This is a genomic window from Nocardioides sp. Z21_20 (genome assembly GCF_059766585.1).
In genome coordinates, this window is record NZ_JCBAJX010000013.1 from 1 (window position 1) to 55,111 (window position 55,111).

The following is a 55,111-nucleotide window of genomic DNA, read 5'->3' on the forward strand; positions in this document are numbered from 1 at the left end:
TGGTACTGCAATCGAGAGGTTGTGGGAGAGTAGGACGCCGCCGGACAACACTTCAACGTAGAGGCCATCACAGACCCCCGGGTCAGTGATGGCCTCTACGTGCATTTATGTGCATTCACGGCCCCCTCGCCTCATTGCTGGTCCTGTTCATCGCCGGTCCGTGGACTAGCGTGGACCCATGATCGTTGCCTTCAGCATCTCCCCGGGGACCGCCGACGAGACCGGCGGTGTCAGCGAGGCGGTCGCCGCCGCCGTGCGCGTCGTACGAGAGTCCGGGCTTCCGCACGAGACGAACGCGATGTTCACGAACCTCGAGGGGGAGTGGGACGAGGTGATGGCCGTGGTGAAGCGTGCCGTCGAGGTCGTCTCCGCCGTCTCCCCGCGGGTGTCGCTGGTGCTGAAGGCGGACATCCGTGCCGGCTTCGAGGGCCAGCTCACCGCGAAGGTGGAGCGCGTCGAGAGTCTCCTGGCTTCCGCACCCGACCCGCAGGCCGAGCCCGGAGCGCGGTCGTGATCTCGGAGACGTTCACCTGCACCACCGGCGACCGGGAGCGGGTCGTGGACATCACCCGCCAGTGCGCGGCGTTCGTCCGGGGTCGCGGCGACGGGCTCCTGCACGTCTTCGTGCCGCACGCCACCGCGGGACTCGCGATCCTGGAGACCGGCTCGGGCAGCGACGACGACCTGCTGACCGCCCTGGGCGACCTGCTGCCGGCCGACGACCGGTGGCGACACCGGCACGGCTCCACCGGCCATGGCCGCTCCCACGTGATGCCGGCGCTGGTGGCGCCCTACGCCAGCGTGCCGGTCCTGGACGGCGAGCCGGCGCTCGGCACGTGGCAGAGCATCTGTCTGGTGGATCTCAACGTCGACAACGCGACCCGAGAGATCCGGCTGTCGTTCCTGGCGGGGTGAGCTCCCGTGGACGAGGGCGGTAGGGCTAGCGCGGTTCGCTCACCCGCAGCGTGACGCGCGCCAGAGCGATCGACGCCACCACGAGCACGACGGCCACCACGACGAACGGCCAGGGGCTCCAGGTCTCGCTGCAGGCGGTGCTCGTCCCCGTGCTCTCGCAGACCCGCCCGGGACCGGCGCGGTTGAGCCACGCGAGGTACAGGGCCGGTAGTGCGAGACCCGCCGCGGTGGCGGCCACCGAGCTGTTGCGCAGGGCCGGGCGGAGCGCCCCGGTGACCGCGAGGACGATCGCCACCGGAAGCACGAACACGCCGATGGTCAAGATGCCCGCGATCCCCATCCCGAGTAGCCCGCCGACGAGCAGCCACCAGCCGTAGTGCCAGGGCGCGGGACGGGGCGGCGGGCCTTGACGGGGCATCGCTTGTGTCATCGCGACATCGCCTTCCGGGCAGGTCGGTGGTGCGCCAGGGTGGATCGCTCGCCACTCGAGAGTGTCACATCGCGGGGACTGCCGGAAGCCCTCCGCCATCGAACACGTGTTCGATGTCGGAGTAGACTGGGTCGCATGCCCCGCTACGTCGCCCCTCCCGGATGGCCGGCCCAGGTCCGCCCGCCGGACGCACCCGACTGGGAGCGGACCGCGGCCGACTGGCTGCTCGACATCTGCCCGCCGGAGTACCGCGGCCATCGCACGCTGCGCCGGCACGTGGTCGTCCTCGCCCGGTTCGCGACGCTGCACGTCGAGGCGAGCCAGGCTGCCGTTCGCCGCGGGTTGAGCGAGGCCCGGTCCTCGCTGCGCGACGTGGCCGACGCCGACGTCGTGGAGGCGGCCGTGCAGACCTGGCAGGCCGAGGAGGCGCGGCTGCTCGGCGTGCGACGCGGAGTCGGGCTGGTCGAGGAGGCCCTGCGCGGGCGGCGCTTCGTCGCCCGGTTGTAGCGTGCAGGAGTGCATGAGTTCTCGAGTGTCCTGCTGGTGGACCCCCGCGGCTGGCTGCTGCTCCAGGAGCGCGACTCCCACCCGGTGATCGATCCCGACCGGTGGGGCCTCCCCGGCGGCCACCTCGACGAGGGGGAGGACCCCGAGGCCGGCGCCTATCGCGAGCTGGAGGAGGAGACGGGCGTCCGGCTGGAGTCCGGTCTGGGATGGTGGCGCGACGTCGAGGTGTTCCACGAGGCCTACGGCACCCAGGACGTGTGTCACATCTTCGTCGGCGCCACGTCGCTCACCGACGACGACATCGAGTGCGGTGAGGGCCGGCGGATCGTGTTCGTCGACCCCGCCGAGGCGCTGACGCTCGACCTGACGGCGGCGGCCGCCCTGGTGCTGCCCATGCTGGTGGACACCGATCTGCACCGCGAGCTGGCCGCTGCCGCCGCGCCATCCGACGACGACTGAGCCCTCGTTGCCCCTCCCGGATAGACTCGGCCGACGGCTCACCGCTGGTGGGCCGACACGGCACAGCACCGCAAACTGGGAGGACGCGCACTGATGGGCTACCTGGAGTCGATCTCGACCCCACGAGACCTGCGTGGTCTCGACGACTCCCAGCTGGATGCGCTGGCGAGCGAGATCCGCGACTTCCTGGTCGCGACCTGCTCGCGCACCGGGGGGCACCTCGGACCGAACCTCGGCGTCGTCGAGCTGACGATGGCCATCCACCGGGTCTTCGACTCGCCGCACGACCGGGTCGTCTTCGACACCGGTCACCAGGCCTACGTGCACAAGCTGCTGACCGGACGCGCCGCCGGCTTCGACCGACTGCGCCAGGAGGGCGGCATCAGCGGCTACCCCAGCCAGAGCGAGTCCGACCACGACATCGTGGAGAACTCCCACGCCTCGACCGCGCTGAGCTATGCCGACGGTCTGGCCAAGGCCTACGCGATCCGTGGCGAGGACCGCCACGTGGTCGCCGTGATCGGCGACGGCGCGCTCACCGGTGGGATGGCCTGGGAGGCGCTGAACAACATCGCGATCGCGCAGAGCAGCCGCCTGGTGATCGTCGTCAACGACAACGGGCGCTCCTACACGCCCACTATCGGTGGCCTGGCCACCGCACTGACGTCCCTGCGCACCAACCCGCGCTACGAGCAGGTCCTCGACCAGGTGAAGAAGCGCCTCAACGCGGTCCCCGGCGTCGGCCCCGCGGCGTACGACGCGCTGCACGCGATGAAGAAGGGCCTCAAGGACGCGATCGCGCCCCAGGGCCTCTTCGAGGACCTCGGCCTGAAGTACGTCGGCCCGGTCGACGGCCACGACCGCGACGCGATGGAGCAGGTCCTCGCCCAGGCCAAGCGCTACGGCGGCCCCGTGATCGTGCACGCGCTGACCCGCAAGGGCTTCGGCTACGACGCCGCCGAGCGGCACGTCGCGGACCAGTTCCACGCGCCGGGGCCCTTCGACGTCGACACCGGCGAGGAGACCCCCAAGGGCCGGATCTGGACCGACGTGTTCGCCGACGAGATCGTGCACATCGGACAGCGTCGCAATGACGTGGTCGCCGTGACCGCGGCGATGATGCACCCGGTCGGCCTGCACCACTTCGAGGCGCACTTCCCCGAGCGGACCTTCGACGTCGGCATCGCCGAGCAGCACGCCGCCACCTCCGCCGCCGGCCTGGCGATGGGCGGCCTGCACCCGGTCGTGGCGGTCTACGCGACGTTCCTGAACCGGGCCTTCGACCAGGTGCTGATGGACGTCGCGCTGCACAAGTGCGGCGTGACCTTCGTGCTCGACCGCTCCGGCGTCACCGGCGACGACGGCGCCAGCCACAACGGCATGTGGGACATGTCGATGCTGCAGGTGGTGCCCGGGCTGCGTCTGGCCGCCCCGCGCGACGCCACCCGGCTGCGCGAGCTGCTCAACGAGGCCGTCGAGGTGGACGACGCGCCCACCGTGGTCCGCTTCCCCAAGGGGCCCCCGCCCGACGACATCGAGGCCGTGGGCCGCGCCGGTGGTGCGGACGTGCTCGTGCGCAACGGCACCAAGGACGTGCTGGTGGTCGCGGTGGGCTCGATGTGCACCGCCGCCGTCGAGGTCGCCGAGCGGCTGATCGCCCAGGGCATCGGCGTCACCGTGATCGACCCGCGGTGGGTCAAGCCCGTCGACCCGGCGATCGTCGAGCTTGCCCGCGAGCACCGGCTGGTGGTCAGCGTCGAGGACAACGGCCGGATCGGCGGCTGCGGCGCGGTGCTCCTGCAGACGCTCAACGACGCCGGGGTCCACACGCCCTTCCGCCTGCACGGCATCCCGCAGGAGTTCCTCGACCACGCGAAGCGGGGTGCGATCCTCGAGCGGATCGGTCTCACCGCACAGGCCATCGCCCTGGACATCGTCGAGGACATGACCGCGCTGTCCGACGGTGGCGCTCTGGTCGACGCCGACCGCAGCCTGTAGCGCCGCGAGTCGCCGGTCACCTGCACGTGACCGGCGACCGGTTCGCTCGTTCATTGAGGCATGCAGTGGTGGGCGGGGAGACGGTGGCGGTCCATCCTCGTCGGGCTCCTCGTGCCGCTGCTCGTGCTCGCCGGGGCAGGCTGCTCGCTGCGCGAGGACGCGCCGACGACGGCCGGTGGGGGCCCGGACGCCGAGACGGTCGGTGCGTTGCAGCAGGTGCTGGCGCGCCGCGACCGTGCGGTCCACGGTGGCGACCAGCAGGCGTTCCTCGCGGGCGTGCACCGGGGTGACCGGGCGCTGGTCCGCCGTCAGCGCCGCTACTTCACCAACCTGGAGCAGCTGCCGCTGAAGGCCTACCGGCACACCCTGCTCGCGGACACGCTCGCCTCGGACGAGAGCGGTGGGCTGCGGGCGCAGGTGCGCCTGACCATGCAGCTGCGCGGGTACGACGAGGTGCCGGTCGAGGAGATCCGCCTCCTGCGCTTCCGCCCGGACCCCGACGCCACCGGCCAGTGGCTGCTGGACTCCGAGCGGGACCGGGCCTGGGAGCGTGAGCACCACGTCGGCGGGCACCCCTGGGACCTGACCCGGACGGTGATCCGCGAGCGCAGCGGGGTGCTCGGCGTCTTCGACCGGAACAGTGCGGGCAGCGCCACGGCCATCCTCGCCGCCGTGGACGCCGCACGCGCGGAGGTCTCCCACGTCCTGCCGCACGATTGGTCGGGGAAGGTGGTGGTCTACGCCCTGTCGACCACCCGGGTGCTGGCCAGGCTGCGCGGACTGCCCGGCGGCGACCCGGAGCGGCTCGACGCGGTCGCGTTCCCCGTCCATGGCGGGCGTACCGGGCGCACCGCGGCGTACCGGTTCATGCTGCACCCGCGGATGCTGCAGCAGCCCGGGACGGCGCGGGACCGACTGATCCGCCACGAGCTCACCCACGTCGTACTGGGGGAGCGCGACGACGACGTGCCGACCTGGCTGGCGGAGGGGCTGGCGGAGTACGTCTCCGCGCAGCCGCTGCCCGAGCGGGACCGGACGATCTCCCGGGCCGCGCTGGACGCCGCCCGGCGGGGGATCCGCAGTCTGCCCGACGACGACACCTTCAACGGGATCCGGTCCGGGGCGAACTACGGCGTCGCCTGGTGGGTGTGCCAGCAGCTCGTCGACACCTACGGCCAGGAGATGCTCTGGACCCTGCTCGAGGCCTACGCCGACACCGAGCCCGACGAGCAGGCCGACGTCCTGCCCGACTTGCTCGGGGTGCAGGGAGACGACCTGGCCCGTCGGGCCGGGGAACGGATCGTGGAGACCTTCGGCTGAGGCTCAGGAGTCGGTCGGGAACGCCAGCCGGACGTCGGCAGGCACGTCCTGCAGCACCGGGTCGCAGCCGCCGCCCAGGTCGCAGCGCAGGAGCTCGGGCGCCGGATCGGTGTTGCGGCGGAAGGCGATCGCGGCGTAGGTGTCCTCGTCGAGCCAGTGGTAGCCCACCAGGAACGAGTAGGACCCGTTGTCGAACGGCACCCGCCGGCCGGTGGCCGTCTCCAGGATCACGTTCTCGTCGTTGGTCTCCGAGATCAGGTGCGTGCCCTCGGGCGAGACCGAGACGTTCGTGAGGTCGGCCTCCACGCCGTCGAGGAGGCTGCGCCCCATCCGCTGCACGACCTCGGTCGCGTTGTCGCCCCCCGGTGTGGCGCGGCTGACCTCGTAGGCGAACACGCCACCCTTCACGTCCAGGATCCGGACCCGCTCCCCGGGGGCGGTCTCGAGGACCGTGGTCCGCCCGGCGGCCGGCTCCCACGCGACCGGGCCGCGGTCGTCGTGGACGTAGACGGTGTCGCCGTCGACCGCGTCGACCCCGATGGTCGGCCCCAGGTCGCCGTCGGTGCCCTGAACGCCTTCGGCGCGAAGCTCGTGGGTATCACCGGTGCGCTGGTCGAGGACGGTGAAGACGGGTCCGTCCGCGCCGGCGGCGAGCCATGCAGCGAGGTCGCCGTCGGCGATCAGCTCGGGCGTCTCGACGTCCTCGAGCCCGATCCGGCCCACCCGGACGGGGTCGCCGCCGGTGCTGGCCCAGACCTCGCCTGGCTCGTCGGCGAACACCACCCCGCGGTCGGTGGTGGCCAGGGCGACGACGTCGCCCTCGGCCTCGATGGTCCTCGCTCCGGCGTGGATCGTGGAGCCGAGCGAGTAGACGACCTGGCCCTCGGCGAAGGGGGCCGCGGGAGCGATGCCGCGCTGGGTCGGCCCGTCACCGCCCAGCGCCAGGGGGCTGATCGCGGCCAGCGCGATCCCGGCGGCGAGGCCACCCCCGGCCCAGGCGGCACGGCGCCGCGCCACCCGACGTTGCGCGGTGCGGACGATGGCGTCGACGTCGGGCGGGACACTGTCCATCGCCTCGGCACGCTCGTGCATCACGTCATCGAGAAGTCCGGTCATCGGGTCACCACCAGGTCGTCGAGGGAGGTCCCGGCGTCGTCGCCGAGCCGGTCACGGAGCTTGGCGAGCCCGGCCGAGACCTGGCTCTTGACGGTGCCGACCGCGCAGCCCATGGCCGCCGCGGTCTGGGCCTCGGTGAGGTCCTCGTAGTAGCGCAGCACGATGGCGGCGCGCTGACGCACGGGGGCTCCTGCAGCGCCGTCCACAGCCAGTCGTGGCGGGTGACCGCCTCGGCGTGGCCGGGCGTGAGGCGCTCCGGGAGCTGCGCGGTCGGCCGCTCGCCGTACCAGCTCTTGCGGCGGAACCAGCCGATGGCGGTCGTGGTGATCGCCTTGCGGGTGTACGCCTCCACCGCACCGGGGTCGCGCAGCCGCGGCCAGGCGACGTACGTCTTGGTCAGCGCCTCCTGGACCAGGTCCTGGGCGAGCTGCACGTCGCCGACCAACAGGTAGGCCGCCCGGTTCAGGGCGGCCGAACGGGCGGCTACGAACTCGGCGAACGCCGCAGGGTCCCTGCGCGCCATGGGTCACCTCTTCCGTGGGGCCGGTCCGTCGTGGACCGGCTCACCCACCCAGACGCGACGAGGGGGGAGGAAGGTTCGCTCAGTCGGGGGTCTGGCTCGACTCGTGCCGGGTCTCCTGCGGGTTCTCCGTGCGGGCGTCGGACTCCTCGAGGATCACCCGAGCCTGCTCGGTGGCGTCGTCGCTGCCTGCGGCGACCTCCTCGGGAAGCAGGTCGGAGCGGCTGTCGATACGGGCTTCGTCGGCTGACTCGGTCATGAGCCAAACCTACATGCGCGCCGCGCACGGCCATGCCGGGAAATGCCGAGTCGGCGCACCCTGGCGAGAGGATGCGCCGACTCGGTGACTCTACGCCACGAGCTCACGCCGACTCGACGGCGTACGCGTGCGAGCTCGTGACGACTCGCGTCAGTGGAACTTGTAGGTGCTGACTCCTGTGCGGTCCAGGAGCTTGGTGAGGCCGCCGTTCCAGAAGCTGAAGCCGGCGCCGGTGATCATCGCCAGGTCCAGGTCCTGCGGCGCCGCGACCACACCCTCCTCGAGCATCAGCCGGGCCTCCTCGGCCAGGCCGCTCAGCGCGCGGACGCGGACCTCCTCCGCGCTCAGCACGACCGGGCTCTCCGGCTTCTCCAGCAGCGCCTCGACCTCGGGGTCGACGTTGCCGTCGGGCCCGTAGAACGAGGTCTTGCGCGCCTCGACGACCCGCTTGAGGGCGGGGGAGACGTAGAACCGGTCGGGGAACGCGCCGGCCAGCGTCTCGTTGTTGTGCAGCGCGATGGCCGGGCCGACCAGCGAGAGCAGCACGAACGGCGGCATCGGCGCCACGCCCGCGAACGCCCGGTCGGCCACCTGCAGCGGCGTGCCCGCGTCGACGACCTTGGCGACCTCGCCGAGGAAGCGCCCGAGCAGCCGGTTGACGATGAACGACGGGCTGTCCTTGACCAGGATCGTGGTCTTCTTCAGCGACTTGCCGGTGGCGAACGCCGTGGCCAGCGTCGCGTCGTCGGTCTGCTCGCCCTTGACGATCTCCAGCAGCGGCATCACCGCGACCGGGTTGAAGAAGTGGAAGCCCACCACCCGCTCGGGGTGCGCCAGGTCGGCGGCCATCTCGGTGATCGACAGCGAGGAGGTGTTGGTGGCCAGCACGCACTCGGCGGAGACAAGCTTCTCGACGTCGGCGAAGACCGACTTCTTGATGCCCATCTCCTCGAAGACCGCCTCGATCACGAAGTCGGCGTCCGCCAGGGCCGCGGCCTTGGCGTCCTCGTCCGCGACCCCGGTGACCAGGGCCTTGAAGCGGTTGGCCTTGTCCTGGTTGAGCCGGCCCTTGGCGAGCAGCTTGTCGATCTCGGCGTGCACGTAGCCCACGCCCTTGTCGGCGCGCTCCTGGTCGAGGTCGGTCAGCACGACCGGCACCTGCAGGCGTCGTACGAACAGCAGCGCGAGCTGGCTGGCCATCAGGCCGGCGCCGACGATGCCGACCTTGGTGACCTTGCGGGCCAGGGACCGGTCCGGTGCGCCGGCGGGTCGCTTGGCGCGCTTCTGCACCAGGTCGAAGGAGTAGAGGCTGGCGGCGGTCTCGGGGGTGCGCGACATCGCCTCGAGGGCCTCGTCCTCGGCCGCGAAGCCCTCCTCGCGGGTGGCGGTGCGGGCCGCGGCGATCAGGTCGAGCGCGCGGTACGCCGCGGGGGAGGCGCCGCCGGTCTTGGCGTCGGCGATCGAGCGGCCCTTCGCGACGGCGGCGTCCCAGGCCTCGCCCCGGTCGAGCTCGGGGCGCTCGACGACGACGGCACCGGTGAGCACGTCGGCGGCCCAGAGCAGGGACTGCTCCAGGAAGTCGGCGCCCTCGAACATCGCGTCGGCCAGGCCGAGGTCGTAGGCCTGCTGGCCGTTGAGCGTCTTGCCGTTGTTCAGCGGGTTCTCGATGACCAGCTTCACGGCCTTCTCCGGGCCGACCAGGTTGGGCACCAGGTAGGCGCCGCCCCAGCCGGGGACCAGGCCGAGCATGACCTCGGGCAGACCGAGCGCGGGCGCGGTCTTGACCACCGTGCGGTAGTCGCAGTGCAGCGCGACCTCGAGGCCGCCGCCCAGCGCCAGCCCGTTGATCAGGCCGAAGGACGGCTTGCCGCCCTCGCCCAGCCGGCGGAAGACGGCGTGGCCGAGCTCGGCGACGACGCGCACGGCCTCGGGGCCCTGACCGGCGATCGAGGTCAGGTCGGCGCCCGCCGCCAGGATGAACGGCTTGCCGGTGACCGCGATCGCGGTGATGGCCGGCTCGGAGAGCGCCGCCTCGATCGCGTCGTTGAGCGCCATCAGCGAGCGCGGGCCGAAGGTGTTGGGGCGGGTGTGGTCGTGCCCGTTGTCGAGCGTGATCAGGCCCAGCACGCCGGCGCCGCCGGGCAGCGTCACCGGGCGCAGGCGGGCCTGGGTGACGACCTCGTCGTCGGAGGAGATCGCGGCGGCGCGCTCGAGCAGAGTGGTCAGTTCGGTCATCAGGCGACCTCTCCTTCAGTCGTGGCCGCACCGGTCCAGTGCGGGTTCTCCCAGATCACGGTGCCGCCCATGCCGATGCCGATGCACATGGTGGTCAGGCCGTAGCGGACCTCCGGGCGCTCCTCGAACTGGCGGGCCAGCTGGGTCATCAGCCGCACGCCCGAGGAGGCCAGCGGGTGGCCCATCGCGATGGCACCGCCGTAGGGGTTCACCCGCGCGTCGTCGTCGGCGATGCCGAAGTGCTCGAGGAAGGCCAGCACCTGGACGGCGAACGCCTCGTTGACCTCGAAGGCCTCGATGTCGTCGATGCTCAGCCCGGCCTGCTTGAGGGCCTTCTCGGTGGAGGGGATCGGGCCGGCGCCCATCACCTCGGGCTCGACGCCCACGAACGAGTAGGAGACCAGTCGCATCCGGATCGGCAGACCCATCTCGCGGGCGGTCTCCTCCTCGGCGAGCAGGCACGCGGTGGCGCCGTCGTTGATCCCCGCGGCGTTGCCGGCGGTGACGTTGCCGTGCGAGCGGAACGGCGTCTTGAGCGCGCCGAGCGTCTCCATGGTGGTGCCGGGACGCATCGGCTCGTCGGTGGTGGCCAGGCCCCAGCCGAGCTCCGCCGAGCGGGTCGCCACGGGGACCAGGTCGGGCTGGATCTTGTGGTCGGCGTAGGCGGCGGCCGTCTTCTCCTGCGAGCGCACGGCGTAGGCGTCCACGCGCTGCTTGGTGATGGTGGGGTAGCGGTCGTGCAGGTTCTCGGCGGTGATGCCCATGACCAGCGCGTCGGGGTTCACGACGCCCTCGGACATGATCCGCGGGTTGGGGTCGACGCCCTCGCCCATCGGGTGACGGCCCATGTGCTCGACTCCGCCGGCGATCGCGACGTCGTAGGAGCCGAACGCGATGCCGCCCGCGAGCGTGGTGACGGCGGTCATCGCGCCGGCGCACATCCGGTCGATCGCGTAGCCGGGCACCGACTGCGGCAGGCCCGCGAGCAGCGCTGCGGTGCGGCCGATGGTCAGGCCCTGGTCGCCGATCTGGGTGGTGGCGGCGATCGCGACCTCGTCGACCCGCTCCGCGGGCAGCGAGGGGTTGCGACGCATGAGGTCGCGGATGCACTTGATCACCAGGTCGTCGGCGCGGGTCTCGGCGTACTGGCCCTTGGCCTTGCCGAAGGGGGTGCGCACGCCGTCGACGAAGACGACCTCTCGCAACTGTCGGGGCACGAAGTCTCCTCGAGGGATATGTGGCTGGGATGGGCGCGCAGACGTCGCCGCCGCGCTCCCGTGAGGTAGGTTACCTCTCAGTAACAATGCTGGGCCCTCCGCGTCGTCGCCAGCCTGTGTGGGGGTGGTCACGGGTGGCCGGTCCGGGTGGCGGGCACACCGGGAATATCGTGGTTGTGAGATGCGCTGGCACAGCGCGGACCGAGGTGTTTCGCGACGGCGCCGTCGAGGCGCCACCCGCTGCAGTCAAGGAGGAGCCGTGACCGAGGGATCCAGGCTGGTCCACATCGTCGACGATGTGCCGGAGCTCAACGCGGCGCTGGCGCAGGCGCGAGAGAACGGCCCAGCAGGCGCGGACCTGGTGATGGTGCACGCGCTCGAGGGCTTCCTCGACGCCGGCTCCGCCGCGGCGAGAGCCGCGACGTACCTCGAGGAGCTGAGCGACGGTCCGGTGGTCGCCACGTTCGACGTGGACGCGCTCTACGACTACCGCGCCCGGCGTCCGCCGATGACGTTCGCGCGCGACCACTACACCGACTACCAGGCTCCCCGGCTGACCGTGCGGCTGCTGCGCGACAGTGCCGGCACGCCGTTCCTGCTGCTGCGCGGCCCCGAGCCCGACATCCGCTGGGAGGCGTTCAACCGGGCCGTGCGCGAGGTCGTCGAGCGCTTCGAGGTCAAGCGCGTGGTCGGGATGGGCGCGGTGCCGATGGCCGTGCCGCACACCCGGCCGATCGCGATCACCCACCACGCCAACCGCGCCGCGCTGCTCACCGGCGAGAGCCCGTGGCGCGGCGAGCTGCGCGTCCCCGCCAGTGCGCAGGCGGTGCTCGAGGTGCGCCTCGGCGAGTGGGGACACGACGCGCTGGGCTACGTCGCCCACGTGCCGCACTACCTCGCCCAGCTCGACTACCCGCGCGCCGCGGTGGCGCTGCTGGAGCAGGTCGAGCGCGGCGCCCGGCTCACCGTCGACCTGACCGAGCTGCGCACCGAGGCGGAGGCGCGCGAGGTGGAGATCGCCGCCTACCTGGCCACCCACGACGACGTCAACGAGGTGGTCCTGGGGCTCGAACGGCAGTACGACGCGTTCCAGCGCGCCGAGGAGAACGGCAGCAGCCTGCTCGCGGGGGACCAGCCGCTGCCCACCGGCGACGAGATCGGCCAGCAGTTCGAGCAGTTCCTGGCCGGGCTCGACGGCCCGGACGGCGAAGCGCGCTGAGCTCTCTCGTTGCGTGAGGCCCGCCTCGTCCGCCCTGCCACTGAGTCGCCCCGTCATTGAGTCGCCCCGCCACTGAGAGGAACGCCGTGCCCGGCAACATCGAGGAGCTCGTCGACCTGTTCGACATCGAGGACATCGACACGAACCTGTTCCGGGGGCGCCAGCCGGACACCCAGCTGCAGCGGGTCTTCGGAGGGCAGGTGGCGGCGCAGGCGCTGATCGCGGCGGCGCGCACCACCGACCCGGCCTACCTGCCGCATTCGCTGCACTCCTACTTCCTGCTGCCCGGCGACACCGCGGTGCCGATCATCTACGACGTCGACGCGATCCGGGACGGGCGCACCTTCGCTACCCGCCGCGTCGTCGCCCGCCAGCACGGGCGCCCGATCTTCTTCCTGACCGCCAACTTCCAGCGGCCCGAGGAGGGCTTCGAGCACCAGGACGTGATGCCGCAGGTGCCGCCGCCGGAGGAGGCGATCGGGCTCAGCGCGATCTTCGCCTCGCGCTCAGACGCGGCCGCGGCGGAGTGGGACCGGGAATGGTCGGCCCTCGACGTGCGCCACCTCGGCACATCCGTGCGTGGCCTCGCCGAGGACCCGATGCACCCCGCCCGGGCGCAGCTGTGGATCAAGACCGGAGGCAGGCTCTCCGACGACCCGCTCCTGCACCTGGCCGCGTTCACCTACGCCAGCGACATGACGTTGATCGGCGCCACGATGGTCCCGCACGGCGTACAGGTCGGCAGCCCGGGCATGCAGGTGGCGTCTCTGGACCACACCATCTGGTTCCACCGCCCCTTCCGAGCCGACGAGTGGTGGCTCTACGACCAGACGTCCCCCTCCGCCTCCGGGGGACGCGGGCTCGCCCTGGCCCGGGTCTTCACCGGTGACGGGACCCTGGTCGCCACCGTCGCCCAGGAGGGTCTGATCCGCCAGCGCTGACGGGGGCGCTTGCCGGTGCGGGCTGGGGCGGCTGTCGTGGCGTGCCTGGGGCGCCGGTTTCCCCGGTCGGCCGGGGAACCCTGAACTTGTCGGCCGAAACTTCGCCCGACAACATCAGTAGTTGACGGGGGGCACTACCTCAGCAGCCACATAAGGCCGTCTCCGCATCAGCGGCCCCAAGCGGCGCCGCTGCTGGCCGCCGTACGCCCCCGCTCGGGCGGCGTCGGCCTCCGCCGTACGACGCAGCGCGCCGGCGTCGAGCCTTCGTGCGCGACCGGCGCCCGGCAGGGTCGTGTTCCTGTGGGCGCGCCGGGGCGCGTCGCGGCGCACGCGACCCCCGCGCGCAGGAGTGGCCCCCGCCGCGGCACTCAGACCGGCGTGGTCCGGCCCAGCAGGTGTGGTGCGCCGGACTTCGGGCTGGACAGGGAGAATGCGAAGCCGTCCGAGGTGGCCCGGGAGCCGAAGGCGACGGTGCCGGGGAGCAGGATCGGCTTCTTGAAGGCGACCTCGATCCGGACCGCGTCGGGCAGTCGGTTCTCCAGCGCGGCCACGCAGCGGGCCTTGCTCCACATGCCGTGGGCGATCTGGCGGGGGAAGCCGAGGGCCTTCGCGCTGAGCGGGTAGAGGTGGATCGGGTTGTGGTCGCCCGAGACCCCCGCGTACTGACGCCCGAGGTCGCCGGGCAGCGCCCAGCGAGCACCGGTGGGGGGCACCTGGTCGAGGGCCAGCCCTCCGGGGGCATCCGGGTCGCCCGGGCCACGGCGCAGATAGGTCGAGGTGCTCTCCCAGATCAGCTCGTCGCCGGGCCCGCGGACCTCGGTGCCGAAGTCCAGCAGGGTGCCCTTGGGGTGGGTGCGCGGGGCACCGAGGCGGGTGGTGACCGACACGGTCTCGCCGACGGCGACGCGACGGTGCGAGACGATCGTGTTCTCCAGGTGCACCGTGCCGATCGCCGGGTAGGGGAACGCCGGGTCGGTCATGATCGCCATGTGCAGGCCGAAGGCCAGCAGGTGCGGGTAGGTCAGCGGCACGACGTCCTTGACCGGGAAGCCGCACACCCGGGCGTAGGCGTCGGCATGCTCGCGGGTCACGCTCACCTCGGGTCGGGTGAAGGCCAGCCCCTCGGCGTCACCCGCGCCGCCCTTGCGGATGCCCGGCAGCTGCCCCACCAGCGGCAGCGTGGGCAGGGCGGCCTTGAGCAGCATCGCGAGCCCGCCCGGGTCGCCGTGTACGACGCGCGGCGCGGTGGGGGCGGCCCCGCGCGACTCGGCGGCCATCACGCCCCCAGCATCATCTGGCCGCAGACCCGCACGACGTTGCCGTTGACGGCCGTCGAGGCGGGGTTGGCGTACCAGGCGATCGTCTCGGCGACGTCGATCGGCAGCCCGCCCTGGCTCATCGCGTTGAGCCGCTGGCCCACCTCGCGGGTGGCGAAGGGCACGGCCGCGGTCATCTTGGTGACGATGAAGCCCGGGGCCACGGCGTTCACGGTGATGCCGTCGCTCAGGTCCGGAGCCAGCGCGTCGACCAGGCCGATCACGCCGGCCTTGGAGGCGGCGTAGTTGGTCTGGCCGTTGTTGCCGGCGATGCCGGCGATCGAGGCGACCCCGATGATCCGGCCGTTGGCGTTGACCAGCCCCTGGTCGAGGAGCTCGCGGGTGATCCGCTCGGGGGCGGTGAGGTTGACCGCGATCACCGACGTCCACCGGTCGCCCTTGCTGTCGGGCATCATGTTGGCCAGCCGGCGGTCGCGGGTGATGCCGGCGTTGTGCACGACCACGTCGACCGCGCCGTGCTTGGTCCGCACGTGCTGGGCGATGCGCTGGGGGGCGTCCTTGGCGGTGATGTCGAGGACCAGGTGGTCCCCGTCGAGCTCGCGCATCAGCGCCTGGAGCTCGCTGGCCGCCTGCGGTACGTCGATGCCGAGGACCGTGGCGCCGTCGCGGTGCAGGACCCGCGCGATCTGCTCGCCGATGCCCCGGCTGGCGCCGGTGACGATCGCGACCTTGCCGGCCAGCGGGTGGTCCCAGTCGGCCACCTCCTCGGCCGGCGCGGTGGCGCCCTGGGTGCCGATCCGGATCACCTGACCCGACACATAGGCCGACTTGGGGGAGAGCAGGAAGGCCAGCGTCGAGGTGACCGCCCCCTCGGCGCCCGGCGCGACGTAGACCAGTTGCGAGGTGCCGCCGCGGCCGACCTCCTTGCCCAGCGAGCGGGTGAAGCCCTCCAGCGCCCGCTGCGCGACCCGCTCCTCGCTGCTCCCGGTCGAGGCCGGGTCGGTGCCGATGACCACCAGTCGGGCGCTGCTCTCGAGGCTGCGCATCAGCGGCGCGAAGAAGTCGCGCAGCGCGACCAGCTCCTCGGAGCTGGTGATCCCGGTGGCGTCGAAGACCAGGCCCTTGTAGCGGCTGCTCGGGTCCGCCTCGGTGACCGTGTCGATGTCCAGCGCGCCCAGCATCGCGGGCAGGTCCCCGGCCAGGCGGCCCGACCCGCCGACCACCACGGTGCCCTCGACCAGAGGGGAGCCCTCGCTCCAGCGGTCGAGCGCGACCGGGCTGGGCAGGCCGAGGTTCTTGACCAGCAGCTTGCCGATCGGGGTCTGGACGAAGCCCTGGTAGCGGTCGCTCATCAGCGGGGTCCTCCTGCGTTGGGTTCTGCCTGGGTCTGGCGGTGGATGATATGTAACTAAAGGTGTAACTCTGAGTCCACTTATCGTGACGTGGCACTCACCGCATTCCCTGCGCCGTGTCGAGAAGCAAGGATAGGGAACCAGTCAGCACCCAGCAGCGACCCGAACCCCAGGAGTGACCATGCAGGCCCAGACCCGCCGCGTCGCCGTCATCGGCGGCAACCGGATCCCGTTCGCCCGCTCCAACACCGTCTACGCCACGGCGTCCAACCAGGACATGCTGACCGCGGCCATCGACGGGCTCGTGGAGCGCTACGGCCTCGAGGGCGAACGGCTCGGCGAGGTCGTGGCGGGCGCGGTGCTCAAGCACTCGCGCGACTTCAACCTGGCGCGCGAGTCGGTGCTGGGCTCCAAGCTCTCCGCCGAGACGCCCGCGACCGACATCCAGCAGGCCTGCGGCACCGGCCTGCAGGCCGCGATCCAGGTCGCGAACAAGATCGCCCTGGGCCAGATCGACGCCGGCATCGCCGGGGGCTCCGACACCACCTCCGACGCGCCGATCGCGGTGGGGGAGAACCTGCGCAAGATCCTCCTGGAGCTGAACCGGGCCAAGGACCTCAAGGGCCGTCTCGCCGCTCTCGCCAAGGTCCGTCCCGGCGACATCGTCCCGTCCATCCCGCAGAACGGGGAGCCGCGCACCGGGCTCTCGATGGGCGACCACGCGGCGCTGACCGCGCTGGAGTGGCAGATCGGCCGCGAGGAGCAGGACGAGCTGGCCGCCACCTCCCACCAGCGACTCGCCGCGGCGTACGACAGTGGCTTCCTCGACGACCAGCTGACCCCGTTCCGCGGCCTGGAGCGCGACCAGAACCTGCGTCCGGACTCCACGGCCGAGAAGCTGGCCAAGCTCAAGCCGGTCTTCGGCAAGGGCGAGGCCGCGACGATGACGGCCGGCAACTCCACGCCGCTGACCGACGGAGCCTCCGCGGTGCTGCTGGCCTCCGAGGAGTGGGCCGAGGAGCGGGGGCTGCCGGTGCTGGCCTACCTGACCGCCTACGAGACGGCCGCGGTCGACTACGTGCACGGCGGGGAGGGCCTGCTGATGGCGCCGGCCTACGCGATGGCGCGGATGCTGCAGCGCGAGGGCCTCTCGCTGCAGGACTTCGACTACTACGAGATCCACGAGGCCTTCGCCTCGCAGGTGCTCTCCACGCTCAAGGCCTGGGAGGACCCGGTCTTCTGCAAGGAACGCCTCGGCCTGGACGCGCCGCTGGGCAGCATCGACCGGGACAAGCTCAACGTCAACGGCTCCTCGCTGGCGGCCGGTCACCCGTTCGCGGCCACCGGCGGCCGGATCGTCACCAACCTGGCGAAGCTGCTGGCGCAGCGGGGATCGGGTCGTGGCGTGATCTCGGTCTGCGCGGCCGGCGGTCAGGGAGTCGTCGCGATCCTGGAGCGCTGATTCGCGGCATCACCCCTCGCCGGGCGGGGTACCGAGAGGTGTATGAGCCGTGTGGGCGAGCTTTTCGACGGGCGGTACGTCCTGGAGGCCGAGGTGGGCTCGGGGGGAACCGGGTCGGTGCATCGCGCGCGAGATACCGTCCTGGGGCGCACGGTGGCGGTGAAGCTGCTGCGTGCCGCCGCCCGGGGCGACGAGGAGATGCAGCGGGCCCGGCTGCGCGCCGAGGCGCAGCTCGCCGGGGCCCTGCACCATCCCGGTATCGCCGAGATCCACGACCTGGGCGAGGACACCTCGACGACGCCGTCCACGCCCTACATCGTGATGCAGTACGTCGAGGGGGTGGCGCTCTCGGACATCCTGCGCGAACGTCGCACGCTGACGCCGCACGAGGTGCTGGAGGTCATCGAGCAGGTCGCTGCGGCACTCGCCGCGGCCCACGCGTCGGGGATCGTCCATCGCGACCTCAAGCCGGCCAACATGCTCGTGACCCGCGACCACCGGGTGGTGCTGGTCGACTTCGGGATCGCCCGCTCGGAGTCGACGGACCCCCTCACCCTGACCGGGACGATCGTCGGCACCGTCGACTACATCAGTCCCGAGCAGATCTCGGGGAGGATGGCGACCACCCGCTCGGACCTGTACTCCCTGGGTGTGGTGGCCTATGAGTCCCTGACCGGCCTGCGCCCCTTCCGTCGTGACTCCCAGGTCGCCACGGCGCTGGCCCACATCAACGACGACGTGCCTCCGCTCGGGGCGGAGGTGCCGGCGTCGCTGCGTGGGCTGGTGATGGCGCTGCTCGCCAAGGACCCCGCCGAGCGTCCGCGCGGTGCGGTGGTGGTCGCGGAGCTCGCGGCGGGACTGCTGGGACGCGAGCTGACCGAGCCGGCCGGAGCCGGGGTCTCCCTCGAGGATCCCGAGGATCCTCCGCCCGGTCCGGACGCCGCGTCACCGCCGCCCCGAGCTGCCTCCCTCGACCCGGACCCGGACCCGGACCCCGACCCGGACCCGGCGGGCGGGGAGCGGCCGCGCGGCAGGCGCAGAACCCTGCTGGCCTCCGGGGTGGTCATCGGGCTGGTCGCCATGGTCGGCGTCGTGGTGCTGGTGGGCGCCGGCTCCGCAGACCGGGTCGTGCCCGACGTGGTCGCCATGACCGTCCAGGACGCCGCCCGGGAGCTGGCCGACAGCGAGCTGGAGATGACGCGCACGGTGGTCGACCACCCGCGCGTCGCCGCGGGGATGGTGCTGAGCCAGAGTCCCGAGCCGGGAGAGGAGATCGACGAGAGCACGCCGGTCCGGCTGACCGTGGCCTCGGGCAGGGTGCAGCTCCGGGCCAGCGAGGTCGTCGGCACGCCCTATCCACAGGCGGTGGCGCGACTGGAGCGAGCCGGTCTGATCGCGGTCCGGGACGAGTCGCCGTCGGTGGCCGACGCGGGGGAGGTGCTCGCGGTGGAGCCGTCCGGTCACCTGCCGGTGGGCTCGACCGTCACGCTGACGGTGGCCGCCGAGGGGCGGGCCGGACGCGATCGGGGCGAGACGTCGCGGCGCAGTGACGTGCGGCTTGCTCAGCCGGGTCGGGTGGCCAGGGCCAGCGCGGTGGCTACCAGGTAGTCGCGCACCTGCTCGGGGGAGATCGACCCGACCGTGGGGATGCCCGGCGCTGCCTCCTTGACCAGGATGCCGACGCGAGCCAGCTGCAGCGAGCCCAGACCGCTGGCGTAGAGGGTGTTGGCGAGCAGCGTGGGGTCGGCGACCTGGAAGTCTCCGCGGGCGACGCCGGCCTCGAGGACGGCCGTCAGCTCGGCGAGGCAGCCGGAGATGGCGCGGCCGAGGCGGAACAGGGCGCTCTCGCTGATCTCGTCGAGGAGCTCGGGGCCGGTGCGGCGCATCAGGGTCTGTGCGCAGTCCACGAAAGCCGGGTGCTCCACGCCGTAGTCGACGAACGCCTCGACGATGGCCCTGAGCTGGTCGGCGGGAGCCTGGTGGGCGCCGCTGGCAGCCGCCAGAGCCGCACGCAGCTCGTCGAGGTAGCCGACCAGGGTGAGCGCGAACAGCTCCTCCTTGCCGGTGAAGTGGCGGTAGATGATCGCCCGGTTGACGCCCACCGAGCGGGCGATGTCCTCGATCTGCGCGTCGCGCACCCCGCGCTCGTCGAACAGCGCGCGGGTCGCGTCGAGGATCTCCTTCTCGCGTGCCTTGCGGCGAGTCGCGGCGGCGGAGCGACGACGATCGGTGTCCGCCTCGGGAGGGGTGGGCGTACTGCTCATGGAGGAATCCTAAGAGGCGATGCAACCCGACGTGTCACGGCTGTGCGCGGACAGTGGCGCAGATCGCGTCGCTCAGTCGCCTGCCGAGTAGCACGACAGCACGTTTCCGAAGGGGTCGCGGAAGTCGAAGTAGCGCACGGCGCCGGGGACGTGCTCGAGGGGACCGACGTCGATCCCGAGCCGTTCCAGACGCGCGTGCTCGGTCGCGGCGTCCGCGACACCGAACCGGACGACGACCTCGGCGCCGGTGCGCTCGACCGGCTCCTGGCCCAGCTGGAGCCAGATCGGGCCGAGCTGGAACTCGACCACGCCGTCGGCCGGCTCCAGGTCGGGGCCGGCCAGCCCGAGGACCGGGCCATACCACTGCACGGCCTCGGCCAGGTCGCGCACCGGCAGGCCGACGGTCACGGTGTCGATGTCCATCCGCCGAGCCTAGGGTCAGCCGCCGCCCAGCGCACGGACCACGTCGATGGTGTCCGCCTGCGCGGCCGGTTTGTCGTCGCGGTAGCGCACCACGCGCGCGAAGCGCAGCGCGACGCCGCCGGGGTAGCGCGGCGAGCGCTGCACCCCGTCCAGCGCGATCTCGACGACCTGCTCGGGGCGCACCTGCACGGTGTAGCCGTCGTCGGAGAGCTGCAGCTCCCGGAACCGCTGGGTCTGCCAGGCGAGCATCTCGTCGCTCATCCCCTTGAACGTCTTGCCGACCATCACCAGCTCGCCGGTGCCGGGGTCGCGGGCGCCGAGGTGGATGTTGGAGAGCCACCCGGAGCGGCGCCCGCTGCCGCGCTCGACCGCGAGCACCACCAGGTCGAGGGTGTGCACGGGCTTGACCTTGACCCAGGCCGCGCCGCGGCGACCCGCGTCGTACGGCGCGTCGAGGCTCTTCACCACCACCCCCTCGTGACCGGCGGCCAGGGCCGCCTGCAGGAAGCGCTCGGCCTCGACCGGGTCGGCGCTGACCAGCCGCGGCGCCCGGTGCTCGGAGGGGACCAGGGCCTCCAGCGCCGCCGCGCGCTCACGGCCGGGTGCGTCGAGCAGATCGCGCCCGTCGAGGTGCAGCACGTCGAAGAAGTACGGCGTGACGTGCACGCCGCTGCTGCTGGCGGTGCGCGAGGCGGTCTCCTGGAAGGGCCGGGGTCGCCCGTCCGGGCCGATGGCCAGCACCTCGCCGTCGAGCACCACCCGGCTGGCCGGCAGCCCCCGCACCACCGCGACCACCTCCGGCAGCCGGGCGGTGATGTCCTCCAGCGTGCGGGTGGCGATGCGGATCTCGTCGGCGTCGCGGTGCACCTGGATCCGGATGCCGTCGAGCTTGGTCTCCACCGCGACCTCGGCGTCCCCGCCGCCGGCCTTGGTCATCGCCGCGGCCACGTCGGGCGCGCTGGAGGCGAGCATCGGGTGCACGGGTCGGCCGACCTCCAAGGTGAACGCGGCCAGCGCCGGCTCCCCGGCGCTCAGCGCGGCGACCGCCACCGGGGTGGTCGCGCCGGCCAGCATCACCGCGCGGCGCACCCGGGCGACGGGCACGCCCGCGGCTGCGGCGACGGCGTCCTGGACGAGCGCGTCGAGCGCGCCCTGGCGGACCTCGCCGGTGACCAGACCGCGCAGCCAGGTCTGCTCCGCCGCGGTGGCGCGGGCGAAGAGCCGGGTCACCGCGTCGGCCCGCAGCGCCTGGGAGCCGGGGCCGGCCAGTGCGGCGATCGTCTCGAAGTCGTCGTGGACCTCGCTCACGCTCAACGCCGGTTCCGCTGCCGGCTCGGGCAGCCGGGTCAGGCTGCGCCAGCCCAGCCCGGTACGCCGTTGGCGCAGCGTCCCGGAGAGGTAGGCGGTGACCGTCTCGATCTCGTCGGGGGCGGCCGCGCGCAGCACCTCGGCCATCGCGGCGATCTTCGCCTTGCGGGAGCGGGTGGACGCGACCTCCGCCGAGGCGCGGACCAGGTCGTGCAGCAGCATCGGCCCATCATGCCCGGTCCATGCGCAAGGCAGGCGTCGACTAGCGTCGGGGACGTGGAAGTGGGTGGACCTGTCGCTGCCGCGCCGCACACCCGGGTGTGGCGCCCGGGCCGGCCCTGTCCGGTGGCGCGGATCCTGCGCCCGCACCGCCGCGGGCCCGGGGACCCGACGTACCGCATCGACGCGGCGGGCCGGCACTGGCGGGCGCTGCGCACGCCGGAGGGGCCGGCGACGCTGGTGCTCGCCGAGCGGGCGGCCGAGGGGGAGGTCCACGCCGGCGCCTGGGGCCCGGGCGCGCAGTGGGCGCTCGCGTCGGTGCCCGACCTGCTCGGCGACTCCGACGACCCGTCCGGCTTCGAGCCGCGGCACCCGGTCCTCGTCGAGGCCTGGCGCCGGCACGGGGACTGGCGGCTGGGCCGCACCGGGCTGGTGATGGAGGCGCTGGTGCCGGCCATCCTGGAGCAGAAGGTCACCGGGCAGGAGGCCTACGCCGGGTTCCGGATGCTGGTCCAGCGCTTCGGCGAGCCGGCGCCCGGCCCTGCCGCCGATCTACGGCTGCGCCTGCAGCCGACGGCACAGGTGCTGCGCGGCATCGCGTCGTGGGAGTGGCTGCGCATGCACGTCGACCCGGCCCGCTCCCGTGCCGTGGTCACCGCAGCCCGGGTGGCGGACTCCCTGGAGCGCGTCACCGAGGTGTCGGTGGAGGAGGCCGACCGCAGGCTGCGCTCGCTGCCGGGCATCGGCGTGTGGACCAGCGCGGAGACCCGCTCGCGGGCGCTCGGCGACGCCGACGCGGTCAGCTTCGGCGACTACCACGTCGCCAAGGACATCGGCTGGGCGCTGACCGGTGCGCCCGTCGACGACGACGCGCTCGCCGAGCTGCTGGAGCCGTGGCGCCCGCATCGCGGGCGGGTCCAGGCGCTGGTCGTGCTGGCCGGCCTGCACCGTCCCCGGCGCGGCCCGCGGCTGGCCCCCCGCACCCACCTGCCGCCGCGCGGCTGAGGCACCCGCGGAAGACCACCAGCCATTACCCAGGTTGAACGATGGCACGGTGCCCGCTCGTCGCTAGCGTGCAGGGATCTGCCGCACTCGCAGCACGAGGTGATCCCATGGGTGCTCGTCGTCGAACCCCACTCGCCCTCGCCACCCTGGCCCTGGCGACGGTGGGCCCGCTCGTCGCCGTCGGCGCCACGACGCCCGGGCCGGTCGCGGCGGCGCCCTCGCCCGTCTCGCCTCGGCCGGCCGCCCACCGGGTGGTGCTCGACGGGCTGGACAACCCGCGCCAGCTCAGCGTCACCGCCGACGGCCGCCGTCTCGTGCTGGCGCAGGCCGGGCGCGGGTCGGCGGGCCCCGCCGGCTGCACCGGGGAGGGTGAGGAGACCACCTGCGTAGGACGCACCGGCAAGGTCACCGTGTTCACCCCCGGCGGCCCGCGGCGTGACGTGATGCGGCGGCTGCTCTCGATGGCCGGCCCGGACGGCAGCTTCGCGGCCGGCTCCGACGGCGCCGGAAAGCGTCCCGGCGGGCGGTTCCTCGCCGTGATCGCCCAGGCCCCGCCCGAGCTGCCGGCCTCGCTGCCGGGCTGGCAGTCGGGCAAGCTGCTGGCCGGCCTCGCGGGCGGCGGCAGCCGGGCGATCGCCGACATTGCCCGGTTCGAGCGGCGCCGCGACCCCGACGGCGAGGGCGTGGAGAGCAACCCCTATGCCGTGCTGGCCCTGCGGGACCGGGTGCTGGTGGCCGACGCCGCCGGCGACTCGATCCTGCAGCTGCGCAACGGCCGGCTGTCGCTGTGGGCGCTGATGCCGGAGTACGGGCGCCGGGTCGACGCCGTGCCCACGGTGCTGACCCTGGGCGCCGACGGGCGGGTCTACGTCGGCGAGCTGCACTCCGAGCAGCCCGGGAAGGCCAAGGTGCACCGGTTCAGCCGCGACGGCCGCCTGCTGCGCTCCTGGGGAGGCTTCACCACCGTGACGGGCGTGGACGTCGCGGCCAACGGCACGATGTACGTCTCCGAGCTCTTCGGCGGCGACTGCGGCTTCGAGGAGATCCCGACGTGCTTCCCCGGTCAGGTCGTCCGGGTCCGGCCCGGTGGGGCCAGGGCCGCGCGCGAGGTGCCCTTCCCCGCTGGACTGGCGCTGCGCGGAGGCATCCCCTTCGTCAGCGCGTTCTCCGTCTCCCCGGCCGCCGGCATCGGCGGGAACCCGGAGTGGAGCGGACAGGTCTGGCGCCTGCGCCGCTGGTGAGCTGCGTCGCCTGCGGCCCGCTGCGCCCGCTGCCTCAGAGCAGCGGGCGCAAGGGCTGCAGCACGTGCTCGGTGAACTTGCGATGGAAGTCGCGGGCCTCCCACTCGTCGGCGCGCAGCTCCAGGCAGTTGCTCAGGTCGGTGTGGAAGATGTCCTCCATCGCCCGGGCCATGCCCTCGTGGATGATCTCCACGTTGATCTCGTAGTTGCCCTGCAGGCTCAGCCGGTCCACGTTGGCGGTGCCGACCGTCGACCAGTTGCCGTCGATGGTCGAGGTCTTGGCGTGCACCATCGCGTCGCGGAACCGGAAGATGCGCACCCCCGCCCCCAGCAGCTGGGAGAAGTACCCGCGCGAGATCCAGTCGGCGACGATGTGGTTGGACTTGTGCGGGATCAGCAGGCGGACGTCGACGCCGCGACGGGCGGCGTCCTTGAGTGCGTCGACGAAGTCCTGGTCGGGGATGAAGTAGGCGTGCGTCATCCAGATGTTGCGGGTGGCCCGGTGGATGGCCTCGAGGTACATCGAGCGGATCGGGAACATCCACAGCCGCGGCACGTTGCGGTGGAAGCGGATCTGCGGCTCCCAGTGCGAGGCGGTCTCGAGCAGCAGCGGGCGCTCGCTGCTGCGGAAGCGCTTGCGCCGGTGCAGGTTCCAGAAGTCCGCGAAGGCCCGCTCCAGGTCCCACACCCCGGGGCCGGTGATCCGCACGTGCGTGTCCCGCCACTCGGTGGCGTAGGCCGAGCCGATGTTGTAACCGCCGACGAAGCCGACCTCGCCGTCGACGACGAGGATCTTGCGGTGGTCACGGCCGTAGTGGCGCAGGTTGAAGAAGCGCAGGCCGGCCGAGTACACGGGGTAGGGCAGCACCAGCATGTTGCTCGGGAAGTGCTTGAAGCGCGGGGAGACCACCAGGTTCGCGAAGGCGTCGTAGATGCAGTAGACCTCCACGCCGCGGTCGGCCGCGGCGGCGAGGGCGCTCTTGAACCGCTCGCCGACCTCGTCGCCCTTCCAGATGTAGGTCTCGAAGAGGATCCGCTTCTGGGCGGACTCGATGGCGGCGAGCATGTCGTCGTACAGGTTCTGGCCGAAGGTGTACGGCGTGACCTCGCCCTCGCCGATGCGCACCGGCTTCGGCTCGGTGGTCGGGAAGGGCTTGGGGCGCTTGCCCCGGCGGCGGTAGGAGTCGACCAGACTCATCCCGACGGCCAACGCGAACTGGACCCCGAACAGGGCGAGCAGCGTGCGCTGCAGCACTTTGAGGCAGACGTCGGTGGACACGCGGGGGAGGCTGGGCACGAGGTCAATCTATCGGGGCGCGGCGTGCCGGGGGGCCGCGAGCCCGGTCCGGTTGCCGACCGGGCCGGTGTCGGCGCCAACCCGTAGGCTCGGAGCATGCGTCCAGTCACGGATCTCGAGCGCCGCGTGGCGCCGTTCCACGTGGTCTCCGACTACCAGCCCTCGGGCGACCAGCCGGCCGCGATCGCGGAGATCACCAAGCGGATCAACGCCGGGGTCGAGGATGTGGTCCTGCTCGGCGCCACCGGCACCGGCAAGACCGCCACTGTCGCCTGGGTCGCCGAGCAGGTGCAGCGCCCCCTGCTCGTGCTGCAGCCCAACAAGACGCTGGCCGCGCAGTTCGCCAACGAGCTGCGCCAGCTCTTCCCGGACAACGCGGTGGAGTACTTCGTCAGCTACTACGACTACTACCAGCCCGAGGCCTACGTCCCGCAGACCGACACCTACATCGAGAAGGACTCCTCGATCAACGAGGAGGTCGAGCGGCTGCGGCACTCGGCGACCAACTCGCTGCTGACCCGCCGCGACGTGATCGTGGTCTCGACCGTGTCCTGCATCTACGGCCTGGGCACCCCGCAGGAGTACGTCGACCGGATGATCCGGCTCAAGGTCGGCGAGGAGCACGACCGCGACTCGATCCTGCGCCGGCTGGTGGAGATCCAGTACACCCGCAACGACATGGCGTTCACCCGCGGCACGTTCCGGGTCCGCGGCGACACCCTGGAGGTGTTCCCGGTCTACGAGGAGCACGCCGTGCGCATCGAGTTCTTCGGCGACGAGATCGAGCGGCTGATGACGCTGCACCCGCTCACCGGCGAGGTCGTCACCGAGGACCAGGAGCTCTACCTCTTCCCGGCAACCCACTACGTCGCCGGACCCGAGCGGATGGAGCGCGCCATCCGCGGCATCGAGCTCGAGCTCGCCGACCAGCTCGAGACCTTCGAGCGCCAGGGCAAGCTGCTGGAGGCGCAGCGGCTGCGGATGCGGACCACCTACGACATCGAGATGATGCGCCAGGTCGGGTCCTGCTCGGGCATCGAGAACTACTCGATGCACATGGACGGCCGCGCCCGCGGCTCGGCGCCCAACTGTCTGCTCGACTACTTCCCCGAGGACTTCATCACCGTCATGGACGAGTCGCACGTCGCCGTCCCGCAGATCGGCGGGATGTACGAGGGCGACATGTCCCGCAAGCGCAACCTGGTCGACCACGGGTTCCGGCTGCCCAGCGCGATGGACAACCGACCGCTCAAGTGGGAGGAGTTCCTCGAGCGGATCGGCCAGACGATCTACCTCTCGGCCACCCCCGGCAACTACGAGCTCGACAAGGTGGGCGGCGTCGCCAACACCGTCGAGCAGATCATCCGCCCCACCGGCCTGATCGACCCCGAGGTCATCATCAAGCCCACCAAGGGACAGATCGACGACCTGATCCACGAGATCCGGGCCCGAGCCGAGCGCCACGAGCGGGTGCTGGTCACCACGCTGACCAAGAAGATGTCCGAGGACCTCACCGACTACCTCCTCGACGCCGGCATCCGCACCCGCTACCTGCACTCCGAGGTCGACACCCTCAAGCGGATCGAGCTGCTGCGCGACCTCCGGCTGGGGCAGTACGACGTGCTGGTCGGCATCAACCTGCTCCGCGAGGGCCTCGACCTGCCGGAGGTCTCGCTGGTCGCGATCCTCGACGCCGACAAGGAGGGCTTCCTGCGCTCGGACAAGTCGCTGATCCAGACCATCGGCCGGGCGGCGCGCAACGTCTCGGGCCAGGTGCACATGTACGCCGACAAGATCACCGCGTCGATGGAGTCCGCCATCGACGAGACGAACCGCCGGCGCGCCAAGCAGGTCGCCTACAACACCGCGCACGGGGTCGACCCGCAGCCGCTGCGCAAGAAGATCGCCGACATCACCGAGATGCTGGCCCGCGAGGACGAGAGCACCCGCGAGCTCCTGGAGACCTGGCAGCACGGCGACGGCGCCTCGGCGAAGAAGAAGCAGCCGGTGCCCGCGCTGACCCGCGACGCCGCCGGGCGGCGCACCGAGGGGCTGGCCGGGATGCCCAGCGCCGAGCTCGCCCAGCTGGTGCAGGACCTCACCGACCAGATGAAGAACGCCGCCGCCGAGCTCCAGTTCGAGGTCGCTGCCCGGCTGCGCGACGAGATCTCCGAGCTCAAGAAGGAGCTGCGTCAGATGATGGAGGCGACGCGCTGAGCCGGCTCAGCTCGCCTCGGCGATGATGTCGGGGCGCCGCACCAGGGTGCGCACGAGGTTCATCCCGGTGACCGCCATGACGATCAGCGGCCACGGGAAGTAGAAGCCCCCGCCGAACGACGTCGCCAGGTAGACCATGGTGCAGATCACCGACGGCACGAGGAATCCCAGCAGCGCGTGCCGCCGGGCCGACTCGTACGCCGCGAGCCCCCGGCCGCTGGGCGGCAGCGGAGTCGGCGGCGGCGGGGACCACCCGGGCGTCGTGGACGGGACGAGGTCCGCGACCAGGTGCGCGAGTGCGCTCAGGGGGATCGGCGCCTCGAGGGCGGACGTGCGGTGCTCCAGCTCGTCACGGTCGAGCCGCCCGTCGCCGTAGGCCTCGGTGAGGACCTGGCGGACCACGTCGCGGTCCCGGTGTCCCGCCCGCAGGGCCGCGTTCTGGGGCAGGCGCGGATCGTGGTCGAACGCGGACCAGGGGTCGGTGGGGGGCATGGCGCGATCCTAGGCCCGACGACGCCCGGGGCGGGCCGGATCCGGGCGGGGTGCGGCCGTTCCTAGGATGGGGCGGTGAGCCACGCCGTCGACGTCCGCCCCCGCGGCGCCCTCGTCGTCTGGGGGGTGGCCATGTCGGTCTACTTGCTCGCGGTGTTCCACCGCTCCTCGCTGGCGGTGGCGGGGCTGGCCGCGACCGACCGGTTCGGGATCTCCGCCTCCCAGCTCGCCACGTTCACCATGCTGCAGCTGCTGGTCTACGCGCTGATGCAGATCCCGGTCGGTCTCGCGGTCGACCGCTTCGGGTCGCGCAGCGTGCTGCTGGGCGGGGTGCTGCTGCTGTCGGCGGCGCAGACCGGGTTCGCCTTCTCCGACTCCTACGCGCTCGCCTTGCTCGCCCGGGTGTTCGTGGGGATCGGCGACGCGATGACGTTCATCTGCGTGCTCCGGCTGGTCAACACCTGGTTCCCCACTCGGCAGATCCCGCTGGTCTCCCAGCTGACCGGCACCCTCGGCCAGTTGGGAGCGGTGGGAGCCGCGGTGCCGATGACCTGGGCGCTGGGCAGCTTCGGGTGGTCGCGCTCCTACCTCGCCACGGCCCTGCTCGGGTTGGTGCTCGCGGTGGCGCTGGCGGTGGTGGTGCACGACTCCCCGCGGGCGCGCAACCTGCGCGGACCGGCCTTCTCGTTCGCCGCGATCCGTCGCAGCCTGGCCACCTCGTGGTCGCATCCCGGCACCCGGCTGGGCTTCTGGATGCACTTCTCCACCCAGTTCAGCGCGACCGTGCTCAGCCTGCTGTGGGGCTACCCGTTCTTCGTGCGCGGCGAGGGTCGCAGCCCGGGGGAGGCGGGACTGCTGCTGACCCTGATCGTGGTCGCGGTGATGACCGCGGGGCCGATCCTGGGCTGGCTGGTGAGCGCCTTCCCCTGGCACCGCTCCACGATGGTGCTCGGCATCGTCTCCTCGATCGTCGTGGTGTGGACCGCGGTGCTCGCCTGGCCGGGGGCCGCGCCGGCGTGGCTGCTGGTGCTGCTGGCGGTGGTGGTGGGCGTCGGCGGTCCCGCCTCGATGATCGGCTTCGACGTCGCCCGCACGGCGAACCCGCCGGACCGGATGGCCAGCGCCAGCGGCATCGTCAACCAGGGCGGCTTCTACGCCAGCCTGGTCCTGGTCGTGGCGATCGGCCTGATCCTCGACTGGCGCACGCCCGGCGACGGCACGGCGTACACGCCGGAGGCGTTCCGCTGGGCGATGAGCGCCCAGTACCCGCTGTGGGCGATCGGCCTGCTCCAGGTCTGGCGCTACCGCCGGCTGGCACGCGCCCGGGCCCGGGCGCTGCCCGAGGGCGTCGTCGCACCCTGACCTCGGTCGTCTAGACGCCCCTGGCGCCCGATCTCGATCGCCTGGAGTGTGAGCGTGACCACATCGGGCCGCGCTCGTTGGGCGCACCGGAAGGCGTAACTCAGAGTTCATACAGGCGTTGTGCAAAACGAGAACAGGTTCTATTCTCGGCACGGCCGTCGGCGAACACGGGAGGTGAGCGATGGGATTCTCCGCCGTTTCCGTGCTGCGAGGGCCCGGTGAGCTCGCAGCGATGGTCGTCGACGTGACCAAGCTGATCTTCACCACGAAGTTCCAGACCCGGGAGTTCATCGAGCAGGCCTGGTTCATCACCAGCGTGTGCCTGTTCCCCACGATCCTGGTGTCGATCCCGTTCGGCGCCGTCATCTCCCTGCAGGTGGGCAGCCTCACCGGGCAGCTCGGCGCGCAGTCCTTCGCCGGCGCCTCGGCGGTGCTCGCGGTGGTCCGCGAGGCCGCCCCGATCGCGGCGGCGCTGCTGATCGCCGGCGCCGCGGGCTCGGCCATCTGCTCCGACATGGGGGCGCGCAAGATCCGCGAGGAGATCGACGCGATGGAGGTGCTCGGGATCAACCCGCTGGAGCGCTTGGTCGTGCCGCGCGTGGTCGCCACCGTCTTCGTCGCGCTGATGATCAACGGACTGGTGATCGGCGCCGGCATCGGCGGCGGCTACTTCTTCACGGTGATCATCCAGGGCGGCTCGGCGGGCGCGTTCCTCTCCTCCTTCACCGCCCTGGCCAGCCTTCCCGACCTCTGGATCGCGATGGTCAAGGCGGCCGTCTTCGGGTGGCTGGCCGCCATCGTCGGCGCCTACAAGGGGCTCAACGCCGGGGGCGGGCCCAGCGGCGTCGGCCGCGCGGTCAACGAGTCGGTGATCGTCGCGTTCATGCTGCTGTTCTTCCTCAACGCCATCATCACCGCGATCTACTTCCAAGTCGTCCCACAGCCGGGGTTGTGATGTCCGCCTTCAGCGAATTCGGCTCCGCCTTCTACCGGGAGCGACGCGCCGGCCTCGAGCAGCGCGGCGACCAGCTCCTCTTCTACGTCAAGGCGCTCGCCTGGACCCCGCGGGCGCTGACCCGGTACCGCCGCGAGATCTGGAACACCCTCGCCGAGGTCGCCTTCGGCGTCGGGGGGCTCTCGGTGATCGCCGGCACGGTCGGGGTGATCGCGTTCCTGGCCTTCTTCGCCGGCACCGAGGTGGGCATCCAGGGCTACGCCTCGCTCAGCCAGCTCGGCGTCGCCAAGTTCACGGCCTTCATCTCGGCCTACTTCAACACCCGCGAGGTGGCGCCGCTGGTCTCCTCGATCGCGCTGGCCGCCACGGTCGGCTGCGGCTACACCGCCCGGCTCGGCGCGATGCGGATCTCCGAGGAGATCGACGCCCTCGAGGTGATGGGGATCCCGTCGCTGCCGTTCCTGGTGACCACCCGGATGATCGCGGCGTTCATCGCGGTGATCCCGCTCTACGTGGTGGCCCTGTTCTCGTCGTACCTGTCGCCGCGGCTGATCACGACGGTGATCTACGGGCAGTCGGCCGGCACCTACGACCACTACTTCCTGCAGTTCCTGCCACCGGTCGACATGCTGTGGTCCTTCGGCAAGCTGATCTTCCTCGCCGTCGCGATCATCCTGATCCACTGCTACTACGGCTACACCGCCTCCGGTGGCCCGGCCGGGGTGGGCATGGCGGTGGGACGGGCCATCCGCACCTCGATCGTCACCGTCGTGGTCGCCGACTTCTTCCTCAGCTTCGCGATCTGGGGCTCGACGACCACGGTCAGGATCACGGGGTGACGCGATGCTGGTGAACGTCCACCACGACAGCCCTGCCGAGCACCGGCGGCTGCTGCTCTTCGGCGTGGTCTTCGTGACCATCCTGGCGACCTTCATCTGGGTGACCATCGCCTTCTACCAGAAGAAGTTCGAGCCGGTCACGATGGTCACGATGAAGGCCGAGCGGGCCGGGCTCCAGCTCGCGCGCGGCGGCGACATCCGCGTGCACGGGGTGCTGGTCGGCCAGATCCGGGAGATCTCCCAGGACGGGGAGGAGGCGGTGATCAAGCTCGGGCTGAAGCCCGAGGCGGCCGAGTCGATCCCGGCCAACGTCAGCGCCCAGATCCTGCCCACCACGCTGTTCGGGCAGAAGTACGTCGCGCTGGTGGACCCCCTCAAGCCGTCCGCGGAGAGCATCGGCGACGGCGACGTGATCCCCTCGGAGCGGGTGGAGACCAACGTCGAGCTGAGCCGCATCCTGGGCGACCTGTTCCCGCTGCTGCGGGCGATCGCCCCCGCCGACCTGAACGCCACGCTGTACGCGCTCTCCTCGGCGCTGACCGGTCGCGGCGGCCAGATCGGCGAGATGATGGACGACCTGGACGGCTACGTCACCCGCCTCAACACCCGGCTGCCCACCCTGCGCGAGGACCTGGTGCTGCTGGCCGACGTGGCGAAGAGCTACGAGATCGCCGCACCCGACCTGGTCCGGCTGATGCGCAACGCCACGGTGACGGCGCGGACGCTGGCCCAGAAGGAGGACACCTTCTCGGCGTTCCTGGGCGACCTGACCGGGATGGCGGCCAGCACCACGCGGGTGCTCGCCGAGAACGAGGCCGGCCTGATCCGGCTGGGTCAGCTGTCGCGGCCGCTGCTGCGGCTGATGGACACCTACGCCCCCGAGTACCCGTGCCTGCTGCGCGGCCTGGACCGCTACACCTCGCGGCTCCAGGAGATCTTCAAGAACGGGCGGGTCAACCAGATCCTCGAGCTCGGCTCGGTGCAGAAGCCGGCCTACGACGCGGGGGACCGACCGGTCTACGGCGAGGTCGGCCACGGCCCGTGGTGTGTCGGGCTGCCCAACCCGCAGGTGCCGATCCCGCAGATCCCGCTCAAGGACGGCAGCGACCAGGACGAGCTCACCGGCCCCCAGCTGCCGTTCGCCAGCAAGTCGTTCGTCAACCCGACCAGCGGCTACTCAGGGACCCCGGCCGAGCAGCGGATGGTCAACACGCTGCTGGCCTCGCGCGACGGCTCCTCCACGACCAGCTACGGCGGCCTGGCCACGCTGCTCTACGGGCCGCAGGTCCGGGGAACGACGGTGAGCCGATGAGCTCGCGCAACACGGTGACGTCGCTCGCGGCGGTCAAGCTGGCGATCTTCACCCTCAGCTCGCTGCTGGTGACCGGGCTGCTGGCCACGATCATGGGCAACTTCAGCTTCGGGAGCCAGACCACCTACCGCGCGCTCTTCACCAGCGCGAGCATGCTGCAGAAGGGCGACGACGTCCGGATCGCGGGCATCCCGGTGGGCGAGGTGCGCGAGGTCGAGCTGGAGAACCGCAACCAGGCGCTGGTGACCTTCCGCGTCGAGAGCGAGGTCGAGCTGACCGAGGCGAGCCGCGCCGAGATCCGCTACCTCAACATCGTCGGCGACCGCTACCTGGCCCTGGAGCAGGGGGTCCCGGACTCGCCGGCGCTCGAGGAGGAGGCGGTGATCCCGGTCGAGCGCACCCAGCCGGCGCTGAACCTCACCGAGCTCTACAACGGGTTCCAGCCGCTCTTCTCCGCGCTGCAGCCCGAGGACGTCAACAAGCTGTCGCTGAACATCATCCAGGTGCTGCAGGGCGAGGGCGGCACGGTGCAGAGCCTGCTCGCGGAGACCGCCTCGCTGACCAACTCGATCGCCGACCGCGACGAGCTCATCGGCGACGTCGTCACCAACCTCTCCACGATGCTGGAGACCGTCGACAGCCGGCGTACCCAGCTCAACCAGCTCGTCGTCCAGCTCAAGGGCTGGATGAGGAACCTCGCCCGGGACCGCACCTCGATCGGGGACTCGATCGAGAACATGGACGCGCTGACCGACACGGTCGCCGACCTGCTGACCCGGGCCCGACCGCTGCTCAAGGAGGACGTCGCGCAGCTGCGCAAGCTGGCGACGCTGCTGGCCAAGCCCGAGAGCCAGAAGGTGCTCACCGAGCTGCTCGACCGGCTGCCGGAGGCGATGACCGACCAGACCCGGATCGGCACCTACGGGTCCTGGTACAACTACTACCTCTGCGACTTCGAGGGCAGCATCAAGCTGCCCGACCTGGGCATCGACCTGAGCGGGATCCAGGACCGGCTCAACGACCTGTCCTTCCACAGCACCGCTCCGAGGTGTCAGTGATGGCACGCGGACGCAGTGACGCAGCGGTCCTCCGGCTGGGCTCGATCACCCTGGTGATCCTGCTGGTGGTGATGGCGGCCGCCTTCAACCTGCAGAAGTTCCCCGGGTTCCGCGGTGAGGGCTTCCACGCCGAGTTCGCCGACGCCGGCGGACTGCGCAAGGGGCACATGGTGCAGATCGCGGGCAAGCGGGTCGGGCGGGTCCAGCAGCTCAGCGTCGAGAAGGACCGGGTGCTGGTCGACTTCGAGCTGGATGCCGGCATCGAGCTGGGCAAGGAGACCCGGGCCTCGGTCGAGGTGCTCAACCTGCTCGGCGAGAAGTACCTCGAGATCACTCCGGAGGGCGGCGGCGAGCTCGACCCCGGCAGCACCATCGCGCTGGAGCGCACCAGCTCGGCCTACGACATCGTCGACGTGCTCAGCGACCTGACCACCACCACCGAGCAGATCGACGACAAGCAGCTCGGCACCGCGCTGGACACCCTCGCCGGCACGCTCGAGGGCTCCAGCGACGAGATCCGCTCCAGCTTCACCGGCCTGTCCCGGCTGGCGCGCTCGATCGCCAAGCGCGACGACGAGCTCGAGAAGCTGCTCGGCCGCGCCGACTCCGTCAGCGGGCTGCTGGCGGAGCGTCGCGGCGACCTGGTCGAGCTGATGGGCGACAGCAGCCTGGTCTTCGACGAGCTGGACCGTCGCCGCAAGGCCATCCACTCGCTGCTCGTGAACGCGCGCAAGCTGTCCGTGACGCTGCAGGGCGTCGTGGAGGACAACGAGGACGAGATCGGCCCCGCCCTGAAGGAGCTCCGGACCGTGACCAGCATGCTCAAGCGGAAGAAGAAGGAGCTGCGCGCCACCGCCGCCGCGGTCGGCCCGTACGCCGACATCCTCGGCAACATCGTCGGCACCGGGCCCTGGTTCGACGCCTACCTGGTGAACCTGGGCGGGTTGGCCGGCGAGTTCCTGCCGGGACCGCGAGGGGGCAGCTGATGGCCGGCTGGACGAGCAGGCGCTACCCCCTGCGGACGCTGGCCGCGGCGGCCGTGGTGGCGCTGGTCGTGACCGGGCTCGTGGTGGTCTTCGACGGCCCCGAGACCAAGACCGTGACCGCCCACTTCTCGCGAGCGGTGAGCGTCTTCCGCGGCACGGAGGTCAGGATCCTCGGGGTCACCATCGGCGAGGTCTCGGCAGTCGTCCCGGAGGGCAACTCGGTCCGGGTGGAGATGACCTACGACGCCGAGTACGACCTCCCGGCGCAGGCGCAGGCCGTCATCGTGACGCCCACCCTGGTCGCCGACAGGTTCGTGCAGCTGACCCCGGTCTACACCGAGGGCAAGGTGATGGCCGACGGTGCCGAGATCCCGCTGAAGGAGACCGGGACCCCGGTCGAGCTGGACCGGATCTACGCCAGCCTGGCCATGGTCTCCGACGCGCTGGGACCCAACGGCGCGAACCGCAACGGCTCGCTCAACACGTTGCTCAAGGCCGGGTCGGAGACGCTCGACGGCCAGGGCGTGGTGGCGAACCAGATGATCCGCGACCTCTCCTTGGCCGCCGAGACGTTCGGCGAGAACAGCGGCGACCTCTTCGCGACCGTGCGCCAGCTCGACTCGTTCACCCGGACGCTGGCCAGGAACGACCGCCTGGTCGACGACTTCGTCGGCGACCTCGGCCGTGCCTCCAAGCAGCTCGCCGGCGAGCGCCAGGAGATCGGTGCCGTGCTGAGCGCGCTGGCCAGCGCCGTCGGCAAGGTGCGCAGCTTCGTGCGCGACAACCGCAAGGCGGTCACCGGCGAGGTGGAGACCCTGGGCGTCGTGCTGGACACGCTCGTGCAGGAGAAGGAGTCGCTGGCGACCTCGCTGGAGAAGGGGCCGCTCGGCGCCGGCAACCTGGCGCTGGGCTTCGACACCAAGACCGGCTCGCAGAACGCCCGGATCCAGATCGGACCCAACATCGAGGACCTCGACGGGTTCCTGTGCGCGATCGTCAAGAACGCGCAGGTCCCGGGCGCCGGTGGCGTGTGCCGCCTGTTCGAGGGGCTGCTCGAGCCGCTCGGCCTGCGGCTGCCGGACCTCGGCGCCCGTGCCGGGGCCGAGAGCACCCGGGTGCCCGGGGAGTCGGTCCCGGCCGACTCGTTCTCCAGCCTGCTGGGAGGCGGACGATGAGCCGCGCCGCGATCCGTCGTACGCCGCGCCTCGCCGCGCTCGGGGTGAGCCTGGCCCTGGGCGCCTCGGTGCTCAGCGGCTGCGACTTCGACGGGGCCTACGACCTGCCGCTGCCGGGCAGCCCCATCTCGGGGGAGGAGGCCTTCACGATCACCGCCGACTTCGCCGACGTGCTCAACGTCGTGCCGCGCTCCCCGGTGATGGTCAGCGACGTGACGGTGGGGGAGGTGACCGAGGTCGAGCGGAAGGGCTGGGCCGCCGAGGTCACCCTGCGCATCCGCGCCGACATCGAGCTGCCCGACAACGCGGTGGCCGAGATCAGGCAGACCAGCCTGCTGGGCGAGAAGTTCATCGAGGTCAGCGCCCCCGAGGGCGAGCAGGTCGGCGCCCTGGGCGAGGGCGACCACCTGGCCCTGCGCGACACCAGCCGCAACCCCGAGGTCGAGGAGGTGCTGGGGGCGCTCTCGTTCCTGCTCAACGGCGGCGGGGTCGGGCAGATCAAGGAGATCAGCACCGAGATCAACGAGGTGATGACGGGCCGGACCGGACGCATCAAGCACCTCCTGCGCGAGCTGAGCTCGCTGGTCGGGACCCTCGACGACCAGAAGACCGAGATCATCGCGGCGATGGAGTCGTTGAGCTCGCTCACCAAGACGCTCAACCGCGAGAAGCGGACCATCCGCTCCGCGCTGGACGCGACCGGGCCGGCGCTGAAGGTGCTGAACGGCCAGCACCGCGACCTGGTGAAGATGCTCGGCGGCCTCAACCGGCTCGGCCGGGTGGGCACCCGGGTCGTCAACGGCACCAAGGACAACCTGCTCGCCGACCTGGAGCACCTGCAGCCGATCCTGCGCCGGCTCAACGAGACGGGGGACTCGCTGCCCCGCGGACTGTCCCTGCTGCTCAGCTTCCCGTTCCCCCAGGAGGCCATGGAGAACGTCAAGGGCGACTACGCGAACGCGCTCTTCGCGCTCGACGTGTCGCTGGAGGGGATCCTCCAGGGGGCCGGCGTCACCCTCGACGAGGAGGGCATCAAGATCCCGGGGCTGCCGACGATCCCGCTGCCCGACCTGGGTGGCCTGCTCGACTCCCTGGGGCTGGACCTGGGGCTCAAGCAGTCCTCGGCGTCCCGCGGGACTTCGGGACGGGCGGCCACCACCGGGATCGACAAGGCGGTCGGCACCGGCGGCGGCCTGTTCGAAGGAGGACTGGGATGAGCAAGGGCGTCCGGATCAGGCTGGCGGCGTTCGCGGTGCTCGCCGCGGTCGGCATCGTCTACATCGCCGGCACCTACCTGGGGCTGGTGGACCGGGTGCTGGGCCGCGGTCTCCAGATCCACGCGACCCTGCCCGCCTCGGGTGGCCTCTACGAAGGCAGCGAGGTGACCTATCGGGGCGTCAAGGTCGGCAAGGTGTCCGCGATGCACGTGACCCCCGAGGGGCTGCGCGCGGACCTGTCCCTGGAGCACGGCACCAAGATCCCGCTGGACGCGGAGGTCTTCGTGCACAACCTCTCGGCGGTGGGGGAGCAGTACCTCGACCTCGAGCCCGCCGACGACAAGGGGCCCTACGCCGAGAACGGCGACACCATCGCGGGCAGCGCCCGCAGCCTGCCGGTGGCCGAGGAGGACCTGCTGATCGAGCTCGACGAGCTCGTCGGGTCGGTGAACACCCAGCACCTCAACACCGTCCTGCGCGAGCTGGGCACCGCGTTCCGCGACACCGCGGACCCGCTGCAGCGGATGCTCGACGGCGGCGACCAGTTCCTCGGCGCCGCCATCGAGAACGAGGACGCGACGTTCTCGCTGCTCGAGAACGGCCGGACGGTGCTGGCCACCCAGCAGCGCAACAGCGAGAACATCCGCTCCTTCGCCCGGGACCTGGCCGACCTGACCGGGACCTTCAAGCAGCGCGACCCCGAGCTGCGCAAGGTGCTGGAGGGGGGTGGCTCCGCGGTGCGCGAGGTCGACGCGCTGATGCAGGGCCTCGAGCCCACCTTGCCGATCTTTATCAGCAACCTGGTGACGCTCAACCAGGTGGTCACCGCCCGGCTGCCGGCGCTGGAGCAGCTGCTGGTGACGTTCCCGAAGATGGTCGCCGCGGGCTTCACCGGCACTCCCGGGGACGGCTACGGCCACATCAACCTGCAGTTCGCGCAGAGCCCCGGGCCGTGCCGCGACGGGTACATGCCGAGCTCTCAGTGGCGCGACGGGACCGAGCTGGAGGACACCGACCCCTATCCCGCGCGCTGCCTGCAGGGTCCGCCGTACAACATGCGCGGATCGAAGTACGCGCCGCGCTTCGACGACGGGACGGCCAGCCGGGTCGCCCCCTACGACCCGGCCACCGGCATCGTCCAAGGAGCCACGAGCGCCGACGACGTGATGATCGGCCACCAGGGAGGACTGCAGACCGTGTTCGGAGACGACTCGTGGCGATGGATGCTCATCGGACCCATGGAGCCCCAGTGAGGAACCCAGTGAAGAGCCTGACGACCGACGAGGCGGCCCCGAGCGCGGCCGAGCAGGAGACGGCGGGTGCGCGCGAGTCAGACGCCGCGGACCAGGACGCCGGTGCCGCGCCGGGCGAGAGGTCCCGGCGGCGCGGCCCCTCGCAGCGAGCCTGGCGCCGGATCGTCGGCGTCCTCGGCGTGCTGGCGGTGGCGCTGGCCTCGGCAGTGGGGATCGGGCTGTGGCAGGGCCGCGACGAGGGCGGGCTCACCGAGCAGCACCGGGAGGTGGCCCGCGCGGCGCAGGCGCAGACCGTGGCCTTCCTGACCGTGGACCACCGCGACATGGACGCCGGGATCGACAAGGTCCTGGCCGGGGCGACCGGCGACTTCAAGAAGGACTACGCGGCACGCCGCAAGGACATCATCGAGGCCGCCACCCGCAACGAGTCCCTCTCCACCGGCACGGTGGTCGCGCTGGGCGTCGGCGAGCTGGACGAGGACTCGGCGCTGGTCTACGTGGCCGCCAACAGCGAGGTCTCGAACACCACCACCGAGGGCACCAAGCAGCCGCGCTACTACCGGCTGCAGCTCGACATGACCCTGGAGGACGGCAAGTGGCTGGCCTCCGACGTTCAGTTCGTGGGATGAGCAGATGACCGACGAGAAGACCTGTCCCTACTGCGCCGAGACGATTCGCGCAGCGGCCATCAAGTGTCGCTACTGCCAGTCCGACCTGGGGTCCGAGGCCGAGGCGGCGCCGTTGCCCGACCACGTGGTGCCCGCGTCCACCGCCGGGCTGCCGGCGGAGGACTTGGCCGAGACTGCGCCGGTCGACCTCGCCAAGACCGAGGCCTCCGGGAGCGAAGCCGCCGAGACCTCCGAGGCCCAGGTCTCTGGGGCCCGGGACTGGCGGCTGCCGGCGACGGCCGGGGTGTTGCTGGCGATCGTGGTCGCCCTGGCCGGCGTCTGGGCGACGATGCTCACCGGTGACGAGGCGACCGCGGCGCCCAAGGGGAACACCCCGATGGCGTCCGGGGCCGAGATCTCGGGCGACGGCGCCAAGCAGGCGGCCATGGCCGCGGCCACGGAGGCCGTCGAGGAGGTGCTCTCCTACGACGCCAAGACCCTCGACGAGGACGTCGCCAAGGCCGAGAAGCGACTCGGCGAGAAGATGCTCGACGAGTACGCCACGACCATGAAGACGATCCGCGAGGACACCGTCAAGAACGAGGCTGTCGTGGAGGCCGCGGTGGTGGCATCCTCGATCGTGTCGGCCAACGAGGAGACGGCCAAGGCGCTGCTGTTCGTCAACCAGACCACCAGTGGGAAGCACCTGCAGGCGCCGCGCACCGACCTCAACCGGGTGGTGGTGACGCTGCGGCGAGACGGCGGTGTCTGGTTGGTCACAGACCTCGACGCCCTCTGATATAACGAGAACACGTTTCAGTTTTGGTCGTCCGTGGGGCGGCCCCGAAGGGGAGGGGACGCTCACGTGACCGCCACGGACACGGACCTCGTGGTCCTGGGCGCCGGCCCGACCGGGCTGTTCGCCACCTACTACGCCGGCTTCCGTGGCCTGCAGGTCGACGTCGTGGACTCGCTGCCCGAGTTGGGCGGCCAGATCACCGCGATGTACCCCGAGAAGCAGATCCTCGACGTCGCCGGCTTCCCCTCCATCAAGGGCAGGGACCTGGTGGAGGGGCTGGTGACCCAGGCGGCGACCGCGCACCCGACGTACCACCTCGACCGGACCGCGACGACCCTGCGCCACGGGGAGGACTCGGTCACCATCGGGCTCGACGACGGCACCGAGATCACCGCCCGCGCCCTGCTGGTCACCGCCGGCATCGGCAAGTTCAGTCCCCGCCCGCTGCCGGCCGCCGAGGGCTGGGTGGGGCGCGGAGTCGAGTTCTTCGTGCCCAGCTTCGCGCCGTACGCCGGGAAGGACGTGGTGATCGTGGGAGGCGGGGACAGCGCCTTCGACTGGGCGCTCCACCTGGAGCCGGTGGCCGCGTCGGTCACCCTCGTGCACCGGCGCGATGCGTTCCGCGCCCACCAGCGCACGGTCGAGGCGGTGCGGGAGTCCTCGGTCGAGATCCTCACCAAGGCGCAGGTCACCCGGCTGAGCGGCGAGGCCCACCTCGAGTGCGTCGAGATCACCGTCGACGGCGAGACCCTCGAGCGCCCGGCGCAGGCGGTCGTGGCCGCCCTCGGGTTCGTGGCGGACCTCGGCCCGCTCCAGGACTGGGGCCTGACGGTCGAGAAGCGGCACCTGGTGGTCGACTCCGCCATGCGCACGAACCTGCCACGGGTCTTCGCCGCCGGTGACATCACCGAGTTCCCCGGCAAGGTGCGGCTGATCGCGGTCGGCTTCGGCGAGGCGGCCACCGCGGTCAACAACGCGGCCGTCGTCATCGACCCGGCGGCGCACGTCTTCCCGGGCCACTCCAGCGAGGGCGCCTGAGATGGGGGTGCGCGACGCCGTGCGGATGTCGCCCGGGGAGGTGGCGAGCTTCCTGGCCGAGCAGATCAAGGTCCAGGTGGCCACCGTCGGCAAGGACGGCGCCCCCCACCTGTCCACCCTCTTCTACGTGCTCGACGAGGCCGGGCGGGTCGCGTTCTGGACCTATGCCCGGTCCCAGAAGATCCGCAACCTGGAACGGGACCCGCGGGTGAGCTGCCTGGTGGAGGACGGCGACGACTACTTCGCGTTGCGCGGAGCCAGCATCACCGGCACCGCCGAGATCGTCCGTGACGCCGACCGGCTGCGCCGGATCGGCTCGGCCGTCGCCTGCCGGATGGCCGGGGTGGGCGACCTGGCCGACCTCGGCGAGCTCGGCAGCAGCGAGGTCGAGCGCCAGGTGGCCAAGCGCGTCGCCGTCGTCGTCCACCCCGACCGGGTCGCCACCTGGGACCACCGCAAGATGCTCGCCGGCAGCGGCGAGGGGAAGTGAGCACGCCATGCGAGTGAAGGTCGACTTCGACCTCTGCGAGTCCAACGCCCTGTGCGAGGGACTGGCCCCGGCGGTCTTCGAGCTCGACGACGACGACTACCTGGTGGTCAAGGCCGAGGAGGTCGCCGCCGACCAGCACGACGCCGTACGGCGCGCGGCCGCGGCCTGCCCGCGTGCCGCGATCTCCCTGGAGGACTGAGCGCGCCGCGCCTGGGACCTCCCACTGCCTCGACGATCCCGTCCGGGCAGGCACCCCACCCACCGGACCGCGCCGTGCGCGCGGCCCGTCTCGAGAGGAAGCTGCAGATGGCTCGTCTGGCCGGCAAGGTCGCCATCGTCACCGGAGGCGCCCAGGGGCAGGGCGCCGAGATCGCCCGGGCGTTCGTCGCCGAGGGCGCGAAGGTGATCGTCGCCGACGTCGCCGTCGAGCCCGGCGAGCTGCTCGCCAAGGAGCTCGGCGACGAGGCCTGCTTCGTGCGTCACGACGTCGGCGACGAGGGCTCCTGGCAGGCGCTGGTCGCCACCGCGCAGGAGCGGTTCGGGCCGGTCACGGTGCTGGTCAACAACGCGGGCATCCTGCGCTTCAACGACATCGTGAACACCACCGTGGAGGAGTACGAGACCGTCTTCCGGGTCAACCAGCTCGGCTGCTTCCTCGGGATGAAGGCGGTGATCCCGGGGATGGAGGCCGCCGGTGGGGGCTCCATCGTCAACGCCTCCTCCGTGGAGGGCCTGGCCGGGATGGGCTCGCTGGTGGCCTACTCCGCCACCAAGTTCGCGATCCGCGGGATGACCAAGGTGGCCGCCCTCGAGCTGGGGCCGAAGGGCATCCGGGTCAACTCGGTGCACCCCGGGATGATCGACACCGGCATGACCCGGGTGCACGGCGGGGACCTGGCGATGGAGTTCGGGGCCAGCAAGGTCCCGCTGCGCCGGGTCGGCCAGCCCGGCGACGTCGCGCCGCTCTACGTCTACCTGGCCTCCGACGAGAGCGGCTACGTCAACGGCGCCGAGATCGCCATCGACGGTGGGGTCACCGCCACGCACGCCTTCGGCGGCTGAGCCGGTCGGCCGACGCCCGGGCCGCCCGGCCGGGGCTCAGCGCAGCAGCAGGCGCACGGCGACGTCCATCGAGCTCTGTACGTCGCTGGCCGGGACCCGCCCGGTGACCCAGCCGACCAGGGTGGACAGCCACACGTCGCCGATCACCTTGGCGATGGCGATCTCCTCGTCGGTGGGCTCGTCGTCGGGGCTCTTGCCCATCGCCTGGGTCAGCATCCGGGTCAGCAGCATGCCGACGACGTGGATCTCGTTCTTCACCGACGCGTCGGCGAACATGAACGCCCGGGTCAGCGCCTCGGTCAGGTTGGGGTCGCGCTGCAGGGACTTGGTGGTCCGTCCGATGACGAACATCACCCGCTCGTGCGGGGTCTCGCCGGGGATGGGCCCCGAGCGTCCCGCCTTCTCCGCTCGCTCGAACTGCCGGGCGAGAGCGGAGACCAGCAGGTGCACCTTGGAGGGGAAGTAGCGGTACAGCGTGCCGAGGGCGACGTCCGCCTGCTCGGCGACGGCACGCATCTGCACCGCATCGAAGCCGCCCTTCGAGGCGAGGGCGATGGTCGCGTCGAGGATGCGCTTGCGGCGGTCTCGCTGTGCGGCGGACCCGAGCTCCTCGACGGACAGCGAGCTGACGCTGCTCACGAAGCCTCCTGTTACCTGTTGGTAGATATCGGGCCTCGGCCGTCCGGTGCGGGAGTTGCCCGCAACAGACAGCCCCCGCTCCGTGTGTTGACGTTCATGACTAGGCTATCAACCGGTGAGACGGAACTGGAACACGTTTCACCTCAGTTCGAGCCGGCGAGTCCCGGGCGGGACGCCCGCATCGGACGACAACAGAGAGGTCGTGGCCATGCGCATCGCGCTGCTTTCGTACCGCAGCAAGCCCCACTGTGGCGGGCAGGGCGTCTACGTTCGGCACCTGAGCAGGGAGCTGGTGGCCCTGGGGCACCAGGTGGAGGTCTTCTCCGGCCAGCCCTACCCCGAGCTGGACCCCGGCGTGGCGCTGACCAAGGTCCCCAGCCTGGACCTGTACCGCGAGCCCGACCCCTTCCGGGTGCCGAAGCTGCGCGAGTTCCGCGACCTGATCGACGTCCAGGAGTTCGCGATCATGTGCCTGGCCGGGTTCCCCGAGCCCCGCACGTTCAGCAAGCGCGTGGCGCGGCTGCTGCGCGAGCGCCGCGACGACTTCGACATCGCCCACGACAACCAGGTGCTCGGACACGGGATCGCGGAGGTGGAGAAGATGGGGCTCCCGCTGATCACCACCATCCACCACCCGATCACCTTCGACCGGCGCATCGACCTCGCCTCGGCCCCCAGCGCCTGGCGCAGGTTCACGCTGCGGCGCTGGTACGGCTTCCTGAGGATGCAGGGCAAGGTCGCCCGCGGGCTGACCAAGATCCTCACCGTCTCGGAGTCCTCGCGCCGCGACATCGCCAAGGACTTCGGCGTCGACATCGACCGACTCCAGGTGATCCCGCTGGGCGTCGACGACGTGTTCGTCCCCCCGACCAAGCCCCGCGTCCCGGGCCGGATCGTGGCGATGGCGAGCGCCGACGCGCCGATGAAGGGCATCGCCACCCTGCTCGAGGCCTTCGCCAAGCTGCGCACCGAGCGCGACCTCGAGCTGCTGCTGGTCACCAAGCCGGTGCCCGGCGGTCGCACCGAGAAGCTCATCGAGCGGCTCTCGATCGCCGGCCACGTCCGGTTCGTGCACGGCATCTCCGACGCCGAGCTCGTCGAGGTGATGGGCTCCGCGGAGCTCGCCTGCGTCCCGTCGCTCTACGAGGGCTTCTCGCTGCCGACGGCCGAGCTGATGGCCTGCGAGACGCCGCTGGTCGTCTCGCGTGCCGGCGCCATCCCCGAGGTGGTCGGTGAGGACGGCGTCTGCGCCGACCTGGTCACCCCCGGCGACGTCGGCGAGCTCGAGGCCGCCATCGCCGCCCTGCTCGACGATCCCGAGCGCCGGGCGCGGATGGGCGCCGCCGGTCGCCGCCGGGTGCTGGAGCGGTTCAGCTGGCGTGCCGTAGCCACGGCCACCGCCGCCGCCTACCAGGAAGTCATCGACACCAGCCGCGCCGCCGGCGCCGGGAACAACCAAGGAGTGAAGATCAGTGCTGACCGTTGATTTCGACCGGCTGGGACTGCGCCCCGGCGAGCGGGTTCTCGACATGGGCTGCGGCGCCGGTCGCCACGCCTTCGAGATGTTCCGGCGCGGCGCCGACGTCATCGCGTTCGACCAGGACGCCGACGAGCTGGCGGGGGTCCGCGAGCTGTTCGGGGCGATGAAGGAGGCCGGCGAGGTGCCGGCCGGCGCGGAGGCGGACATCAAGGAGGGCGACGCCCTGGCGCTGCCGTTCGCCGACGGCGAGTTCGACCGGATCGTCGCCGCCGAGGTGCTCGAGCACATCCCGGCCGACATCCAGGCCATCGAGGAGCTCGTCCGCGTCCTGCGCCCCGGCGGCACGCTCGCGGTCTCGGTGCCGCGCTGGTTCCCCGAGGTCGTCAACTGGAAGCTCTCCGAGGACTACCACAACGTCCCCGGCGGGCACATCCGGATCTACACCGACAAGGAGCTCACCGACAAGGTGGTCAAGGCCGGGATGGAGTTCGAGAGCAAGGACTACGCCCACGGCCTGCACACGCCGTACTGGTGGATCAAGTGCGCGGTCGGCGTCCGCAACGACGACCACCCCGCCGCCAAGGCGTACCACAAGCTGCTGGTCTGGGAGATCATGAAGCAGCCCCGGGCCCTGCAGCTGGCCGGCAAGGTGCTCGACCCGCTGATCGGCAAGAGCATGGTGCTCTACTTCCGCAAGCCGGAAGCGGCCTGACCCGGCGATGACGAGCGACGACCTGCGTGGGATCCCCTCGGTCGAGGGCGTGCTGAGCGCCGCCGACGTGCGGGCGACCGCGGCCTCCATCGCCGCCCTGCAGCACCCGGACGGCTCGATCCCCTGGGCCGAGGGGGAGCACACCGACGTGTGGAACCACGTCGAGGCCGCGATGGCGATGCTGGTCGGCGGCGAGGTCGAGGCGGCCGAGCGCGCCTACCAGTGGTGCCTCGAGGCGCAGCGCGAGGACGGCTCCTGGGCGATGAAGTACGTCGCCGGGGTGGTCGAGGACCCGCGCGGGGAGGCCAACATGTGCTCCTACCTCGCGGTCGGGGTGTGGCACCACTGGCTGGTGCGCCGCGACCGGGCCTTCGTGGACCGGATGTGGCCCGCGGTGCGTCGCGGACTGGACTGGGTCACCGACCGGCAGCTGCCGTTCGGCGGGCTCGGCTGGTCGCACGAGTGGGACGAGGCGAACGGCCGCCTCGGCGAGCTCAACGCCGAGGCGCTGCTCGCCGGGTCCTCCAGCATCTACCAGTCGCTGCGCGCCGGCGTCGCGCTCGCCGACCTGGTCGGCGACCCGCAGCCCGCCTGGGAGCTCGCCGGCGGCCGGCTCGGCCACGCCCTGCGCGCGCACCGCGACCAGTTCCTGGACAAGTCGACGTACTCGATGGACTGGTACTACCCGGTGCTCGGCGGCGCGGTGCGCGGCGAGGACGCGTTCGCGATGCTGGCGGCCCGCTGGGACGACTTCGTCGTGCCCGGGCTGGGGATCCGCTGCGTGGACACCAACCCCTGGGTGACCGGCGCGGAGACCTGCGAGCTGGTGATGGCGCTGGACACGATCGGGGACCACGACCGGGCCCGCCAGCTGCTCGTGGACATGCAGCACCTGCGCGCCGAGGACGGGCGCTACTGGACCGGCTACGTGTGGCCCGACGATGTGAGGTGGCCGGTGGAGTACACCACCTACACGGCGGCCGCGGTGGTGCTGGCCGTGGACGCGCTCGCCGAGCGGGAGGGCCGCGGCACGCCCGGCTCGGGGATCATGCGCGGCGACAGCCTGGCACCGGACTTCGCCGACATCGCGCTGGAGTGCGGCTGCCCCTCAGCCGACCCGGTCCCCGGCGTCTCCGCCGGTTCGGCGTAGCACCCGCATCGAGCCGAGCGCCTCGGCCTCGGTGAAGGCGCCGCCGGCCAGCGCCCGCAGATACACGTCGTACGGCGGGCGCCCGCCGTCGGCGGGGTCGGGGAACACGTCGTGGATCACCAGCAGCCCGTCGTGCTGCACCCACGGCGCCCAGCCGGCGTAGTCGTTGTGGGCGTGCTCCTCGGCGTGCCCGCCGTCGATGAACAGCATCGACAGCGGGGTGCGCCAGTGCGCCGAGACGGTCGTGGAGCGGCCGATCACCGCGACCACGTGGTCCTCCAGACCGGCCCGCTCGATCGTGCGGCGGAAGGTCGGCAGGGTGTCCATCCGTCCGGACTCGTCGTCGACGAGCGTCGCGTCGTGGTGCTCCCAGCCGGCCTGGTTCTCCTCGGAGCCGCGGTGGTGGTCGACGGTGAAGACGGTCCCGCCGACCTCGCGCGCCGCCGCACCGAGGTAGATCGCGGACTTGCCGCAGTAGGTGCCGACCTCCAGAGCGGGCCCGAGCGGGAGCTGGCGCCGGGCGAGGCGGTGCAGCAGCAGCCCCTCCTCCTCGGGCATGAACCCCTTGGCGCCCAGCGCGTGGGGCAGCAGGTCGGCAGGCAGGCCAGCGGGGGTCGGCGTGGGCGCCGGGGCGGGGGTGGTCACGGCGCACACCCTAGCCAACCCGGAGGGTGGCCGAGCCACGCCGACCGGGCCGGCCGGGGCTCAGGCGCCCTGCTCGAGCGGACGGGCGGGGTCGGCGGTCCAGGCGTTCATCGAGCCGTCGTAGATCGCGACGTCGCCGCGGCCCGCCTCGGCCAGCGCGATCGCGGCCGCGGTGGCCGCGATGCCGCCACCGCAGTAGGCCACCGGGGTGCGGCTCGGGTCGAGCGCGCCGGCCCGCTCGAAGACCGCGCGCAGCTCCTCGCGCGGGCGCAGCGACCCGGTCTCGTCGACGAGGTCCCCGAACGGGACGTTGACGCTGCCGGGGATGTGCCCGCGCGCGAAGGTGTCGGCGTCCAGGGCGTTGATCAGCAGCACGCCGGGGTCACCGATCGCGGCCTGCACGTCGGCGGTCGAGCGGAGCAGCTCGGGGCGCCGCCGGGCGGTGAAGCTCGCCGGCGGGTACGACGCGGCGCCGCCGGCGGTCTCGAACCCGGCGGCCACCCAGGCGTCCAGGCCCCCGTCGAGCACGACGACGTCGTCGTAGCCCTCCAGGGCGAACTGCCACCAGAGCCGGGTGGCCCAGATGCCGTTGGCGTGGTCGTAGACCACGACGGTGCTGTCGTTGGAGATGCCCAGCGCGCCGACCGCGGCGGCGAACCGCTCCGAGGGCGCCGCGGCGAACGGTGCCTCGCCGTGCGGGTCGGCCAGGTCCACGATCAGGTCGGCGAAGGTCGCGCCCGGGACGTGCGCCTCCTGGTAGGTGGCGCGCCCGGACTCGATGCGGGGGCCCGCCTCGCTGAAGGACAGGTGCACCGTGGCGTCGACGATGCGCAGGCCCTCGTCGTGCAGGTGGTCGTGGAGCCAGGCGGGGGAGACGAAGCGTGCGTGGGCGGTCATGGCTCCACGCTATCGGGGTACCGCACGGCCATGACCACGACACCGATCGAACCCGGCCCGGACCCCGAGGTCGTGCCCAGCGGAGACCCCGGCGGGATCCCGACTCCCGAGCCGATGCCGGGCGAGGACCCCGGCGGGCTGCCCCCGGAGCCGGAGACCGAGCCCTCCGGCGACAGCCCGGACTAGCCGCGTCCTCGCCCAGCCGACGTCAGGCCGACGTCGGCTCGGCGTCGCTGCGCGAGTGGCGGTAGCTGTTCCAGTGCCAGTTCAGGTACCGCTCGATCGCGCGGACCACGTGGGCCGAGCGGATCGAGGGGAAGATGTCGAAGGCGTGCTGGGCGCCGGGCAGCTCGGCGTACACCACGCTGGCCCGGCTCTTGGCGCGCAGCTCCTGTACGAACAGCCGCGCCTGGTCCACCCCGACCAGCGTGTCCTGGGCGCCGTGGATGACGAAGAAGTCGGGCGCGTCCGGCGTCACCCGCAGGATGGGGGAGCCGGCCTCGAAGACCTCCGGGTCCTCGCTCCACCGCTTGCGCACGACGTACGGCGCGAGGAACTTGTCGCGCATCAGCACCGCGCTGCGCAGGCCGGTGGAGCCGGCCAGGTCGTAGACGCCGTAGTGCGGGATCGCGGCCTGGACGGAGGTGTCCACCTCCTCGAAGCCCGGCTGGTAGGCGGGGTCGCCCGGGGTCAGCGCCGCGAGCGCGGTGAGGTGGCCGCCGGCAGAGCCTCCGGTGATCGCCAGGTAGTCGGGGTTGCCGCCGTAGTGCTCGATGTTCTCGCGGACCCACGCGATCGCGCGCTTGACGTCGACGATCTGTGCGGGGAACGGGTGCTTGGGCGCCAGGCGGTAGTTGATCGAGACGCAGACCCAGCCCTTGGCGGCCATGTGCTGCATCAGCGGGATGCCCTGCTGGTCCTTGGTGCCGACGGCCCAGCCGCCGCCGTGCACCTGCAGCAGGACGGGTGCGTTGGCGATGTCGCCCTCGGCGGCGCTGTAGATGTCGAGGCGGCCGCGGCGCCCGCCCTCGGTGAAGGAGATGTTGCGCTGGACGCGCACCCGCACGTCCTTGATCCGGAACGGGTTCACGAGCTTGCGCCACGGGGTGGCCAGCTCGGCCGGGGTAGGCGGCGCGTCGAGCTGCTCCACGTAGTCGACGCCGAGGCCCTCGACCAGGGCCTCCTCGACGTCGTCCTTGGTCTGCCGGCCCTGGCGGATCATCCAGCCCAGACCGGCCGCGCTGGCGGCCGCGAGGACCAGCCCCGCCCGATCCCGCGCCGTGCGTCCGCGTACGTGCACGGCGGCGTCGCCGGCTGTCAGCGCCAGCAGCTGCGGAGCCAGCTCGGAGGTGAGCCAGCCGGCCAGGAAGGCCGGGATCCCGGGCCGGAAGCCCGGCACCGGGCGCAGCGCGTTGGCGGTCAGGGCAGCGGTCACGATCTGGCGACGAAGGAAGGCCACGTGCCCGATGCTATAGCCGGTGTCTTTTGCCGTGGGGTGGATGGCGCTGGGACGGCCCCTGGGCCATGATGAGAACCTGTTCTAGTTCATTGGATCCGCTGGGGGAGTGACATGGAGCGACTGTCCGGACTCGACGCGAGCTTCCTCTACCTGGAGACCCCCGAGCAGCTGATGCACGTGTGCGGACTCATCGTGCTCGACCCGGCCACGATCCCGGGCGGCTACGACTTCGCCTCGTTCCGCGACGAGGTCGAGCGCCGGGTCATCGACGTGGGGGAGTTCACCCGCAAGCTGCGCCGGGTGCCGCTGGGCCTCGACCACCCGATCTGGGTGCAGGACCGCAGCTTCGACATCGACCGCCACGTGCACCGGCTCGCGGTCCCGCAGCCGGGTGGCTACCGCGAGCTGACCGAGCTCGCCGGCCACTTCGCCGGGCTCCCGCTGGACCGGTCGCGGCCGCTGTGGGAGATGTGGGTGATCGAGGGCTTCGAGGGCGACAAGGTCGTGGTCTTCATGAAGATGCACCACGCCACCGTGGACGGGGTCTCCGGCGCCAACCTGATCTCCCACCTGTGCAGCCTGGAGCCCGACGCGGCCCCGATCCAGGGCGCCGACGAGCCGACGCGGCCCGGCCGCGACCCCGACCAGGTCGAGCTGCTGGGCAGGGCCCTGCTGAGCACCGCGGCCAAGCCGTTCACCGCGGTACGCCTGCTGTCGCCCTCGGTGCAGCTGGTCGGGCGCACCGTCGCCCGGGCGCTGGAGGGCAAGACGATGGCCGCGCCGTTCTCGGCGCCGCGCACGTCGTTCAACGGCACCATCACCAGCCACCGCGCGATCGCGTTCACCGACATGGACCTCGACGAGGTGCGCGCGATCAAGCACGCCACCGGCACCACCGTCAACGACGTGGTGCTGGCCGTCGCCGGCGGCGCGCTGCGCTCCTACCTGGCCGCGCGCGACGAGCTGCCCGCCTCGTCGCTGATGGCGACGGTCCCGGTCTCGGTGCGGGACAGGTCGCACCGCTCGGGCGGCGCCAACAAGGTCTCCGCGCTCTTCGCCAACCTGGGCACCGACGTCGCCGACCCGCTGGAGCGGCTCCAGGAGATGGCCGAGAACAACCGCCACGCCAAGGAGCACCACGACGCGATCAGCGCCGACGCGCTCCAGGACTGGGCGGAGTTCGCGGCGCCACGCACGTTCGGCCTGGCGATGCGGGCCTACGCCGGGTGGAGGCTCCCCGAGCGGCACCCGGTGATCCACAACCTGGTGATCTCCAACGTGCCCGGCCCGCCGGTGCCGCTGTACTTCATGGGGGCCCGGGTGCTGGGCCTCTACCCGCTGGGCCCGGTCTTCCACGGCGCCGGGCTGAACATCACGGTGATCTCGCACAACGGCGTCCTGCACGTCGGGATCATCGCCTGCCGCGAGTCGATGCCGCACGTCGACGACCTGGTCCGCCGCTTCCCCGAGGAGCTGGAGCGACTCAGCAAGGCCGTCGCCGACCAGCCCTGAAGTCCCGCTCGCGCGCGACCACGGTGGCGGTCGCCTCGAGCAGCGCGGGGACGAACAGCTCGGCCTCCAGCGTGCACGCGGCGTGCCCGGCGTCGATGTCGTGGACGGTGGCGCCGGGGATGCGACGGGCCAGGGCGAGCTGGTGGGCGAAGGGGATCACCCGGTCGCGCCGGGTCGCGACCACCGCGGTGGGCACGTCGATGCGCGCCAGCCACGGCCGCGAGTGGTGCCGACCCAGCGCGGCCACCGCCTGGGCCACCGCCCACGGGCTGGTCTGGCGGAACTCCCCGAGCGCCCACTCGTAGAGGTCGTCGGGGACGTCGCCGAAGGCCTGGGCCGCCGCCCGGGTCGCGCGCACCGCCGTACGCGAGGCGCTGACGCCGCGCGCGCCCAGCATCGCCACCTCGATCCCGGCGTAGAACGCCCGCTCGTGCGGGTGGCTGCGGAAGCGCGCGGTGCTCGCGCACAGCACCAGTCCGGCGGTCCGCTCCGGATGCTGGCGCCAGACCCGCTGGGCGATGATCGAGCCCATCGAGTAGCCGCCGATCACGGCCCGCTCGATGCCGAGCGCGTCCAGCAGCGCCGCCACGTCGTCGGCGCAGTCGTAGAGGGAGAACACCGGGGAGTGGATGCCCCGGCCGTGCCAGCGCTGGTCGAGGGTCACCACGCGGTAGCGCTCGGACAGGGCCCGGATCGCGGGGAACCAGGTCAGCAGCCCGGTGCAGCCGACCGCGTGCAGCAGCACCATCGTCGGTGCCTGCGGGGTCGGGCCCGGGGTGTCGGTGACGTACGTCGACCCGCGGCCCGGCAGCTCGACCATCTCGCCGGAGGGGATCGGCACCCAGGGGAGGTAGACCCGGCGGCGGACGACCTGGTCCGGCATCACCGGCCGGAGCAGGGCGGAGACCGAGCGTGGGACGAGGCTCGCCATGGGTGGACCTCCTGGGCCGCGGTACGGACGCGGCCGGCGCGTGGGCTGACGGTGTGTCAGTACCCAGGCGCCGGCCGATGGTGCCGGTGACTCAGGACGCCGTGACGGCTGCGCCCTGCGACGGTGCGGTCCCGGAGCCGGCCGAGTCCGCGATGTGCTGTGCGGCGATGTAGCCGAACGTCATCGCCGGTCCGATCGTGGCGCCGGCGCCGGCGTAGGTGTGGCCCATCACCGCGGACGAGGTGTTGCCGGCGGCGTAGAGGCCCTCGATGACCGAGCCGTCCTCGCGCAGCGCACGGGCCAGCTCGTCGGTGACGATGCCGCCCTTGGTGCCGAGGTCGCCGGGCACCATCTTCACCGCATAGAACGGCCCCTGGTCGATCACGCCCAGCGACGGGTTCGGCTTCGTCCTCGGGTCGCCGTAGTAACGGTCGTAGGCCGAGTCGCCGCGGCGGAAGTCGAGGTCCTTGCCGGTGCGCGCCATCTCGTTGAACCGGTCGGTGGTGGCCACCAGCGTGTCGGCCGGGACACCGATCTTGTCGGCCAGCTCGCGCAGCGTGTCGGCCTTCACGATCGCGCCGCTCTTGTACCAGCGGCCCGGGAACGGCTGGCGCGGGCTGAGCCCGGCGAAGAGGTAGCGGTTGCGGTAGCGCTGGTCGATGACCATCCAGGACGGGACGTGCTCGACCCCGGTGGCCTCGGCGTTGTCGTACATCGCGTGCACGGCGTCGACGTACGGCGCGGCCTCGTTGAAGAAGCGGTGGCCGGCCTGGTTGACGATCATCGAGCCGGGCAGGTTCCGCTCGGCCAGGCAGAACCACGGGCCGGAGGGCAGCGGGATCGACGGCCCCCACCAGGCGTCGTCCATCAGGTCCAGGGCCGCGCCGGCGCGCAGGCCGGCGTTGATCCCGTCGCCGGTGTTGCCGGCCGCGCCGGTGGTCCACTCGGCGCCGATCGGGGCGCGCTGGTACTGCTGGCGCATCTCGGCGTTGTGCTCGAAGCCGCCCGAGGCGAGGATCACGCCGTGGCGCGCCCGGATCACCTGCTCGCGGCCGTCGCGGGTGACCTTCACGCCGCTCACCCGGCCGTCCTCGACGACCAGGTCGGTCAGCGGGGTCTCGTACCAGACCTCGACGCCGGCATCGATCAGGCCCTTGCGCATCCCGATCATCATCGCGTTGCCCATGCCGTACATCCGCTTGCCGCGGGCGACCGTGATCGAGCGGCGCACCATCGCCTTCAGCATCGTCAGCGGGAACCGGATCGAGCGCAGCCCGAGGCTGATCTTGCGGTAGTCGGCCTGACCGATGACCAGGCCGACCGGCGCCTTGGTGTAGGGCTTGGTGAGCCGCTTGAGCTCGTCGCCGAGGATGTTGCCGTCGATCGGCTTCGGCTCGACGCTGCGCCCGCTGGCGCGACCACCGGTGGCCTCGGGGTAGTAGTCGGAGTACTGCGGCACCCACATGAAGTCGGCGGCCGAGTGGTCGGTGACGAACTTCAGCATCTCCGGGCCGCGGTCGACGAAGGCGTCGATGCGGGCCTTGGGCACGATGTCGCCGATCACCTCATAGAGGTAGGCGCGGGTCTCGGCGTCGGGGTTGCCCTGGCCGGCGGCCTTGAGGGCGTGGTTGTTCGGGATCCACACCCCGCCGCCGGAGCGTGCGGTCGAGCCGCCGAAGCTGTCGGTCTTCTCGATGACGAGGGTCTTCAGGCCCCGGTGCTGCGCGGCGAGCGCGGCGGTCATGCCGGCGCCACCGGTGCCGACCACGACGACGTCCACGGTCGCGGCCTCAGCGGTGTCGTGGGCCGAGGGGCCCGGCTGCGTCGGCCCCGGCTGCGTGGGGTCAGGCGTCACGTGTGCTCCTGGTGCTCTAAGACTGGGGGGTGTCCGCGGGCACGGGGCCCGCGAGTGAAACCGGTTCTATTCGGCGCGGGCTGTCGTCGTCCACAGACCCGCCCGGTGAGTGGGAGTCGGCGCCCCGGAAAAGCCGTAGAACCTGTTCTATCGTGGCGGTACCGAACTGATCCGATCCAGGAGAGCCGATGTCCCAGCAAGTCCTCGACGCGATCCGCGACCTGCTGCCCACCTTCCGGGCCCGCGCCGACGAGACCGAGCGGCTGCGCGTCGTGCCGGAGGCGTCGGTCAAGGAGCTCGAGGAGACCGGCTTCTTCCGGATGCTCCAGCCGCGCCGCTTCGGCGGCCTCGAGGCGGACCCGGTCGACTTCTACACCGCCGTGCGCGACATCTCCTCGGCCTGCGGGTCGACCGGCTGGATCTCCAGCGTGCTGGGGGTGCACCCCTGGCAGGTCGCGCTCTTCGCCGACGAGGCGCAGCAGGCCGTCTGGGGCTCCGACACGTCGGCGCGGCTCTCCTCGTCGTACGCCCCCACCGGCCGGGCGGTGCTCACCGAGGGCGGCTACACGCTCTCGGGCACCTGGAGCTTCTCCTCGGGCTGCGACCACGCCGGCTGGGTGCTGCTCGGTGGCCTGGTGGTCAACGCCGAGGGCCAGGTCATCGACTTCAAGACGTTCCTGGTGCCCCGCGCGCAGTACCGCATCGTCGACGTGTGGAACACCGTCGGGCTGCGCGGCACCGGCTCCAACGACATCGTGGTCGACGAGACGTTCGTCCCCGAGGCGATGACGCTGTCGATGAGCGACACCGGGCGCTGCTTCGGCCCCGGCCAGGAGCAGAACACCTCCGAGCTCTACCGGCTGCCGTTCCACTCGCTGTTCACCACCACGATCACCACCCCGATCATCGGGATGGCCACCGGCGCCTACGCCGAGCACGTCGAGATGCAGCGCAAGCGGGTGCGCGCGTCGTACGTCGGGGAGCGGGCCTCGCTCGACCCGTTCGCCGCGGTGCGGATCGCGCGCGCCTCCAGCGAGATCGACGCCGCCTGGGCGCTGCTGATCGCCAACATCCGCGAGGAGCAGGCCTGCGTCGCGCGCGGGGAGAAGATCCCGCTGGCGCTGCGGCTGAAGGTGCGCCGCGACCAGGTGATCGGCACCGAGCGCGCCATCGAGGCGCTGGATGCGCTGTTCGAGGCCTCCGGCGGGCGGGCGCTGGCCGAGGGGACCTACCTGCAGCGGGCCTGGCGCGACGCGCACGCCGGGCGCGTGCACGCCGCCAACGACCCGGAGCGGGCGCTGCAGATGTACGGCGCCAGCGAGTTCGGCCACAAGATCGACCCGGGCATGTACTGATCCGACAACGAGGCCGCCGGGACCTGCGGCGGCCATCCACCACCTCGCGAGGCATCGCGAGGAGCCGAAGAGCCGAAGAGCCGAGGAGGCAGAACATGGACATCCGCGCACTGGGGTACGTCCGCGTGGCGAGCACCGACCTGGAGAAGTGGCGACACTTCGCAGGCAAGGTGCTCGGCCTCGCCGAGGGGCGTGGCCCGGACCCGGCCAACCTGTACTTCCGGATGGACGCGCTGTCCGCCCGGATCGTGATCGAGCCGAGCGACCGCGACTGCCTCTCCGCGATGGGCTGGGAGGTCGCCGACCACCGCGCCCTCGCCGTCGCGCTCGATGAGCTCAAGCAGCACGGGGTGATCGTGCACGAGGCGACGCCCGAGGAGCTCAAGGAGCGCCGCGTCGAGGGGATGATCCGCTTCGAGGACCCGTGGGAGAACGTCTTCGAGCTCTTCCACGGCGCCACCTACGAGTCGCGGCCCCTGGTCACGCCGTACGCCAACACCTTCGTCACCGGCGACCAGGGCCTGGGGCACATCGTCCTCCCGGTCGGCGACGACGAGGCGGCGCTGCGCTTCTACGAGGACGTGCTCGGCTTCCGGCTGCGCGACTCGATGCGGATGCCCGGTGAGTTC

Annotated in this window: 54 protein-coding genes and 1 pseudogene (1 of these 55 cut by a window edge); 35 read left to right on the top strand and 20 right to left on the bottom strand. The window is 71.8% G+C overall.

The window, feature by feature from the left end:
• Positions 1-178 precede the first annotated feature (178 nt).
• Both AC6EH9_RS16650 and AC6EH9_RS16655 read left to right on the top strand, forming a co-directional pair.
• Entirely contained in the window at positions 179-514 is a 336-nt protein-coding gene (locus AC6EH9_RS16650; RefSeq protein WP_498424654.1) for a thiamine-binding protein, read from the top strand.
• Positions 511-915 carry a secondary thiamine-phosphate synthase enzyme YjbQ gene (locus AC6EH9_RS16655; protein WP_498424656.1) on the top strand — a complete coding sequence of 135 codons (405 nt, stop codon included), beginning with the start codon at positions 511-513 and terminating at the stop codon, positions 913-915. Before AC6EH9_RS16650 ends, AC6EH9_RS16655 begins: the two co-directional genes overlap by 4 nt.
• A gap of 25 nt (positions 916-940) precedes the next feature.
• Here AC6EH9_RS16655 and AC6EH9_RS16660 read toward each other — a convergent pair whose 3' ends face one another.
• Complete coding sequence (locus AC6EH9_RS16660; protein ID WP_498424657.1) at positions 941-1,333, bottom strand: hypothetical protein; 393 nt, start codon at positions 1,331-1,333, stop codon at positions 941-943.
• Between the two features lie 147 nt (positions 1,334-1,480).
• Here AC6EH9_RS16660 and AC6EH9_RS16665 point away from each other — a divergent pair, with 147 nt between their 5' ends.
• From AC6EH9_RS16665 to AC6EH9_RS16680, 4 genes are all read left to right on the top strand, one after another.
• Complete coding sequence (locus AC6EH9_RS16665) at positions 1,481-1,852, top strand: hypothetical protein (RefSeq protein WP_498424660.1); 372 nt, start codon at positions 1,481-1,483, stop codon at positions 1,850-1,852.
• A 9-nt stretch (positions 1,853-1,861) separates the two neighbouring features.
• On the top strand, positions 1,862-2,311 hold the full coding sequence (locus tag AC6EH9_RS16670; protein ID WP_498424662.1) for an NUDIX domain-containing protein: 450 nt from the start codon (positions 1,862-1,864) through the stop codon (positions 2,309-2,311).
• A gap of 93 nt (positions 2,312-2,404) precedes the next feature.
• Positions 2,405-4,309 carry a 1-deoxy-D-xylulose-5-phosphate synthase gene (gene dxs / locus AC6EH9_RS16675; RefSeq protein WP_498424664.1) on the top strand — a complete coding sequence of 635 codons (1,905 nt, stop codon included), beginning with the start codon at positions 2,405-2,407 and terminating at the stop codon, positions 4,307-4,309.
• Positions 4,310-4,420: 111 nt separating this feature from the next.
• Positions 4,421-5,629, top strand: a complete 1,209-nt coding sequence (locus AC6EH9_RS16680; RefSeq protein ID WP_498424666.1) for a peptidase MA family metallohydrolase — start codon at positions 4,421-4,423, stop codon at positions 5,627-5,629.
• Between the two features lie 3 nt (positions 5,630-5,632).
• Here the strand turns inward: AC6EH9_RS16680 and AC6EH9_RS16685 are convergent, their stop codons facing one another.
• From AC6EH9_RS16685 to AC6EH9_RS16710, 6 genes and pseudogenes are all read right to left on the bottom strand, one after another.
• Positions 5,633-6,745, bottom strand: a complete 1,113-nt coding sequence (locus AC6EH9_RS16685; RefSeq protein WP_498424668.1) for a hypothetical protein — start codon at positions 6,743-6,745, stop codon at positions 5,633-5,635.
• Entirely contained in the window at positions 6,742-6,927 is a 186-nt protein-coding gene (locus tag AC6EH9_RS16690; RefSeq protein WP_498424670.1) for a sigma factor-like helix-turn-helix DNA-binding protein, read from the bottom strand. The genes AC6EH9_RS16685 and AC6EH9_RS16690 overlap by 4 nt, the downstream gene beginning before the upstream one ends.
• A gap of 164 nt (positions 6,928-7,091) precedes the next feature.
• Positions 7,092-7,268, bottom strand: a pseudogene (locus AC6EH9_RS16695) (sigma factor); the annotation flags it as partial.
• Between the two features lie 79 nt (positions 7,269-7,347).
• On the bottom strand, positions 7,348-7,524 hold the full coding sequence (locus tag AC6EH9_RS16700) for a hypothetical protein (protein ID WP_498424671.1): 177 nt from the start codon (positions 7,522-7,524) through the stop codon (positions 7,348-7,350).
• A 150-nt stretch (positions 7,525-7,674) separates the two neighbouring features.
• Entirely contained in the window at positions 7,675-9,759 is a 2,085-nt protein-coding gene (locus AC6EH9_RS16705) for a 3-hydroxyacyl-CoA dehydrogenase NAD-binding domain-containing protein (protein ID WP_498424673.1), read from the bottom strand.
• Positions 9,759-10,976, bottom strand: a complete 1,218-nt coding sequence (locus tag AC6EH9_RS16710; RefSeq protein WP_498424675.1) for a thiolase family protein — start codon at positions 10,974-10,976, stop codon at positions 9,759-9,761. The genes AC6EH9_RS16705 and AC6EH9_RS16710 overlap by 1 nt, the downstream gene beginning before the upstream one ends.
• A 259-nt stretch (positions 10,977-11,235) precedes the next feature.
• Between AC6EH9_RS16710 and AC6EH9_RS16715 the strand changes: the two genes are divergently transcribed.
• Together AC6EH9_RS16715 and AC6EH9_RS16720 are read left to right on the top strand one after the other, a co-directional pair.
• On the top strand, positions 11,236-12,195 hold the full coding sequence (locus AC6EH9_RS16715; RefSeq protein WP_498424676.1) for a PAC2 family protein: 960 nt from the start codon (positions 11,236-11,238) through the stop codon (positions 12,193-12,195).
• 86 nt (positions 12,196-12,281) lie between these two features.
• Positions 12,282-13,136, top strand: a complete 855-nt coding sequence (locus AC6EH9_RS16720) for an acyl-CoA thioesterase (protein WP_498424677.1) — start codon at positions 12,282-12,284, stop codon at positions 13,134-13,136.
• Positions 13,137-13,504: 368 nt separating this feature from the next.
• Here the strand turns inward: AC6EH9_RS16720 and AC6EH9_RS16725 are convergent, their stop codons facing one another.
• Positions 13,505-14,413: a MaoC family dehydratase gene (locus AC6EH9_RS16725; RefSeq protein ID WP_498424808.1), complete on the bottom strand. Its 909-nt coding sequence runs from the start codon at positions 14,411-14,413 to the stop codon at positions 13,505-13,507.
• Complete coding sequence (locus AC6EH9_RS16730) at positions 14,413-15,765, bottom strand: 3-oxoacyl-ACP reductase (RefSeq protein ID WP_498424678.1); 1,353 nt, start codon at positions 15,763-15,765, stop codon at positions 14,413-14,415. Before AC6EH9_RS16730 ends, AC6EH9_RS16725 begins: the two co-directional genes overlap by 1 nt.
• A gap of 181 nt (positions 15,766-15,946) precedes the next feature.
• On the opposite strand from AC6EH9_RS16730, the gene AC6EH9_RS16735 reads away from it, so the two are divergent.
• Both AC6EH9_RS16735 and AC6EH9_RS16740 read left to right on the top strand, forming a co-directional pair.
• Positions 15,947-17,227, top strand: coding sequence for an acetyl-CoA C-acetyltransferase (locus AC6EH9_RS16735; protein ID WP_498424679.1), 1,281 nt, complete (start codon positions 15,947-15,949; stop codon positions 17,225-17,227).
• Between the two features lie 42 nt (positions 17,228-17,269).
• Complete coding sequence (locus AC6EH9_RS16740; protein ID WP_498424681.1) at positions 17,270-18,835, top strand: protein kinase domain-containing protein; 1,566 nt, start codon at positions 17,270-17,272, stop codon at positions 18,833-18,835.
• On the opposite strand, the gene AC6EH9_RS16745 is transcribed toward AC6EH9_RS16740, so the two are convergent.
• From AC6EH9_RS16745 to AC6EH9_RS16755, 3 genes are all read right to left on the bottom strand, one after another.
• Positions 18,790-19,491, bottom strand: a complete 702-nt coding sequence (locus AC6EH9_RS16745; protein WP_498424683.1) for a TetR/AcrR family transcriptional regulator — start codon at positions 19,489-19,491, stop codon at positions 18,790-18,792. The two genes, AC6EH9_RS16740 and AC6EH9_RS16745, sit on opposite strands and share 46 nt — an antisense overlap.
• Positions 19,492-19,563: 72 nt before the next feature.
• A complete protein-coding gene (locus AC6EH9_RS16750; protein ID WP_498424685.1) occupies positions 19,564-19,914 on the bottom strand; it encodes a VOC family protein in 351 nt (116 codons plus the stop codon).
• A gap of 15 nt (positions 19,915-19,929) precedes the next feature.
• Positions 19,930-21,444 (bottom strand): ATP-dependent DNA ligase, encoded by a 1,515-nt coding sequence (locus tag AC6EH9_RS16755; RefSeq protein ID WP_498424686.1) that lies wholly within the window; start codon positions 21,442-21,444, stop codon positions 19,930-19,932.
• A 54-nt stretch (positions 21,445-21,498) separates the two neighbouring features.
• On the opposite strand from AC6EH9_RS16755, the gene AC6EH9_RS16760 reads away from it, so the two are divergent.
• Both AC6EH9_RS16760 and AC6EH9_RS16765 read left to right on the top strand, forming a co-directional pair.
• Complete coding sequence (locus AC6EH9_RS16760; RefSeq protein ID WP_498424688.1) at positions 21,499-22,446, top strand: DNA-3-methyladenine glycosylase family protein; 948 nt, start codon at positions 21,499-21,501, stop codon at positions 22,444-22,446.
• Between the two features lie 107 nt (positions 22,447-22,553).
• Positions 22,554-23,687 (top strand): ScyD/ScyE family protein, encoded by a 1,134-nt coding sequence (locus tag AC6EH9_RS16765; RefSeq protein ID WP_498424689.1) that lies wholly within the window; start codon positions 22,554-22,556, stop codon positions 23,685-23,687.
• A 34-nt stretch (positions 23,688-23,721) separates the two neighbouring features.
• Here AC6EH9_RS16765 and AC6EH9_RS16770 read toward each other — a convergent pair whose 3' ends face one another.
• Entirely contained in the window at positions 23,722-24,984 is a 1,263-nt protein-coding gene (locus tag AC6EH9_RS16770) for a phospholipase D-like domain-containing protein (protein WP_498424690.1), read from the bottom strand.
• Positions 24,985-25,080: 96 nt separating this feature from the next.
• Between AC6EH9_RS16770 and uvrB the strand changes: the two genes are divergently transcribed.
• A complete protein-coding gene (gene uvrB / locus AC6EH9_RS16775) occupies positions 25,081-27,201 on the top strand; it encodes an excinuclease ABC subunit UvrB (protein ID WP_498424691.1) in 2,121 nt (706 codons plus the stop codon).
• Positions 27,202-27,207: 6 nt separating this feature from the next.
• On the opposite strand, the gene AC6EH9_RS16780 is transcribed toward uvrB, so the two are convergent.
• Positions 27,208-27,693, bottom strand: a complete 486-nt coding sequence (locus tag AC6EH9_RS16780) for a DUF1707 SHOCT-like domain-containing protein (protein WP_498424693.1) — start codon at positions 27,691-27,693, stop codon at positions 27,208-27,210.
• Between the two features lie 75 nt (positions 27,694-27,768).
• Here AC6EH9_RS16780 and AC6EH9_RS16785 point away from each other — a divergent pair, with 75 nt between their 5' ends.
• The 15 genes from AC6EH9_RS16785 (at position 27,769) to AC6EH9_RS16855 (ending at position 41,847) form a co-directional block, all read left to right on the top strand.
• Complete coding sequence (locus AC6EH9_RS16785; protein WP_498424695.1) at positions 27,769-29,055, top strand: MFS transporter; 1,287 nt, start codon at positions 27,769-27,771, stop codon at positions 29,053-29,055.
• Positions 29,056-29,236: 181 nt separating this feature from the next.
• Positions 29,237-30,010, top strand: coding sequence for an MlaE family ABC transporter permease (locus tag AC6EH9_RS16790; protein ID WP_498424696.1), 774 nt, complete (start codon positions 29,237-29,239; stop codon positions 30,008-30,010).
• The gene (locus AC6EH9_RS16795; RefSeq protein ID WP_498424699.1) at positions 30,010-30,849 is read left to right on the top strand and encodes an MlaE family ABC transporter permease; all 840 of its coding nucleotides are present in this window, start codon (positions 30,010-30,012) and stop codon (positions 30,847-30,849) included. The genes AC6EH9_RS16790 and AC6EH9_RS16795 overlap by 1 nt, the downstream gene beginning before the upstream one ends.
• Before the next feature lie 4 nt (positions 30,850-30,853).
• The gene (locus AC6EH9_RS16800) at positions 30,854-32,161 is read left to right on the top strand and encodes an MCE family protein (protein WP_498424701.1); all 1,308 of its coding nucleotides are present in this window, start codon (positions 30,854-30,856) and stop codon (positions 32,159-32,161) included.
• The gene (locus AC6EH9_RS16805) at positions 32,158-33,219 is read left to right on the top strand and encodes an MCE family protein (protein ID WP_498424702.1); all 1,062 of its coding nucleotides are present in this window, start codon (positions 32,158-32,160) and stop codon (positions 33,217-33,219) included. Before AC6EH9_RS16800 ends, AC6EH9_RS16805 begins: the two co-directional genes overlap by 4 nt.
• Positions 33,219-34,205 (top strand): MCE family protein, encoded by a 987-nt coding sequence (locus AC6EH9_RS16810; protein ID WP_498424704.1) that lies wholly within the window; start codon positions 33,219-33,221, stop codon positions 34,203-34,205. The genes AC6EH9_RS16805 and AC6EH9_RS16810 overlap by 1 nt, the downstream gene beginning before the upstream one ends.
• A complete protein-coding gene (locus AC6EH9_RS16815; RefSeq protein WP_498424705.1) occupies positions 34,205-35,380 on the top strand; it encodes an MCE family protein in 1,176 nt (391 codons plus the stop codon). The genes AC6EH9_RS16810 and AC6EH9_RS16815 overlap by 1 nt, the downstream gene beginning before the upstream one ends.
• Positions 35,377-36,597: an MCE family protein gene (locus tag AC6EH9_RS16820; protein WP_498424706.1), complete on the top strand. Its 1,221-nt coding sequence runs from the start codon at positions 35,377-35,379 to the stop codon at positions 36,595-36,597. Before AC6EH9_RS16815 ends, AC6EH9_RS16820 begins: the two co-directional genes overlap by 4 nt.
• On the top strand, positions 36,594-37,850 hold the full coding sequence (locus tag AC6EH9_RS16825; RefSeq protein ID WP_498424707.1) for an MCE family protein: 1,257 nt from the start codon (positions 36,594-36,596) through the stop codon (positions 37,848-37,850). The genes AC6EH9_RS16820 and AC6EH9_RS16825 overlap by 4 nt, the downstream gene beginning before the upstream one ends.
• 8 nt (positions 37,851-37,858) lie before the next feature.
• Complete coding sequence (locus AC6EH9_RS16830) at positions 37,859-38,479, top strand: Rv1363c family protein (protein ID WP_498424708.1); 621 nt, start codon at positions 37,859-37,861, stop codon at positions 38,477-38,479.
• Between the two features lie 4 nt (positions 38,480-38,483).
• The gene (locus AC6EH9_RS16835; protein ID WP_498424709.1) at positions 38,484-39,257 is read left to right on the top strand and encodes a hypothetical protein; all 774 of its coding nucleotides are present in this window, start codon (positions 38,484-38,486) and stop codon (positions 39,255-39,257) included.
• Between the two features lie 66 nt (positions 39,258-39,323).
• Positions 39,324-40,295: an NAD(P)/FAD-dependent oxidoreductase gene (locus tag AC6EH9_RS16840; protein ID WP_498424710.1), complete on the top strand. Its 972-nt coding sequence runs from the start codon at positions 39,324-39,326 to the stop codon at positions 40,293-40,295.
• Position 40,296: 1 nt separating this feature from the next.
• On the top strand, positions 40,297-40,785 hold the full coding sequence (locus AC6EH9_RS16845) for a pyridoxamine 5'-phosphate oxidase family protein (protein ID WP_498424711.1): 489 nt from the start codon (positions 40,297-40,299) through the stop codon (positions 40,783-40,785).
• A gap of 7 nt (positions 40,786-40,792) precedes the next feature.
• Complete coding sequence (locus AC6EH9_RS16850) at positions 40,793-40,984, top strand: ferredoxin (protein WP_498424712.1); 192 nt, start codon at positions 40,793-40,795, stop codon at positions 40,982-40,984.
• 107 nt (positions 40,985-41,091) lie between these two features.
• Positions 41,092-41,847 carry a glucose 1-dehydrogenase gene (locus AC6EH9_RS16855; RefSeq protein WP_498424715.1) on the top strand — a complete coding sequence of 252 codons (756 nt, stop codon included), beginning with the start codon at positions 41,092-41,094 and terminating at the stop codon, positions 41,845-41,847.
• A gap of 36 nt (positions 41,848-41,883) precedes the next feature.
• On the opposite strand, the gene kstR is transcribed toward AC6EH9_RS16855, so the two are convergent.
• The gene (kstR, locus tag AC6EH9_RS16860; RefSeq protein WP_498424716.1) at positions 41,884-42,486 is read right to left on the bottom strand and encodes a cholesterol catabolism transcriptional regulator KstR; all 603 of its coding nucleotides are present in this window, start codon (positions 42,484-42,486) and stop codon (positions 41,884-41,886) included.
• Positions 42,487-42,694: 208 nt separating this feature from the next.
• On the opposite strand from kstR, the gene AC6EH9_RS16865 reads away from it, so the two are divergent.
• Genes AC6EH9_RS16865 through AC6EH9_RS16875 form a run of 3 tightly spaced genes read left to right on the top strand, consistent with a single transcriptional unit; the run spans position 42,695 to position 45,828 of the window.
• Complete coding sequence (locus tag AC6EH9_RS16865; protein ID WP_498424717.1) at positions 42,695-43,972, top strand: glycosyltransferase family 4 protein; 1,278 nt, start codon at positions 42,695-42,697, stop codon at positions 43,970-43,972.
• A complete protein-coding gene (locus tag AC6EH9_RS16870; protein ID WP_498424719.1) occupies positions 43,959-44,678 on the top strand; it encodes a class I SAM-dependent methyltransferase in 720 nt (239 codons plus the stop codon). Before AC6EH9_RS16865 ends, AC6EH9_RS16870 begins: the two co-directional genes overlap by 14 nt.
• 7 nt (positions 44,679-44,685) lie before the next feature.
• A complete protein-coding gene (locus AC6EH9_RS16875) occupies positions 44,686-45,828 on the top strand; it encodes a prenyltransferase (RefSeq protein ID WP_498424720.1) in 1,143 nt (380 codons plus the stop codon).
• Here the strand turns inward: AC6EH9_RS16875 and AC6EH9_RS16880 are convergent.
• Complete coding sequence (locus tag AC6EH9_RS16880) at positions 45,787-46,473, bottom strand: class I SAM-dependent methyltransferase (RefSeq protein ID WP_498424721.1); 687 nt, start codon at positions 46,471-46,473, stop codon at positions 45,787-45,789. The two genes, AC6EH9_RS16875 and AC6EH9_RS16880, sit on opposite strands and share 42 nt — an antisense overlap.
• A 60-nt stretch (positions 46,474-46,533) precedes the next feature.
• Positions 46,534-47,370, bottom strand: coding sequence for a sulfurtransferase (locus AC6EH9_RS16885; RefSeq protein WP_498424723.1), 837 nt, complete (start codon positions 47,368-47,370; stop codon positions 46,534-46,536).
• Positions 47,371-47,400: 30 nt separating this feature from the next.
• Here AC6EH9_RS16885 and AC6EH9_RS16890 point away from each other — a divergent pair, with 30 nt between their 5' ends.
• Entirely contained in the window at positions 47,401-47,556 is a 156-nt protein-coding gene (locus AC6EH9_RS16890) for a hypothetical protein (protein WP_498424725.1), read from the top strand.
• Between the two features lie 22 nt (positions 47,557-47,578).
• Here AC6EH9_RS16890 and AC6EH9_RS16895 read toward each other — a convergent pair whose 3' ends face one another.
• Entirely contained in the window at positions 47,579-48,829 is a 1,251-nt protein-coding gene (locus AC6EH9_RS16895; RefSeq protein WP_498424726.1) for an alpha/beta hydrolase fold domain-containing protein, read from the bottom strand.
• A gap of 111 nt (positions 48,830-48,940) precedes the next feature.
• Between AC6EH9_RS16895 and AC6EH9_RS16900 the strand changes: the two genes are divergently transcribed.
• Positions 48,941-50,341, top strand: a complete 1,401-nt coding sequence (locus AC6EH9_RS16900; RefSeq protein WP_498424728.1) for a WS/DGAT/MGAT family O-acyltransferase — start codon at positions 48,941-48,943, stop codon at positions 50,339-50,341.
• On the opposite strand, the gene AC6EH9_RS16905 is transcribed toward AC6EH9_RS16900, so the two are convergent.
• Both AC6EH9_RS16905 and kstD read right to left on the bottom strand, forming a co-directional pair.
• Positions 50,313-51,272, bottom strand: coding sequence for an alpha/beta fold hydrolase (locus AC6EH9_RS16905; protein ID WP_498424730.1), 960 nt, complete (start codon positions 51,270-51,272; stop codon positions 50,313-50,315). The two genes, AC6EH9_RS16900 and AC6EH9_RS16905, sit on opposite strands and share 29 nt — an antisense overlap.
• Positions 51,273-51,363: 91 nt before the next feature.
• Positions 51,364-53,127: a 3-oxosteroid 1-dehydrogenase gene (gene kstD / locus AC6EH9_RS16910; RefSeq protein WP_498424732.1), complete on the bottom strand. Its 1,764-nt coding sequence runs from the start codon at positions 53,125-53,127 to the stop codon at positions 51,364-51,366.
• A gap of 188 nt (positions 53,128-53,315) precedes the next feature.
• On the opposite strand from kstD, the gene hsaA reads away from it, so the two are divergent.
• Both hsaA and hsaC read left to right on the top strand, forming a co-directional pair.
• A complete protein-coding gene (hsaA, locus tag AC6EH9_RS16915) occupies positions 53,316-54,482 on the top strand; it encodes a 3-hydroxy-9,10-secoandrosta-1,3,5(10)-triene-9,17-dione monooxygenase oxygenase subunit (RefSeq protein WP_498424733.1) in 1,167 nt (388 codons plus the stop codon).
• 95 nt (positions 54,483-54,577) lie between these two features.
• Positions 54,578-55,111, top strand: partial view of an iron-dependent extradiol dioxygenase HsaC gene (hsaC, locus tag AC6EH9_RS16920; RefSeq protein ID WP_498424734.1) — the 5' portion only. It continues 360 nt past the right edge of the window; only the first 534 of its 894 coding nucleotides appear in the window; the start codon lies at positions 54,578-54,580; its stop codon lies off the right edge, out of view.

Coding starts and splice junctions, on each gene's coding strand:
- AC6EH9_RS16825 (WP_498424707.1), top strand. CDS start 36,594: ATGAGCAAGGGCGTCCGGATCAGGCTGGCGGCGTTCGCGGTGCTCGCC.
- AC6EH9_RS16905 (WP_498424730.1), bottom strand. CDS start 51,272: ATGGCGAGCCTCGTCCCACGCTCGGTCTCCGCCCTGCTCCGGCCGGTG.
- dxs (WP_498424664.1), top strand. CDS start 2,405: ATGGGCTACCTGGAGTCGATCTCGACCCCACGAGACCTGCGTGGTCTC.
- AC6EH9_RS16750 (WP_498424685.1), bottom strand. CDS start 19,914: ATGGACATCGACACCGTGACCGTCGGCCTGCCGGTGCGCGACCTGGCC.
- AC6EH9_RS16745 (WP_498424683.1), bottom strand. CDS start 19,491: ATGAGCAGTACGCCCACCCCTCCCGAGGCGGACACCGATCGTCGTCGC.
- AC6EH9_RS16875 (WP_498424720.1), top strand. CDS start 44,686: ATGACGAGCGACGACCTGCGTGGGATCCCCTCGGTCGAGGGCGTGCTG.
- AC6EH9_RS16765 (WP_498424689.1), top strand. CDS start 22,554: ATGGGTGCTCGTCGTCGAACCCCACTCGCCCTCGCCACCCTGGCCCTG.
- AC6EH9_RS16900 (WP_498424728.1), top strand. CDS start 48,941: ATGGAGCGACTGTCCGGACTCGACGCGAGCTTCCTCTACCTGGAGACC.
- AC6EH9_RS16685 (WP_498424668.1), bottom strand. CDS start 6,745: ATGACCGGACTTCTCGATGACGTGATGCACGAGCGTGCCGAGGCGATG.
- AC6EH9_RS16815 (WP_498424705.1), top strand. CDS start 34,205: ATGGCCGGCTGGACGAGCAGGCGCTACCCCCTGCGGACGCTGGCCGCG.
- AC6EH9_RS16835 (WP_498424709.1), top strand. CDS start 38,484: ATGACCGACGAGAAGACCTGTCCCTACTGCGCCGAGACGATTCGCGCA.
- AC6EH9_RS16730 (WP_498424678.1), bottom strand. CDS start 15,765: ATGAGCGACCGCTACCAGGGCTTCGTCCAGACCCCGATCGGCAAGCTG.
- AC6EH9_RS16725 (WP_498424808.1), bottom strand. CDS start 14,413: ATGGCCGCCGAGTCGCGCGGGGCCGCCCCCACCGCGCCGCGCGTCGTA.
- hsaA (WP_498424733.1), top strand. CDS start 53,316: ATGTCCCAGCAAGTCCTCGACGCGATCCGCGACCTGCTGCCCACCTTC.
- AC6EH9_RS16805 (WP_498424702.1), top strand. CDS start 32,158: ATGAGCTCGCGCAACACGGTGACGTCGCTCGCGGCGGTCAAGCTGGCG.
- AC6EH9_RS16790 (WP_498424696.1), top strand. CDS start 29,237: ATGGGATTCTCCGCCGTTTCCGTGCTGCGAGGGCCCGGTGAGCTCGCA.
- AC6EH9_RS16735 (WP_498424679.1), top strand. CDS start 15,947: ATGCAGGCCCAGACCCGCCGCGTCGCCGTCATCGGCGGCAACCGGATC.
- AC6EH9_RS16660 (WP_498424657.1), bottom strand. CDS start 1,333: ATGCCCCGTCAAGGCCCGCCGCCCCGTCCCGCGCCCTGGCACTACGGC.
- AC6EH9_RS16890 (WP_498424725.1), top strand. CDS start 47,401: ATGACCACGACACCGATCGAACCCGGCCCGGACCCCGAGGTCGTGCCC.
- AC6EH9_RS16780 (WP_498424693.1), bottom strand. CDS start 27,693: ATGCCCCCCACCGACCCCTGGTCCGCGTTCGACCACGATCCGCGCCTG.
- AC6EH9_RS16850 (WP_498424712.1), top strand. CDS start 40,793: ATGCGAGTGAAGGTCGACTTCGACCTCTGCGAGTCCAACGCCCTGTGC.
- AC6EH9_RS16795 (WP_498424699.1), top strand. CDS start 30,010: ATGTCCGCCTTCAGCGAATTCGGCTCCGCCTTCTACCGGGAGCGACGC.
- AC6EH9_RS16665 (WP_498424660.1), top strand. CDS start 1,481: ATGCCCCGCTACGTCGCCCCTCCCGGATGGCCGGCCCAGGTCCGCCCG.
- AC6EH9_RS16800 (WP_498424701.1), top strand. CDS start 30,854: ATGCTGGTGAACGTCCACCACGACAGCCCTGCCGAGCACCGGCGGCTG.
- AC6EH9_RS16820 (WP_498424706.1), top strand. CDS start 35,377: ATGAGCCGCGCCGCGATCCGTCGTACGCCGCGCCTCGCCGCGCTCGGG.
- AC6EH9_RS16755 (WP_498424686.1), bottom strand. CDS start 21,444: ATGCTGCTGCACGACCTGGTCCGCGCCTCGGCGGAGGTCGCGTCCACC.
- AC6EH9_RS16705 (WP_498424673.1), bottom strand. CDS start 9,759: ATGACCGAACTGACCACTCTGCTCGAGCGCGCCGCCGCGATCTCCTCC.
- AC6EH9_RS16885 (WP_498424723.1), bottom strand. CDS start 47,370: ATGACCGCCCACGCACGCTTCGTCTCCCCCGCCTGGCTCCACGACCAC.
- AC6EH9_RS16650 (WP_498424654.1), top strand. CDS start 179: ATGATCGTTGCCTTCAGCATCTCCCCGGGGACCGCCGACGAGACCGGC.
- uvrB (WP_498424691.1), top strand. CDS start 25,081: ATGCGTCCAGTCACGGATCTCGAGCGCCGCGTGGCGCCGTTCCACGTG.
- AC6EH9_RS16865 (WP_498424717.1), top strand. CDS start 42,695: ATGCGCATCGCGCTGCTTTCGTACCGCAGCAAGCCCCACTGTGGCGGG.
- AC6EH9_RS16855 (WP_498424715.1), top strand. CDS start 41,092: ATGGCTCGTCTGGCCGGCAAGGTCGCCATCGTCACCGGAGGCGCCCAG.
- AC6EH9_RS16810 (WP_498424704.1), top strand. CDS start 33,219: ATGGCACGCGGACGCAGTGACGCAGCGGTCCTCCGGCTGGGCTCGATC.
- AC6EH9_RS16700 (WP_498424671.1), bottom strand. CDS start 7,524: ATGACCGAGTCAGCCGACGAAGCCCGTATCGACAGCCGCTCCGACCTG.
- AC6EH9_RS16845 (WP_498424711.1), top strand. CDS start 40,297: ATGGGGGTGCGCGACGCCGTGCGGATGTCGCCCGGGGAGGTGGCGAGC.
- AC6EH9_RS16740 (WP_498424681.1), top strand. CDS start 17,270: ATGAGCCGTGTGGGCGAGCTTTTCGACGGGCGGTACGTCCTGGAGGCC.